The organism is Dyadobacter flavalbus, assembly GCF_006149045.1.
Lineage (GTDB): Bacteria > Bacteroidota > Bacteroidia > Cytophagales > Spirosomataceae > Dyadobacter > Dyadobacter flavalbus.
The window spans coordinates 57672-115342 of the sequence record NZ_VBSN01000073.1; the positions used below are offsets into that span (position 1 = coordinate 57672).

The following is a 57671-nucleotide window of genomic DNA, read 5'->3' on the forward strand; positions in this document are numbered from 1 at the left end:
ATCCGACCGTGGATGAAATTGTGGAAATTACGGAACTGACGACAAAAGCCGTAGAAAGATTCAATATTCAGCCGCGCGTTGCGCTGGTTACTTATGCCAATTACGGAAGTGCCGGCGGTGAGGATGCAGAAAAAATGAGAGACGCGGCCGCGATCCTTAAAAAGAGAAATCCGTCCATGATTGTAGACGGTGAAATGCAGGCGCATCTTGCTTTCAATACGGAGCTCCTGAAACAGAACTATCCTTTCAGCGATCTGGTGGATGGCGGTGCGAACACCCTTATTTTCCCGAATCTTTCTGCCAGCAACATTGCCTATAACTTGCTGAAAGAAGCTGCGGAACTGGAAACCATCGGGCCCATTCTCTTAGGAATGAAAAAACCCGTTCACGTTCTTCAGATCGGCAGCTCGGTAAGGGAAATTGTCAATATGGTTGCCATTGCCGTTGTGGAGGCGCAGATGAAGCAATAGCATTTTAAGAGAATAAATCAAAAAAACAGCCGGACTTCAAGAATCCGGCTGTTTTTTACAAATCAGGGTTTCAGTTTAACAAAAGACGGATCGTACAGTTTTGTATGGATCTGTTTGAGTTTGGCCTCTGGAAACTTGATAACCTTTCTGTCATACGTCATCAGGCCGTTTATTTCCACTTCCACATCCGTAGTCTGCGTGTAAACGGCGGCGGACAACCCTTTCCGGATCAATGGCTCAAAGCGGCCGATGAATGATTCGTATTTATTGTATAGCTCTTCCGGGTTTTTAAAGCTCTGATAGCCCCAGTTATCTTTCTGCTGCCACGTATGCTGATCTACAGGCAAGCCCAGACCGCCGAATTCACCCAGCACAATAACCTGTTTTGCACCGAAAAGATCAGGTTTTGGCATAGCCGGCGCCGGATAATTATGAAGGTCAATAATGTGTCCTACGGGAAAGAAATTGCCGCCGCTCGCACTGTTCACCAGTCTGCTCGGATCGTATTGCATCGTCCAGTCCGTAATTTCTTCAGTTTTGAACTGGCCCCAGGCTTCATTGAACGGAACCCATACCACGATGGAAGGAAAATGATAATTGGCGTCCATGATCGCTTTCCATTCCGTTCTATAAATCTGCTCTGATTCAGGCGTACGCTGCTGTTCCGTTTCATTTCCGGTTATTCCGGGATGCGGTTCCCAGTTGTTGCCAAGGTCGCCGCTGGGCATATCCTGCCACACCAGCATGCCGAGTTCGTCGCAGTAACGGTACCATCTTGCCGGCTCCACTTTCACGTGCTTGCGGATCATGTTGAAGCCCATTTCCTTGGTTTTGATAATATCAAATTTCAGAGCTTCATCCGTCGGGGCAGTATAGAGTCCGTCCGGCCACCAGCCCTGATCCAGCGGGCCGTACTGAAACAGGAATTTATTGTTCAGCATCATACGCTGCACGCCTTCTGCATCCGGCTGCATGGAAATTTTGCGCATGGCAAAATAACTTTTTACTTCATCAATTACCTTTCCGTTTCTGGTAACGCTTATCGTGAGATCGTACAAGAACGGGCTTTCCGGCGACCACAACTTCGGATTTGCAATATTCAGAACGGCATTGGAGCCGGTTTCAAATTCCTGTTCGGCAACGGTTGCCGAACCATCCGATGCAAGTATTTTGATCTTATCACCGGACGCGGCATTGGCAATGTCTGTTTTAACTGTCAGCGTCTGCTTGTCAATGTCGGGCGTTGGCTTGATGCCTGCAATGTAACTCGCCGGAACTGTTTCCAGCCATACTGTCTGCCAGATTCCCGTTACAGGCGTATACCAGATTCCATGCGGATTCTTGATCTGCTTGCCGCGCGGCTGCGGGCCGTCGCTGCTCGGGTCCCACACACGCACACTGATTTCCTGCTGTTTTTTCTTTGTCAGCAAGGCGGTAATATCAATCGAAAACGGATCGTAGCCACCCTGATGAGAACCTGCCGGCCTGCCGTTTACAAACACATCACATTTCCAGTCCACGGCCCCGAAGTGAAGCAATACGCGCTCATTTTTCAGTTTCGGATTAAAATCAACTGTACGCTGATACCATAAAATACTGTCTTTACCGACTGTTTTTCCAACACCGGACAAAGCAGACTCAACGGCGAACGGCACCAGAATTTTACCGTCAAAAGTTGCGGGCTTTGCATCCGCTTCACTTTTCGGCAAAATGGAGTAATTCCACAAGCCATTGATATTCATCCAGTTTTTGCGGACCATTTGCGGTCTGGGATATTCGGGGTGCGGATTTTGCGGAGAGACTTTTTCAGCCCATGGTGTTGTGATCTTGCCTTCAACGTATTTCCATTCAGCAGGCTTTTGCGCAAGTGTGCCTTCATTGAAAAACAGGAACACAGCACCAATTAATAGCAGTATTTTTTTCATTAAAAATTCAGGTTATTGAAAAATAGAACTTGATATTATTCATAAAAGGTCAGTTTCAAATGGCTCTACTGTCATTTCGGTCAATCGGGAATGCATATATATGCCTGATTCAATCCACAGGCAAGGATAAAGGAATTTCAAAGTTTCCTTGCTAGATTTGGTTATCACTCCATTTAATCCTTGATTTATGAAAACGCTCTACTCTATTTTTCTCGCCGTTTTAATTTATATGCCGGTTTCAGCACAAGACTATTCAGATAAAATCACACTGGTCATTCATGGCGGCGCCGGAACCATTACACGTGCCAATATGACGCCGGAAAAGGAAAAAGCATACAAGGAAGTGCTGAATACGGCATTGCAGACCGGCTATCAAGTGCTGAAAAAAGGCGGAACAAGCGTTCAGGCCGTGGAAGCGACAATAAAAGTGATGGAAGATTCGCCGCTTTTCAATGCAGGAAAAGGTGCCGTTTTTACCAATGAAGGAAAAAATGAGCTGGATGCGTCCATTATGGAAGGCAAAACGCTGAAAGCCGGTGCCATTGCCGGAGTAACAACCATCAAGAACCCGATCAGTACGGCCATAGCGGTCATGGAAAAGTCACCGCATGTGATGATGGCCGGCAAAGGAGCCGAAACATTCGCCAAAGAACAGGGTCTTGAAATTGTGGACCCGTCGTATTTCTATACCGAATCCCGCTTCAAGGCATTGCAGCGCGCTAAAGAAGAGGAAAAAACGGAACTCGACCATAATGCAAAGGAAGAAAAAGAAGTAAAAAAAGGCCCTAAAACAGGCGCATTGGAGGAAAATGAATTAATCTTTACGGAAGGAAAAAAATTCGGTACGGTCGGCTGCGTCGCACTGGACAAATTTGGAAACCTTGCGGCAGGAACTTCCACCGGCGGCATGACCAATAAAAGGTACGGACGCATCGGCGATGCGCCGATTATCGGTGCCGGAACGTATGCCAACAATGCAACATGCGCCGTTTCCGCGACCGGCCACGGCGAGTTTTTTATCCGTTCCGTTGTGGCTTACGATATTTCTGCCCTGATGGAATACAAAGGAATGTCGCTGAAAGATGCAGCCAACGAAGTGGTGATGAAAAAGCTTGTGGAACGCGGCGGTGAAGGCGGTATTATTGCTTTGGACCGGAACGGAAATGTTGCCATGCCGTTCAACAGCGAAGGCATGTACCGCGGTTTTATCAAGAATGACGGTAAAAGCGAAATACTGATTTACAAGGATTGATTTGGTACAGGATTTGTACATTTGTTTATGGCCCTGCGAATACAAAATGATGTTACTCCGACGTTCTGATCTTAGCAATGTCACTTACCGATTCCTTTTTAACCATATGAAATCAGTTTACAAAATATTCATATTTCTGCTGCTGCTCGGCCCTGCCGCCTATGCAACGCATTTACAGGGAGGCGAAATCATGGCTTCGCAAGTAAGCGGCCAGACTTACAACATCAAGGTTCGTCTTTATCTCAATATCAAAAACGGAGAACAAGCCTCAGAAGCGCAAAATGCAGTAACTGTTTGTTTTGGCGATGGCAATACCAAAGATTTTTCACGAACTTCCATTACGCTGATTCCCGGGAACAACAAAGTAGTGGTGGCTGAATACGACGGCCAGTATACTTACCGGGCTGCCGGCATGTTCCAGATTTCCGCTTCTGTGGATAACAGAACGGGAAATCTGCTCAATTTATACAATGCACAAAACACCTCCATGTTTCTATGGACCGTGATCGATACGCAGGTTGGCAATTCCACGCCTGTGTTTCCTTATCTGGTATTTGAAGCCGGTGTACGGCAAGTATTTTCCCTTGACCTGAAACCTTCGGTAAAAGATGCGGACAGCGTAACGATCCGTCTTCCGAAACTCAGCAAAGCATCGCCGGGAACCTGCGGCGTGCGGATGGAAGACAAAACGTACATGTACCCGAATGAAGTCAGTGCAAGCGGTGCTTTCAAGGTAATTCCTGCTGAGAACAAACTGGTGTGGCATGCGCCGGAAAATGTCGGAACCTATATTTTCGCCGTAATTGCGGACGAATGGCGAAATGGCGTTATTATCTCACAATCCTATCGGGAAGGAATTATTGAAGTTTCGGACAAGCCCGGCCCTGTTGTAGACATTCCGCCTTACGAAGCAGCCGGTACAAACGGCGGCCCGATTACATCCGTTCCAAATCCGGATACTCAGGAAATATCCATGGCCATTGAAGCTTATCCGATTCCTGCCGACAAGTTCATTACTGCCAGAGTTTACAACAAAACGCGTTTTGTCGTCAAATTGCAGCTTGTGGACCTGAACGGCCGTACACTTCGTCAGATTGATTCCAAAGTTCCTGTTGTTCAATTTGAAGGAGAATTTGACCTTAGCAATCTGGCAAGAGGACTTTATTTAATCCGTGCCGATAACAATACGGAATCAGTGACCAAGAAAATTGTTCATTAATCCGAATTATTTCGGACTGATTCATGGTAACTACATCAAAATAACGTCTTTGGTATAAAGACTGCTCGGATACATTCTGAGACAGCTTTTATCATAGGTTAATTATAATGAAGAAAAACGGCTGATCCTGAGATTGGCCGTTTTCTTGTTTTCAGAGGCTGTTGTTTTTAGCTGTTAGCTTTTAGCTGATGGCTATGTGTGCTGATTTTTTAATTTTAGCCAGAAATACTCCATTTAATTTCCGAGTTCGCCTGCTCCGCTGGCCATATCGATGGATGTAACCTTGTCCTGAAACATCAGGCTTTTGAGAAGCATTTCCTTGATCATCGATAAGTGCGTGTAAGTGATCATATGGCCGGCGTTGTAGAGGAAAATGTATTGTGCACGTTTGCTTTGAATGTGCTTTTTGGCAAAGTCAATATTCGTCGGATCGGCAATCCAGTCATTTCCGCCCTGAATTACCGTTGTGGGGACGTGAAGGCTCTGCCAGATGGGAATGAGTTTTTTCAGTTCGTCGGAATGGCTGTATTTTTCCGCAGTAGCCGTATTGAATTCTCCGGGCAGAAAAAGCTGGATAAATGCATTTTTGCCCCATTTTGAAAACCAGTAAAAACGTTCCTTTTCCGGGTCAATGACGGGAGAAACCATAATGAGCTCTTTCACTTTGTCCTGTACCATGGACACCAGCTTGGCGGCAATCGGAGCTCCGTATGACCTGCCGAGCACCGTTACCTTTTCCTTGCTTTTATTAAGGTCAAATACGGGCAGCAGGGCATTTGCCTGTGTAGCAATGGAAGTTACGTGACGGCGTTTTTTCAATCTGGATTTTCCATATCCTACTCTGTCGACGGAAACGATGTGAAAATGTTTCTGAAGATCTTCGTCGTCCATCAGATTCATATAACCCCATAAGGAACCCGGTGCGCCGTGAATGAGCAGCAGCATAGGCAGCGTATCGGCGCCTACACTGGCAATGCAAAGTGAAAGCGTATCATTCTGAATCAGTTGTTCCTTTGGCTTTACTTTTTTCAATGCATAATGTTTTCTCACTTGTTTGGCCGTAATCGTATATCTTGAAAAACAGGACGTAAGTGACGCTGATAAGAGCAAGATGACCAGGACAGACCGAAATGATTTAAAACTTAGCATATAACTTACAAAATGTTACTGTATTTTATAACTTCACAGGATATTTGAATATACGGTTTTATCCTGTAAAAAGTAAACGCTGGCTGTCCTTTTTCCAAAGAAGCAGCAATTTTTAAATTTTTCCGGCTAATTATTTGTTTAGTATAAAAAATCAGTGCCAGATAGCATTGCGACTGCGTAGGTCTAACTTTTATTGTTAATGACAGCCAACCACCAAGAATTTCTTCAGCGCCTGAGCAGGCAGAATGAAACTTACATTTACAAATTACCTTCCCGGCAAGATGCAGGAAAATTCATTCAGGATCTGATCAACTTTTTATTTCCGATCAGTCAGGATTGCCCGAGCTGCCCGAACAAGGATCTGGCTATGAAATATGCAGACTTACGCAATAGTCTGGCCTGTATGCTGCAGCCTCTGCAGCCTCAGCTGGAACAAAGCAGTGAAGAAATTCTGGATGCCATTTTTTCGCAGATTCCGGATATTTATGAATTGCTTTTGCTGGATGCGCGTTCCATTACGGACAACGATCCGGCGTCTGTAAGCATTGAAGAAGTGATTTCGGTTTATCCGGGTTTCATGGCGATTGCCACCTACCGTTTTGCACATTTGTTTGCCGTTTGTGGTATCCCGCTGCTGCCCAGAATGCTGACAGAATTCGCACATAGCCAGACAGGTATTGACATTCACCCGAATGCAACGATCGGACATTCCTTTTTCATCGATCACGGAACCGGCGTTGTAATCGGAGAGACAACGCATATCGGCAATAATGTAAAATTATATCAGGGCGTAACGCTCGGTGCCACACACGTATCCAAATCGCTCGCTTCCAGCAAACGCCATCCGACTATTGAAGATAATGTGGTGGTTTATGCCAATGCGACCATTCTGGGCGGCGATACGGTTATTGGTCACGATTCGGTGATTGGCGGCAATGCCTGGCTTGTAAGAAGCGTACCTCCACATTCCCAGGTTTATCACCAGAGTAAAATAGAGATACGCCAGCAACCGGTTCCGGCCGCTACATAATGCTTCGGATAAACCTGCGGATGCCTTCCATGTAAACCGGCTCGGCTTGTGGAAATGCGTACCTCGGCTGGGTTGTCATGGTAATACTGATAAAACCATAGGTGAGGCACCACCATTCATAATAGGTTTTGGTAACGTGCTCACCCGATTTTGGCCGCAGGCTGGCGATCATTTCCCAGACCGGATTTCCTTTGATGCTCATGGCTTCGGAATATACATTTTTGGAATCGCAGTAAGCACCTTCCAGATTGAACATCACCTGAAAAACTTCAGGGTTTTCAACTGCAAAATTCCATATGCGCTGCGCTACTTCAACGAGCTGCTTCTGCGGATTGCTGAAATGGGTTTTTATTTTTACAAACTCGGATTGAAGAAAATTAAACCCCTCCATTCGTATTTCTTCCAGAAGCTTGTCTTTACTGTCAAAGTATTCATACAAAATTGGCGGGCTGTATTCTATCACTTCGGCTATTTTCCGGATTGAAACCGCAGTCCATCCATCTTCACGGGCGATCACCTTGGCTGTCTTAACGATGTCAGAGCGTACCTGAATTTTAACCCGCTCTCTTCGTTCCACTATTCCCATGCTATAACGTTTCTTTATGATTGAGTAAGAATGAAATGCATTCAAATATAAACATATACTCCTTATTGCTCAAGGACATTTTCAGTAACCGACGTCAAAGCATTATTTTCATAACGCCGCCTGCCAATAAGACGCACGTAATAAATCTAACAGTAAAAAATTTAATTTCACTGAAAATGTACGATGAAAAATGGAACAATTATTCTGTTTTTTTTACCGGGCCGCTTTTTTCCAGCTTTTCTACAAGGCGGTAATTTGCATCCTGGGCACGCACTTTCACACGTGCATCATCGGGCAATTTGAGGTTGTTCTGATAAAGGTCAAGCCGTACGGACTTCTGATTGTCGTTGACGTAGTTCCTCAAAACAGTGCGCATCTGGCTTTTCAGGCTTTCATCCAGAACGGGAAAACAGATGTCGATGCGGCGGTGCAGGTTGCGGTGGGTCCAGTCGCAGGAAGAAAGGTATATTTCATCGTTGCCGCGATTGGCAAAATGAAAAATCCTTGTATTCTCGATATAACGGTCCACATGCCGGCTTACGATGATATTATCGCTGATGGAAGGAAGTCCGGAAATCAGGCTGCAGCTTTCGCTTACAATGATCTGAACGGGAACACCCGCCTTTCCGGCCTGATATAATTTATCAATCAGCGTATGATCCTGAAGCTGATTGATTTTAATGGTTATAAAGGATTTAAGCCCGGCATTGCAGCTTGCAATTTCACGATCAATGAGGTTAATGATTCTTTGCTGTAATGTAAACTGGGTTACAAATAAATAATTGAAGGGCAAATATTTGTACTTTTTAGGCTCGTCCTGCGTGGACAGATATCCGAAAAGCAGTTCCAGTTCATTGGTCAGTTCACGGTTGCTTGTCAGCAGCGTATGATCCACAATTTCGCGGCTTGTCATTCTGTAAAAGCCGCCGGTTCCAAGCAATGCATAACGCTCCCAGCCTTTCTGTACTTTCCTTTTGACCAGCGCCATTTTCGCATGGACTTTCAATCCCGGAATGCTGATAATGATCTTGATACCGGCATCACGCATCTTTTTTGACCAGTGCATGTTTTCCTGAATATCCAGTTTGCTGTTGAGCTCAATGTAAGTGGTGACGCGCTTGCCGTTTCTGGATGCGCTGATCAGTGAGTTCAGGATAAAGGAATTGGAGCTGATTTTGTATAGCGAAACATGAATTTCCTTAACATGAGGATCAATGGCTGCCTCATTAAAAAACCGGATAACCGGCTCATAGGAATGATACGGCAAATGCAGCAGATGATCCGATTTCTGGAGCGATTCAAAAACAGATCCCGTTTCGTCCAGTTCAGGATTACGGATCGGTTTTTGATAAGGATAATCAAGGCGCTTCGAAATTGCAGGAAAAGAAACAAGTTCCTGCATGTAAATATAATGTCCGCGCTCATGAAACTCGTTCATCGGAACGGCAGCCTTCCGCATCAGATATTCACGCATGTAAAGCGGCATGCCCGATTCGTAATAATAATGGGAAGGCAGTACAAAGTTGCGTTTTTCAAGCTGTTTCAGAATGCGCTGCGCAATCGGTGCCGGATATTCATCTTCAATCGTCAGTTCGGTATCTCTTTCCACACGCAAAGCATAACTTTCCAGAATCTCGTATCCCGGAAACAGCAACGGCAGATTTTCCCGGATAATATCTTCCAGAAAAGCAATATGCCGTTTTCCGTCCAGCTCGGGCAGTTCAATAAAGCGTCCGAACGGTTCAGAAGGCACGTTCACTGCTGCATACCAGTCTTCCTCCGAATCACCGCCGGGCTGCATTCTGACAATCAGGTACAATTGCCGGGAATCAAACAACTGCAACTTCGAATTTCGCCTCCCGTCCAGAAAAACGGGCTGAAGATACCTGAACAGTTTATTTACAAAAAACCTGCGGAGAAAAGGCCGGTGTTCATCTGCAAATGCCTCGCGGTAATACCAGTGGATTCCCTGTTCCTGCAATGCAGGCAGTATTCTGTTTACCAGAATAAGGTTGAATTCACGAAGCTGGTTTTCAACGGTCTCGTATACATGTTCCAGCAGCGAATCCGGAAAGATATTGAGCTTGGAACGGATATCATTGCTTACTTCGCCCATGGCGAGCAAACCCGGAATGCGTGCACGGAAAAACTCTTTGGTTTCATATGCATACAATCCAAGAAAGCGCAGGCGTTCCCTAACCGGTACGGTATCATCATCGGCTTCCAGCAATAATCTGTAATTATTCGAAAGCCAGCTCAGATTTGTATCGAAGTAAGGATAAGCAACATCTATCATTGAGTAAGGTGAAAAGATTCCAATTGTGCTACAATATAAATACATTTGGCGGGTAAGGATATAACTTTGCGTGACAAAAATTAACAATGCACAGTCCCGAGCAGACGTTGTATCCTATTTTAAAAACATAATTTTATTACTATGCGCTATCAATTATTGGGCAGATCCGGATTGCGTGTTTCAGAAGTTTGCCTCGGAACAATGACTTTTGGAACCGAGTGGGGATGGGGAGCAGACAAACATGAAAGTTTTAAAATATTCGAAACCTTTGCGAGTGCAGGCGGGAATTTTATTGACACTGCAAACCGGTATACAGAAGGTTCATCTGAAAAATACGTTGGTGAATTTATTGAAAGTGACCGTGATCACTGGGTGCTTGCGACAAAGTTTACGCTGAAAGACCGGAACAATGACCTGAACTTTGCCGGCAATCACCGCAAGAACCTGATGCGTTCCGTTTTGTCCAGCCTTAAAAGACTTAATACAGAATACATTGATCTGCTTTGGGTTCACTTGTGGGATAATACAACGCCCGTTGAAGAAGTAATGAGAGGACTTGACGATCTCGTTTCACGCGGACTTGTTCATTATGTAGGAATTTCCGATACGCCCGCATGGATCGTTTCACAAGCCAATACGATTGCCGATTTTCGGGGCTGGAATGCTTTTGCCGCAATCCAGTTTGAATATTCACTTCTGCAGAGAACGCCCGAAAGGGACCTTATCCCGATGGCCAAAGCGCTTGACCTTGCCGTAACGCCTTGGGGAACAATCGGCGGCGGCGCTTTGACCGGAAAATATTTGCGGGGCGAAGCCGGGCGCGTTCCGGACGACAGCACAAGGCGTAACGAGCACAGCAGCATGATTGCAAAGGCCGTTGTGGAAGTCGCAAATGAACTGGGTGTCACGCCTGCGCAGGTTGCCATCAACTGGACGCGTCACCGCAATCAGGTGATGATCCCGATTATAGGCGCTTCCAGGGAAAAACAACTGCTGGATTCATTGGGCTGTCTGAATTTCACCATTCCCGATACTATGATTCAGCGGTTAAATGAAGTCAGTAAAATAGAACTCGGGTTTCCGCACGAATTCCTCAAATCGGACGGGGTTAAGGAAGAAGCTTTTGGCGGATTGTTTGAAAAACTGGATAACCATCGCGGTTAAAATTCTTCCGGCCTTCAAACCGAAACGGACAGCTATGGATTTGAAGGCCGGAAGGTTACTTTGCTTATTTGCCCCATTTCTCGGGCGCCAGCCGCCATGCACTCAGGCTTTCCAGCTGGGTACTGTCGATATAATTGTGTTCAAGAGCCGTTTCAATCAAGGCATTGTAATTGCTGATGGCATCCAGACGAACATTTTTTCCCTTGAAATTATTTTCCGCTACTTCAAAACCGTAAGTAAAAATAGCAACCATTCCGGCGACTTCTATGCCGGCTTCCCGCAAAACATCCACGACTTTCAGCGAGCTGCCGCCTGTTGAAATCAGGTCTTCAACGATGATAACCGATTGTCCTTTTTCCAGCCTTCCCTCGATCTGATTGCCCATACCGTGTTTTTTCGGCTCCGGACGCACGTAAGCAAACGGAAGTTCCAGTAATTCTGCCACAAGCGCGCCCTGCGCAATGCCGCCGGTTGCCACTCCTACCACGGCCTGAACGCCCGGATAATTTTCCCTGATTACTTTTGCCAGCACTTTTTTGATGAAAGTTCTAGTATCCGGAAAGGACAATGCAACTCTGTTGTCGCAATAAATGGGTGAAAGCCATCCCGAACTCCACTGAAACGGGTTTTCAGGTCTTAATTTAATGGCTTGCGCTTCAAGCAGCAATTCTGCAATTCTTTTACTGGTATCCTGGTTTTCTGGCATTTTAGTCTTCGGATTCTTCTTGAATATTGTGGTTAATCAGTAATAACTTGTCAATACGGCTTCTGTCCATATCCAGGACTTCAAATTCAAAATACTTCCATTTGAATTTTTCGCCGGTCTTCGGGATATTTTCCAGTATATGCAGTACAAAGCCGCCCAGCGTGTTGAAACCTACAAGTTCGCGTCTTTCCGTATCCGTCATATTGATACTGAAGTACTGAAGGAAATTATCAAACGGAAGCTGGGCATCAATCAGGTAACTTCCGTCTTCCCGCTTGATGATTTCTGTGGCCTCTTCCATATCTTCGGAAATATCGCCGACGAGCGCATCCATGATATCGTGCATGGTTAGAACGCCGAGCAGTCCGCCGTACTCATCCACAATGATGCCGAAATATACGCGCTGTTCCTTAAACTTTTCAAGCGCCTGATATGCCCGGTTGCTTTCCGGCAAATAGACGGGATCTTTGACAATCGCGTTCAGATTAGCCATTTGTGCTTCCATATCCGTCGCAATCAGGTCTTTCACATACACAAGCCCGACAACATTGTCAACAGTGTCCCGGCAGACCGGATAAATGGAATGCCGCGATTCAAATATCTTGGCCTTGTTTTCCTCCACCGAATCTTCCAGGTCAAGCCACACAATTTCCTGCCGGTTCGTCATCAGCGAAGTAACTTTTCTGTCGCCGAGCTGAAAAACATTGTGTACGATTTCCTGTTCGATTTCTTCAAAAACGCCGCCGGAAGTTCCTTCCTGAATAAGGCTTTTGATTTCCTCTTCAGTTACCGAATTCTCGCTGGGCTTGATGTTCAGGATTTTAATGATCAAGTCACTTGAAAAACTCAGCAAAGCAATAAACGGAGCCGTAATTTTTGAAAGCAGGTTCATAGGCCGCGCCATAAACCTGGAAATCGCTTCCGGATTTGCCATTCCGATTCTTTTCGGCACGAGTTCGCCCAGCACGAGTGAAAGGTAAGTAATGATGACCAGCACGGTACCGACCGCCAGCGAGTGGCTGTACGGGTTCAGAAAAGGGATACCTGCTATAAACTTTTCAAGATTGGAAGTAATATTGTCGCCGCTGTACATACCCGTCAGCAGTCCGATCAGCGTAATTCCGATCTGAACGGTTGACAAGAAGCGGTTCGGAGAACTGGCGAGGTTCAATGCGGCCTTTGCACTGGCATCGCCATTTTTCGCAGCAGATTCAAGACGGGATTTTCGGGATGAAACAAGTGCAATCTCGGACATGGAAAAAACACCATTGAGAAGCACTAAAAGCAGAATGATCAGGAGTTCCAAGAACTGTATATTTGTTACCAGTACAAATTTATCAATAATAATCACTGTCTAAACTAAACTCTTTACTTAATTTTGGCATCCTATCACGTACCATTTGAAAAATGATCATTTTTTTTGACGACCGTCCATTCAGAATTGTACGGACCAATCAGCTTTCTGCCTCGGAAACTTCGGGCTTTGACCATGTCATTGACCTGAGGCTTGAGAAACTTAAAAAGACGATGTTGACCGGCCATATCCTGTTTCTGAATTCCACTGCAACAACGGCCGTGCAGGTTATACAGCTTCTGGAAAAGGAATTGCCGAAGCAGATGCTTTCCATTACGATGGCCACGCGGGAAAAATCGGAAGTGGAAGAAAAAATAAAAGGATTGTATAAAGTAATCAAGGCTTCCGGCGGCGTAGTTGTAAAAGACGGCAAATGGCTTTTTATGTTCCGCAGGAAAAAATGGGACCTTCCCAAAGGAAAACTGGATAAAGGAGAAAATTCAAAAACGGCTGCAATCAGGGAAATCAAGGAAGAAACCGGTGTAGATGCAGCCATCCGGGACAAGATCTGCACAACATGGCATACGTACAGCCTGAACAATAACCGAATCCTGAAACGTACAAAATGGTACCTTTTCGACTGCATTGATGATTCGGAAATGCAGCCGCAGGCCGAAGAGCAGATTGAAAAACTGGACTGGTACGCACCGGCAGAAGCCAAATCAATCCTGATCAATTCTTACAGTTCGATACGCTATGTCATTGACAGTCTGAACAAAATTCACAAAATCAACGAATAAGCAGCATATTTTGGTAAAACTATCCTTCCTGACTCAGTTTATTTAACTCCGAAAGCGAATAAGGCAGGAAATTGTCCACGCCTTGCCCGTAACGATGCAGATCGCGGATAATGCTGGAACTGATCGGCGCAAGATTTGGCGAAGTAATCAGAAATACGGTTTCTATTTCCTCGTACAAATACCGGTTGACTTGCGAAATACCGTTTTCATACTCGAAATCGGTCGTATTACGCAGACCTCTCAGCAAAAATGTGGCGCCGAGTTCGCGGGCTGTATGCGCGGTAAGGTCTTCGTAAGTGATAACCTTCACATTTTCCTGATGATCAAACGTCCTTTCGATCATTTCTTTCATGACGTCCAGCGGGAAATAGCGCTTTTTGGTAGCGTTGTTTCCTATCCCGATTACTACTTCGTCAAAAAGCCGCAGTCCGCGTATGACAATATCTTCATGCCCTTTGGTAAAAGGATCAAAAGAGCCGGGAAACAATGCAATGCGCTTCATAGTAGCTTGATTTACAGATCAGGATGAAACAAGGTAAGTATTGAAAAGACCGAAATATCTGTGCCCGGGCACATGTGCGCACTGGGTGCTGTAACGCAGCGTTGTAGGCCCGTTTCCGATGTGCAGATTGGGGAAAAACTGTGAAAGTTCTGTGTATGTGTCCGAAGAAGCTGTTATTTCACCGTAGCAGATCACTTTCATTTCCTCCGGAAGAAAATTCAGCTGGCTTAAAGTAAACAGAATAATGTAGGCAAGTTCCTGGAATTGTGAAAACCGGAACCGGTTGCAAAGTATAAGCTGCTGACTTTCTGTTATGATCAGCGTAAAATAATCTTTTTCAAAATAAACAGAAACAATCCGGAATTCTTCATGTTCCGCATGGCTCACCAACGCGCCGATGATCAGCGGGCTTGTCAGATGATAAAAAGTAATGCTGGACGAGCCGAAATGATTGATCATCCAGTCGTACCAGATTTGCGGAATGCTGAAAACATTGTAGGCATGAACAAGCGGCAGCTCATGATATAAAACTTTTTCATCCTCCGGAACCGGATTTCCCAGCGCAAACTCAAGATAATCCCGAATGGCATTTTTATCAAAAATGATACTTGGAATCAGGCTGAAAGCATGCGAATTGATCGCGATCCTTACATTTTTCCAGTTATGCGAAGACCATAACAAATGGCCGGTAAAAATCTTTTTCAGCTTTTCGAAGATCTCATTCGGGTTCAGAACCGTCTCAAAACCGTAATCTTCCAGCCAGATGCATTCCATATTTTCATCACGGACAATGCAGAAACGGATACGCCTTTCATCCACTTCGATACACAATGTACAGAACGGAATGCTGGCCTCGTCAAACGAATTATCGCCTACGAGCAAGGTAGGAATAACTTCAATGACTTGGTTTTCAGAATGTGCCACAATAAAACGGGTAATTATTAATTAATATTCAATTCAGTCGGCCGCTCCGAAAATGTACTTTTCAAGCTGTAAAATTTCTTCAAGCGCATGCACATGCGAAAATAAGCCATGCAATTGATAATCCTCAAATTGGCTGAGTTCTTCCCAGCTCATAAAACGGACATCGGCGATAATCTGGTTTTCAGCCGGCAGTTCGGGATCAGTGCCTTTTTCGGGCATGCCTGCAAATGATTCTATTTCAAAGAATAATTCAATGGCATGCAGCGGGGCCTGAATGTGTTCGTTGACAAAAAGCAGCTTTCCTACTTTCACATCCAGACCGGTTTCCTCTCTGAATTCCCTTTTCAACGCCATTTCGGCTGTTTCTCCAAAAACAATACCGCCGCCGGGCGGGCTCCAGAAAAACCCGTCTTTGCCATAAAGCGAATGGTTGATCAGCAGTATTTTATCATTGACCATGCAGATTCCGCAAACGCGGACACGTACAATGCCGCCGTACAAAATTTCTATCTGATCATTCAGTTTTGACAAAGCCTGATTTTTTGGAGCGGTAAATATAAACATCCTGACAGAATTGACAAGACATAATTCTGTCAGGAAAGGCGTTTCTGCCTGAATAAAGCAGAATTTGTCTTTCTGAAAAGATGCAGTAAAAAAATAAACGGGTTTGTAATCAGTAATAAGGACTTCCTGAAATGTAGCTTTCCAGCGTGTTGATATGTTCCTTTTGTTCGTACATAATGGCCGATACAATATCATTGATGGAAATAATGCCGACCAGCCTTCCATGCTCATTTACAGGCAAATGGCGAATGTGTTTATCAGACATGATCTGCATGCATTCCTCAATTTTCTGATCCGTTTCCACGGTAATTACCTTGCTGGTCATCACTTCCCGGATCAGCGTGTCGCGTGATGCCCTTCCCTGAAGAATAACTTTTCTTGCATAATCCCTTTCCGAAAATATTCCGATCAGTTCGTTGTTTTCCAGTACCAAAACCGCTCCGATATTTTTGGCAGCCATCAGCTCAAGAGCCTCGAATACAGTATTATCCTGCGTAACTGACCAGATTGCATTAAAAGGCTTGTTGCCCATTACATGATGTACCAGCATAGACGATAAGGTTATGGATTTGAGATAAAAGGAAACCTAATATAGAAATTTGATCCATTAAAATCCAACTATTTCTTAGTATATTTTTGTAACTGGAATGCCACTTTGATATTTCCGTTCCTTCCATTAGCTTCGTTATTATGGAAACAGACAAAATTTTACCTTCCCAGCTGCTGCGCAAACGTTTTCCTTTCAAACCTACTGAAGGTCAGCTCCGTTTTTTCGCCAAGATGGATGATTTTCTGATCGAGGAATCGGGGCTTGAACGTTACCGCGACTGCTTTTTACTGAAAGGATATGCCGGAACGGGTAAAACCACGATTATAAGCACCTTGATAAAAGTTCTAAAAAACTTCGGGTACAAATCCGTGCTGCTTGCTCCTACCGGCAGGGCTGCCAAAGTAATGTCCGGTTATTCCGAAAAAATTGCACTGACGATTCATAAAAAAATATACAAGCAAACGGCGGATTCCTTTTCAGGCACACTGACATTTCAGCGCCAGAAAAATTACCATGACAATACTTTATTTATTGTGGATGAAGCGTCCATGATAACAGATGAAGCTGATTTTGGCAACCGCAGCCTTTTGGCCGATCTTATTGAATTTGTATTTGAAAATCCTGGAAACAAGCTGATGCTCGTCGGCGACGTGGCCCAGCTTCCGCCGGTCGGTCGCGAACTGAGCCCGGCACTGGACGGCGAATACCTGGAAAGGACTTTTTATATGTCCGTGTTTCAGGAAGAACTCAGGGAAGTCATGCGGCAGGATGAAGAATCGGGCATCCTTTACAATGCAACGCTGCTCCGGAATGAACTCAGTGCAGAAAAACCCAACATTCACATCACAACAAGATCTTACCGTGATGTTTTCAAGATGACCGGCGAAAAGCTGGAAGAAGGGCTTCGCTATGCTTATGACAAGTTCGGGCAGGAAAATTCAATCATTCTGACACGCTCCAACAAGTCTGCTGTTCAGTACAACGAATTCATCCGGCGGGCCATTAACTTTTCGGAAGAAGAAATTGACGCCGGCGACCGGCTGATGGTTGTGCGTAACAACTATAATGTACTCGATGAAGATTCACCTGCGGGTTTCATTGCCAACGGTGATTTTGTAGAATTACTGAAAATCCGGAAAACGGAGGAAATCCACGGATTCCGGTTTGCAGATGTGGTTCTCCGCCTGACGGATTACGAAAAACAGCCGGAGTTTAACGCCAAGATTTTTCTGGATACGCTGCATTCCGCCGCTCCTTCCCTTTCGTCGGATGACAATAAGAAGTTATACGAAAGTATCCTTGAAGATTATTTTCACATCAAATCAAAGAAAGAACGCGCGGAAGCATTGCGGAAAGATCCGTATCTGAATGCTCTTCAGGTGAAATTCGCCTACGCGCTTACGTGTCACAAAGCGCAGGGCGGACAATGGAGCAGCGTATTTATTGACCAGGGATATTTACCAGAAGAACAGATCAATGCGGAATTCATACGCTGGCTTTATACGGCGATTACGCGCGCTACGGACGAAGTTTTCCTGATGAATTTTCATCCTTATTTTTTCAAATAGCTTAATGCGCTGCCGCTCGCTGCAGCCGGTCGTTAATGGCAAGTCCGAGGCCACGCGCAGGAACGCGTTCAGCAATGATCTGTTCAACAGGCAGTGCGTCCAGTTCCCGCAAGTAAGCGAAAAGATTATGCGCAGCTTCCTGCATATCTGAATTAAAGCTTAAAACGCGTTGATTGGCATGGCTTACGCCTTCGAGATATTTGTCAAACAGAAGATAGCCGGTTTGTTCGTTACCGCTTTTTGAAATTACTTCATTCTGCAGAAAAAACGGCTTTCTCGGCGCATAATGGCTTTTCAGCATGCCAGGCGCTTTGGGGTCAGAAGAGGAATTCGGCATCAGCGTTACTTTCCCGATCACTTGCTCAATGTCGTCCACCGCCAGACCGCCGAGCCGATAAATGATCGTTTCATTATTTTCAAAGCCTACAATCGTCGATTCGATGCCTACACGGCTTTCGCCACCGTCCAGAATATAAGGGATTTTTTCTCCAAGTTGCGCATTTACATGTGCTGCATTCGTTGGACTGATGTAACCAAAAGGATTGGCACTTGGAGCGGCCAGCGGGAAATCCAGCCTTTTCAACAGTTCAAGCAACAATGGATGATTCGGAATCCTCACCGCCACGCTATCCAGTCCGGATGTGACCAGATCGGGTATGACCGTTTTTTTAGGCAAAAGCAAAGTAAGCGGTCCGGGCCAGAATTTTTCTGCAAGCCTGCGGGCTTTCTCAGGGAAATCCGAGACATAGTGCATTACTTTTTCAACAGAATCGGTATGAATAATGAGCGGATCAAACGCCGGACGGTTTTTCACCTCAAAAATGGACAAAACGGCCTTTTCATCCAGCGCATTGCCTGCTAGTCCGTAAACCGTTTCAGTAGGAATGGCCACAAGTCCTCCTTTTACAAGAGTCTCTTTTGCCAGGTTTATATCGTTTCCCGTAACTGCCAAAATCATTCAATTGGATTAAAAGATCAAAATTAACGAGATGTATCACAAGCGCAGCTATTTTTTAGCGTTAGTTAAAGAATATTCAGGCAACGAAGTTTAAAAGAAGCCGTTTTTGGTCACTTCAAAGTATTTATTGCAAGATTTTAATTGAAATTCCACATTCCATTTAGATTTGTTTTAAATAAACTTTAAAATGTATACGAACGGCTACTGTTATATAATCCGTGTTTATATTTAATGATTAAATAGTATTTTTATAAACTACCCTTTTAACTATGTTTCAAATCAAAGAACAGCCTGTCGTTTTTGACGTCTGCATTATTGGCTCGGGAGCAGGAGGCGGAATGGCGGCATACCAGCTTGCAAAAGCAGGTGCCAAAGTGGCTCTTTTAGAGGCAGGCGGATATTTTGACCCTGCTGATCCTAAATATATTACGCAGCTTAAATGGCCCTGGGAATCACCGCGCAGAGGCGCTTCCAATCATCGTCCGTTCGGTGACTTTGATGCCGCATGGGGCGGCTGGGACATTGAAGGCGAGCCTTACACGCATAAAAACGGCACAGAATTCGACTGGTTCCGTTCAAGGATGCTGGGCGGCCGTACCAATCACTGGGGCCGGATTTCGCTCCGTTTCGGACCAAAGGATTTCAAGAGAAAAAGCATAGACGGCCTGGGCGACGACTGGCCGATCAGTTATGACGATGTAAAACCATACTACGATCAGGTCGATAAACTGATCGGGGTTTTCGGAACGGTTGAAAACATGGACAACGAGCCGGACGGAATTTTTCTGCCTCCGCCGAAACCGCGTCTGCATGAACTTATGCTTAAACAGGCCGGAAAAAAGGCTAATGTGCCTGTCATTCCTTCCCGTCTTTCCATTCTTACAAAGCCGATTAACGATCAGCGCGGGGTTTGTTTTTATTGCAGCCAATGTTCGCGCAGCTGTCAGGCTTATGCGGATTTCTCGTCCTCTTCAGTGCTTTGTATCCCGGCTGTAAAAACCGGAAATGTAACACTGATCAACAATGCCATGGCACGCGAAGTGCTTACCGATCCGGTTTCCGGACTGGCAACGGGCGTTTCTTATGTGAACCGTGAAAAACTGACAGAACACACCATCAAAGCGAAAGTAGTTGTACTGGCAGCCAGCGCAGGAGAATCCGCAAGACTTTTGCTGAACTCCAAATCAGAAAGACATCCGGGCGGGCTTGCCAATTCAAGCGGCGTGGTTGGAAAATACCTGCACGATTCTACCGGTGCGTCGCGCGGTGCATTTCTTCCGCATCTGATGGACAGAAAAAGATACAATGAAGACGGCGTAGGCGGTATGCACGTGTACACTCCTTGGTGGCTGGACAACAAAAAACTGGATTTCCCGAGAGGTTACCACATCGAATACGGCGGCGGAATGGGTATGCCAAGTTACGGTTTTGGCTCAGGCATCGAAAATATGAACGGAAAATACCCGACAGCGTCAGGCCTGATGAAACCTGCGGGCGGATACGGCGCCTCGCTGAAAGAAGATTACCGTCGTTTTTACGGTGCTTACGTTGGAATGGCCGGTCGTGGTGAAGCTGTCCCCGATATCAATAACTATTGCGAAATTGACCCGAACGTTGTGGACAAGTACGGTATTCCCGTTTTGCGTTTCCATTATAAATGGTCGGATTACGAGATCAAGCAGGCCAAACACATGCATGATACTTTTGAAGAGATCATCCATGCACTGGGCGGCGTGGCAAGCGGCACAAAACCCGGCGCTGATACCAACTATGGAATTGCAGCACCCGGCCGTATTATCCATGAAGTGGGAACCGTCAGAATGGGCGATGACCCGAAAACTTCCGCATTGAACAAATATTCACAGGCTCACGACGCGAAAAACGTGTTTGTTGTAGACGGCGGATCGTTTGTTTCGCAAGCAGATAAAAACCCGACCTGGACCATCCTTGCACTTTCCATGCGCGCATCGGAATACATTGTCAATCAGGTTAAGCAAAAGAATATTTAACCATTTGAACTTAGTTTCAAATCTTATTAAAATATGAAACGCAGAGATTCATTAAAAGCCCTGACACTTAGTTCGCTTGGCATTACCGCGCTCAACCCGCAGGTGGCGCTTGCCGAACAAAGAGAACTGGATACACAGATGCCGCCTGAAACGCCGCTCAAAATACCGAACGGACGCACCAAAGACGAGGCAATCCGGGATGCGAAGCTTTTGAAAGAAAAGTTTTTAACTCCTTCGGAAATGGCAACGATCAAAGTTCTTGTTGATATTATCATTCCGGCCGATGACAAATCGGGCAGCGCCACACAGGCCGGAGTTCCTGATTTTATCGAGTTCATTGTAAAGGATATGCCGCAATATCAGACACCGTTACGCGGCGGTTTGAAATGGCTTGACCTTGAATCCAACAAAAGGTTCAAGAAAATATTCACCCTTTGTACAAAGGCGCAGCAAATCCAGATCGTTGACGATATTGCCTATCCGGAAAAAGCCAAACCCATGCACAGCCAGGGCGTCGCTTTTTTCAATATGATGCGAAATCTGACCGCTTCCGGATTTTATACTACCAGAATCGGGATTGACGATCTTGGCTATGTAGGAAACACGCCTAACGTTTGGGAAGGTGTTCCGGCAGACGTGCTGAAACAATACGGACTGAGCTACGACTCATAACTTACTTTTTAAGCTAAAAAGGCCTTTGATAAACTTGCTGAAAGTTTTATCAAAGGCCTTTTCTTTTATCTATTATAATCAATACAGCTTCTGGCGCTGCTGTTTTACGGTTTCATCTTTCAGGAATTCGTCATAAGTCATCAATTTATCCAGAATTCCTTTCGGGCCGATTTCGATAATGCGGTTGGCAATCGTATGCACAAACTGGTGATCGTGCGAATAGAACAACAGACAGCCAGAAAAGTCAATCAATCCGTTGTTCAGCGCCGTAATGGATTCCAGATCAAGGTGGTTTGTCGGATCGTCGAGTACCAGAGCATTCGCACCGGAAAGCATTGTTCTGGAAAGCATGCAGCGTACTTTTTCACCTCCTGAAAGCACTTTGGCTTTTTTCAGCGACTCTTCGCCGGAGAAAAGCATTCTTCCCAGAAACCCCCGGATAAAACTTTCGTCCTTTTCTTCCGAATACTGACGAAGCCAGTCCACAAGATTCAGGTCCACATCAAAAAACTGCGTCGGATCTTTCGGAAAATACGATTTGGTGATGGTTACACCCCAGGTATAAGTTCCTTTATCTGCTTTCTGAACTTCATTTATGATATCGAAAAAAGAACTGATCGCAAGAACATTACGGCTCACAAATGCGATTTTATCTCCTTTGTTAACTGTAAAGCTGAGATTATCAAAAAGTTTGGTTCCGTCTTCGGCTGTTTTGGACAATCCTTCAATTCGCAGCAGCTGATCGCCAACTTCTCTTTCCGACTTGAATGCGATATACGGATATTTACGCGAAGAAGGCTTTATATCGTCAATCGTCAGTTTTTCAAGCAGTTTGGCGCGCGAAGTGGCCTGCTTGGACTTGGAAGCATTCGCACTGAACCTTCTGATAAAGTCTTCCAGTTCCTTACGCTTGTCTTCAGACTTCCTGTTTGCATCCTGACGCTGCTTCAACGCAAGCTGACTGGACTCATACCAGAAAGAATAATTTCCTGTAAACATCTGAACCTTGCTGAAATCAATATCGACAACATGCGTACAAACCTCATCCAGAAAGTGCCTGTCGTGGGAAACAACGATTACGGTATTTTTAAAGTCAGCTAAAAAGTTTTCGAGCCAGAGTACCGTTTCAACGTCCAGGTTGTTTGTAGGCTCATCAAGCAGCAGCACATCCGGATTTCCGAACAACGCCTGCGCAAGCAGAACCCTAACTTTGTCATTGGCGTTGAGATCGCCCATAATGGCGGAATGCAGTTCTTCGCCAAGTCCCAGTCCGCTCAGCAGCTGCGCTGCTTCCGTTTCCGCTTCCCAGCCGTTCAGGTCGGCAAATTCCGCTTCCAGTTCCGCCGCTTTTTCACCGTCGGCATCGGTAAAATCTTCTTTTTCGTAAATGGCTTCACGCTCTTTCATGATCTTGTAAAGACGTTCATGTCCCAAAATCACCGTGTCCATTACGGGATATGCATCAAATTCAAACTGGTCCTGTTTCAGAAAAGTCATCCTTTCGCCGGGATTCATTTGAACTGTACCGGTCTGCGGCTCAATTTCACCGGAAAGAATTTTCAAAAAGGTCGATTTTCCTGCCCCGTTCGCTCCAATCACTCCATAACAGTTTCCGGGGACAAATTTTATATTTACTTCGTCAAATAATATCCTTTTGCCGTATCTTAAGGATACGTTCTGAACCGTAATCATTGTAAATCAATTTTTATGAATGAAACCGCAAAATTAAGAAATTCATGCCGATTTCATATGTTTGATAGTATTAAAAGCAAAGAAAGCGGGCTGATAATCACCAGTCCGCTTTCTTTATGCATCTGTGGCACGTCAGGGAATAACCCTTAATGTATGGGCTCCTTTTCCTACACTTATTTTGGCATCCTGCTTTTTCAGAGAAGGTGTTTCACCTTTGGTAACACTCCAGAATTCAACACCGCCGTTTCCCATTCCGTATTCAAGGTATTCAAAAACGGAAACGGCAAGATGGGAACCGTCTTTATCAAAGGCGATGCTCTGCGGATAAATCCCGTCAAAAGGATAATCTGCCACTTTGGTCAGTGCACCGTCTGCTTTTCCGACTTTGAACAAAGTAATGGAAGCTCCTGCTCCGGTTCCGGCTTCTGTCCATGGCGCATCGCTTTTTCCCGCATTCACGGCGACCAGCTGCGAACCATCCGGACTGATTGTAAAAGAACCTGTATTGATGCCGGCCGGAACCTGGCTTGCGACTTTATGCTCAACGGTGCCGTCCATGGAAAAATCCACGACCAGAATTTCACCTTCGCCCGTTGATTTTCCCGGAGCACCTTTGGTGTCCAGCACAAAGTAATGCTTCCCGTCCGAAGAGAATTTCCCGAAAGACGGCTGTGTTCCGACTTTAACAGGCTTGCCGACAATTTCCACATTTTTGAGCTTGCCGCCTTCCCGGATGACTTTATACAATCCTACTTCCTTGGAATTGCTCAGCGTAAAGGCAATGTAATCACCGGAAGGATGCCAGGAAAGGTCGGCAATTTTATTGGACGAGTCGATTGCTGCGGGCAGATTCAGGAACCTTGCAGGCTTGCCGTCTGGTCCTGCTTCGATAAACACCAGCTCTTTTCCGGCTTCGCCCGTTGAAATAATCAGTTCGTTTTTATTCACATCAATGGCCATCGGTTTTTTCCCGACCGGAAAACCGAATTTTGCCTTTGGTGAAGCAAGGTTTGTAATATCGACTACAAATAATTTTTCTCCTGCCGGAAATTCTGAAATCACATCTTTATATTCCGTAACGCCGTCTTCCGGCTTCACACGGCTTTCCAGCACATAAGCAAGTCCGCCGGCCGGAGGTACCGCCAGCGTTTTGGAATATCCGAGTGCCGAATTTGAAACCATTGCACTTCCGATTCCTTTACTGCCTCTTTCAACAGGAAATTTGATTGTACTTAACTGATCCTTTGCTGTAATGTCTCTTAATAGCTTTCCATCAACAAGTGCAGATGCCGACAAATCCGCATCCGAAACTACAACCAGTCCGCGTGCATTGAAGTTAATCGTCGATTGGGCAACGGCCGGGATTGCTCCCAATGCTGCCAAACCAGCAAATAAAACGACTTTTTTCATAAAAAGAATTTAGGTTACAGTGATTGAAAGTAAATAGAACGATCAGATCGAACTAAACCTTGTAAAGAACCAATGCTTTATAAGGACTTTAAAAATGGCAATATAACAAAAAAGAAAACCCCGGTAAATCGTTACCGGGGTTTAAATCTCAGGAAGAAAAGGGACTAAGCTGCTGCAGTAAGTGCATTCACAACTTTTGCCAGTTTTGATTTCTGGTTAGAAGCCTTTTTCTTGTGGATAATATTTTTCTTTGCCAAACGATCCAACATTGAAGAAACAGTTTTGTAAACTTCAACAGCTACTGCCTTATCAGTCGTTTCACGCAATTTCTTGATGTATGAACGTGTAGTTTTATGCTGGTAACGATTACGCAAACGTTTTGTTTCGTTAGCGCGGATTCTCTTTAATGCTGATTTATGATTTGCCATCTTATTGAACTGATATTTTCCTATTTTTCATTTCGATTTGCAAAAGTAGAAATTACCGGCTGAAAAGCCAAGCTTAGCCTGAAATATATTTGATCAATCCCGGCTCAACTTACTGCGGCATACGTTGCACGTCGGAATTCAGGTATTCTTCAATGCGGTTTTCCAGCTCCGTATACGGAATATTGCTGTGCAGCTGCCCTTCCACGGCAAGCGAGATTTTGCCGGTCTGCTCGGAAATGACAATTACAATAGCATCTGTGGCTTCACTCATGCCCATGGCTGCTCTGTGCCGGAACCCGAGTGAAGACGGAACATCCACGCCGTCCGCGACCGGCAGCACGCATCTTGCCGCTTTCAGTACGCCGTCCACAATGATTACGGCACCGTCATGCAACTCACTATACTGATTAAAAAGGGAAACAAGCAACGGTTTGGAAACGCGTGAATCCAGCAATTCGCCGGTTTCAACGTATTTGCTTAAATCGTCTCTTTTATTGACGACAATCAATGCGCCTGTAAAGTTTGCGGCAATGGTTTTGCTGGCGTCCACGATTTCCTTCAGGTTTTTCACTTTCAGGTCCAGCACCGAATTGCCCATTACTTTTTTCAGCAGCCCGTTGTTGGTATAAATGGTGGATTTACCGATTATGAGCAAAAAACGCCGGATTTCCTGCTGAAAAATAACAATCAGCGCAACGGCTCCAACGCCCATAAAATATTGTAAAATAGCTGTGAGTAGTCCCAGTCCAAGTCCTTTTACAACCAGATAAAACACGTAAACAAACAGATACCCGAGGAAAACCCTGCTGGCAATACTTCCCCGAACCAGCGTATATACCTGATAAAGAAGAACTGAAACTAAAAAAACATCCAGGACGTCAGCCCAATTGATGTTCAAAAAACCCACACGCATAAGAAAATCAATATTATTCCGGGACTAAATTACTATTTAATTCATACTGTTACCAGCGGCAATCCATAGTTTTACAACTTCTGCCGCCGGTTTTACGTCATGCACGCGAATAATTGACGCGCCCTGCTGCAATGCCAGTGTGTTGAGTACGGTTGTTCCATTTAACGCTTCTTCGGCTGTAATATTTAAAGTTTTGTAAATGGTGGTTTTTCTCGAAATCCCGACAAGCAGCGGATAATCCAGCAAATGAAAGGCATGAAGGTTTTTCATCAGTTCAAAATTCTGGGCAATGGTTTTGGCAAACCCGAAACCCGGATCAACAATGATATCTGCAACGCCTTTCTGCCTGAGCACATCCACTTTTTCCTTCAGATCTTTCAGAATGTCCGGAATCAGCTGATTGTAATTTGTTAATTGGTTCATCGTCTGCGGCGTACCGCGCATATGCATCAGAATATAAGGAACTTTCAGCGCAGCGGCCACATCAAACATGCTGTCGTCCAGTATTCCGCCTGAAACGTCATTGATCATATGCGCGCCCTTATATACGGCCCGGCTGGCTACTGAAGATCGAAAGGTATCTACGGAAAGAATCAGATCAGGAAAATATTTATTTAACGGCTCAATCGCGGATTCCACGCGGTCCGCTTCTTCCTCCGGATCAATTTCCTTTGCCCCCGGCCGTGTGGAATACCCGCCGACATCAATAATGCCTGCACCCTCTTTCTGCATTTGCCCGGCCTTGTCCACAAGCTCGTCAACGGAGCTGATGCGGCTTCCGGCGTAAAAAGAATCCGGCGTTATATTGAGTATGCCCATTACAACCGGAGTTGACAGTTCCATCAGTCTGCCCCGGATGTTGAGCGTTTTTTTGCTAACTTGCATCATCATTTTTTAACTGAAACCGGCAAGGGAATGATTGTGAACTCATTCTGAATTCCCCGCCGTAAAGCCATTAACTAATCCAAAGCAGTGAAATCCACAGAATCGGAATATCAGGAAATCATTCAGTATTGCCAAGCGCTTTTTACAAAAAAGAACAGAGATTACGGAACATCATGGCGTATCCTGCGGATTCCGTCGCTTACAGACCAGATTTTCATCAAGGCGCAGAGAATCCGGACCATTCAGGAAAAAGGCGTACAAAAGGTGAATGAAGACGTTTCTTCCGAGTTCGTCGGCATCATCAATTACTGCGTTATGGCGCTTATTCAGATTGCCTCGGCAGAAACCGGACAGGATATTCAGGACTCGGATCTGGCAAATCTGTACAATATGCAGGTCAATGAAGTCAAGGAACTGCTTTTCAACAAAAATCACGATTACGGCGAGGCGTGGCGCGATATGCGCGTCAGTTCCATGACGGATATTATTCTGATGAAATTGCTGAGGATTAAACAAATCGAGGATAATCAGGGATTGACGCTGGTTTCTGAAGGTGTCAAGGCGGGTTATCAGGATATTATCAATTATTCTGTTTTCTGCCTGATCAAATCCAATGCATTGCAAACAAACTGACCAGCGTTTTGTGTTAAAGCATTTTTAATAGCATTATAAAAATGAAAATCCTTGCCCAGATTTCCCGTATCGTTGTCGGCCTGCTGTTTATTTTTTCAGGATTGATAAAACTGAACGATCCGATCGGAACCCAGTACAAGCTTGAAGAATACTTTGAAGTTTTTGCCGTGGATATGCCTTTTCTGCACGATTTCTTCATGGCGCTGGTTCCGCTTGCCCTTTATTTGTCTGTATTTTTATGCACGGCAGAAGTGGTGCTCGGCATTGCATTGCTGGTTCGTTACAAACCGCGAACCATCTCATGGCTGCTGCTGACAATCATTGTCTTTTTTACCTTCCTGACATTCTATTCGGCTTATTTCAACAAAGTTACAGACTGCGGATGCTTTGGTGCCGCGATCAAGCTGACGCCATGGACGTCTTTCGGAAAAGATTTGTTTTTACTTGCCCTCATCCTTGTTATCGTTTATTATCGGAAAAAGTTCAAGCCGTTGCCGACAGGGATTATTATTGTAATTTCAACCATTGCTTCGCTCGGGCTGGCCGTGTATGTGCTGCGCCATTTGCCTGTACTGGACCTTTTGCCGTATCGCGTGGGCGCAAACATTCCGGCCCAGATGAAACCTTCAGAGCCGCTGCGTTACCTTTATATATTTGATAAAGGAGGAAAAAAATATGAATTTGAAAAATATCCGAGCGACACAACAATGGTTTTCAAGGAAATGGTTGTGCTGAACGAAGATGCAAAGCCGAAAATTACAGACTACAAAGTCTGGAACGACGCGGGAGATTTTACAGAAGAGACTTTCAAGGGAAAAAAACTTTTTCTGATCATCAAAAGCCTGAACGATATCAATACGGCTGCTTTGCCTGAAATCAACAAGCTTATCAATCAGGTTAAAACGCAGGGCGTGGAACCGATTATCCTGACTTCGGGAAACAGTGAAGAAATTGTGCGGTTTCTTTCCGGGCACCAGCTTAACGTGCCTTATTATTATGTGGATGCCACGGTTTTAAAAACGATTTCAAGATCCAATCCCGGCTTATGGCTGCTGGACAACGGCACCGTAAAAGGCAAATGGCATTACAATGACACGCCGGCTGCGGAGGAAGTGATCGAACTGGTTAAATAAACGGAAAGGCTGCTTGCTGAAAAGGCGCACCATTTTATGAAAAATATAGTACTCGTCGGAATGATGTCTTCCGGCAAATCAACTCTGGGAAAAAAACTGGCACGTGCGCTGAATTACAAGTTTGTGGATCTTGACAAACTGATTGAAAAAGATCAGCAAACCGATATTCCATCCCTATTCAGGCAAAAAGGCGAAACTTATTTCCGGGAAACGGAATCCAGGATTTTAAAGGAAATCATGCCTGAAAGCAAAATTGTTCTGGCTTCCGGCGGCGGAACGCCTTGCTTTTACGATAACATGGATTACATCCGTTCGCTTGGAATCAGTATTTTCCTGGACGTTCCGGCTGCGGATCTTGTAAAAAGAATTGAAAACCACGGCAAAGATGACCGCCCGGTTCTGTCGGGAGCGGCTTCGCTGGAAGATGCTTTAACGAGTAAACTACAGGAACGGCTTCCCTATTATTCGCAGGCTGACCTTACGTTAAAAGGTGAAATTGACGTCAGCTATTTGCTGGAAGTTTTGAAGCCTTTGCTGTAAATAATTTGCAAACAGATCATTTATCAGCTTAGTGTCAACAATATATTTTCATAACGGACTTTGCAATGGACATTCTAAAACAAATGCCTCAGCTGGAAACAGCCGAGGCATTTGTTTTGTATTTATAAACAGGAAATGCGTTCTAGAATGTCGTTCCGATTGTCAGCATTACATTGACCGGCTTGTTCGTGATTTCCACAGAAGAATAGTCCTGCGCATTAGCAAGCGCATAAGGCGTAAATGCTGTTTTGTAAGTTAAAAGCGTCCCGGTAAGATCTGCAAAAAACCGGCTTCCCCTTACGCCTACTCCGGCTGAGAACAACAGTTTTTGTCTGTTCAAACCGTCTGTTCTTGAATAAGGGTCACCTAGGTAAGCAGCTCCTGCCCTTGCCCGGAACATATTCATGCGATATTCACCGCCAATCCGGAAATTTGCCGTGTTCCTGTATGTATCTTTAATTTCAGCTTTTGTCTCATTTTTAAATGCCTCATTGCTTGTGCTGCTGAGGTAATTGGTGTTGGCACCCATTCCGGCATAACCGACATACTCCACAGAACCGGTAATAAAGCCTTTGTCCTGAAAAAAGAAAGTTGCTCCGAAGTTTCCTCTGAATGGACTTGTCAGTGAATAAACAAAGTCATTCGGCGCAATCGGCAGGCTCGTATAAGGCGGCGTGATCAAGTCTCCGTCCGGCCCTGTTACCTTATTATCAACAAACTGCGCACTGACATTCTGATTGAAAGTTTCCTTGATCGACGTAAATGTCGGGCTTGTCAGCACACCGCCGATCTGAACAAACGGATTAATTTTGTAAATAACCCCAAGCGCTACATTGATACCATTTCCCGTAACCGTAAGACTTTCATCCTGCTGCGTGGAAACAAGTTCCGGACTGTCTGCATAACTATCCTGAAAAGTCCGCGTGTACTTGTATCGCAAGCGGCTGAATCCGAGCGTAGCACCAATGTAAAATTTGTCATTGTAATTCCCTGCGTAGGCGATGTTCCATTGTGTATTCGCACCCGTCGCACTGTACGTTCCGAACTGATCCACAACACTGTTTTTATCCAGCGGGGCATAAGGCGGTCCTGTTGAACTTGTAGGGTTAATCAGATACATTTGATAATAAGCCGAAGGCAAGGAATAGGCAACCGGGCCGCCTTTGGCCGGATCGCTTTCAAAATCGGTTTCAAGCTGCGAAACCGTTGTGCCGTCCGCATTTACATTCTCAATGACCTGATCAAGGTATGCGCTGCGGTTATTCAATCCCGAAAAATTGTATTTATCTTGAAAAGTCTGCTGACGTGAAAATGAAATCCCCAAAGACGACCCTTTCCATTTTCTCTGAAAACCGGGCTGGCTGGCAATGACAAGCGAAGCCTGCGCAATGTTGAAATTGCTTTTACCGGATGACTGGGTATCATCAATGTAACGGGTTTTATTATTAATGCTTGTAACTGCCGGACTGACAGTCAACTCGGATCTGTTATAAAATCCCAGACCTGCCGGATTGCCGTGGATAACGCTGGGGTCCCCACCCAAAGCGGCATGATTTCCGCCCAGTGCCTGAAACCGGGCCGATCCTGTCAGATTGCTTTCAGAATATCTCAAAGCATCCGATGCATATTGTCCGAAAACGGATGAAGAAGCACACAGGGCACAAACTACCGCCCACATAGATTGTTTTGTCATGGATATATAATGTTCGCTAACCTTTGAATTCAACATTTAATAAACGAAAAACCCTGCAAGACTTTGCAGGGTTTTTATATTAATTCTGTGCCTGATCAATCAATCCGGATGATTATCTCGGACCTCTTGAAGAAGAACGGGTTGCTCCGCCGCCACCGCCACCGCCAGACGGTGCACTGTAGCTTCTGGATGGAGCACTGTAACTTGGTGCACTGTATGAACGGCTTGGTGCGCTGTACGATTCTGAGCCTCTGCTGCTAGGAGTTGAATAACTACGTGCAGGTGCTGAATAATCAGACTGACTTCTTGACGGTGAATTGTAAGATGGCGAACTGTATGAGTTTGCTCCTCTTGACGAACGCGGGCTTGCATAGCTGCCGGAAGTTACACCATCCGAAGAATAGCTGCTTGCGTTGGCCGAACGCGGACGTGAATAGTAAACATTGTTGCCCTGGTTTTCACCTCTTGAACTGTAAGAAGACGTTCCGCTTGTTCTTCCGTTTGCATCAGATAAACTGCTTCTTCCGTAAGATCTCGAAGACCTTGGTGAAGAATACGTATCGTTTGCAGAAATTGCATTTGCTGCTCTGCGACCGGTACGGCCTTCCGTTACAGGAGTAGAATTTGATTTTGATCTGGACGAGTTTACAAAATTCGAATTGTAGCTGTCACGGTTTCTTGAGCTGTTACCGGAAGCAATTCTTGGTCCGGAAGTTCTTGCAAGTCCTTGTCTTTCGTAATTGTTATTTACAACTACAACCGGACGGCTGTAAGCCCATGGATTGTATCCGTAACCGCCATAATAGCTGTCATACATTCCGTAACCGTACAAGCTGTTGTAACCCCAGGGGCTATAACCAAATGAATTATATCCGAAGGGATCATAACCGTATCCCAGCATACTTCCGTAGCCCAGCATTCCGCCGTACCCCATTCCCATCATGCTGCCGTAGCCCCATGGCGAATAGCCGAGCATCATCGGGTTCATGCCGAATCCCATATAAGGACGCATTCTGAACATGCTTCCAAGACCGAACTGAAGTCCGAAATTCATTCCGCTGCCGGGCCAGTAAGAACCCAAGCCGCCGTAGCCATAAGGATTTGCAAATGAATTGGCCTGGTTATAACCGTCTACAAAACCGGCATTGTAACCGACATCATTGGAAACGTTGCGTTTTACAGAGCGGGAAGAAAGGTAAGAATCATCATAATAATCGCTGGTTCCTGTAGCTTCCTCATCTCCGGTATAAGTATAATCCGGATTGTCACTGCGGGATATTTCTTGATCTGCACTGCGGTCTCTTGACACTAATCCGGTACCGGCATTTCCACCATAAAGTGGATCATATCCGCCTGAACGTGACATATTTTGAGTCGATGTACATCCCCAAGCTCCCACCAACACCAGCAAAGAAAAATATTTTGCTTTATTGAACATCGTCATGGCTTTAAAGGATTAAAAAGTTTGATGCTAATATATATAAAATTTTTATTCCAAGTACTAAGTAAACATGCACTATAATACATTAATTCCAATTCTGACATAAAAAACTATCTTTGCTACTTCAAGAATATGAGGTTCTGTTTAACGATATACTCCTTTTCATTTATAAAATAATCCTACGAATGAGTAAAGCCTTACCAACCCGAAGTGAAAATTACTCCGAATGGTACAATGAATTAGTAAAAAGAGCCGATCTGGCCGAGAACTCCCCTGTAAGAGGCTGCATGGTGATCAAACCGTACGGCTATTCGATCTGGGAAAAAATGCAGCGCGCACTGGATGACATGTTCAAGGAAACCGGGCACACCAATGCCTATTTTCCTTTGTTCATACCCAAGTCATACCTGAGTAAAGAAGCCTCACATGTGGAAGGATTCGCCAAGGAATGTGCTGTCGTTACCCATTACAGGTTAAAAAATGATCCCGACGGAAAAGGCGTCATTGTAGACCCGGAGGCCAAGCTCGAAGAAGAACTGATCGTCAGGCCGACTTCTGAAACGGTGATATGGAGTACGTACAAGAACTGGATCCAGTCGTATCGGGATCTGCCGCTGCTGATCAACCAGTGGGCAAATGTGGTTCGCTGGGAAATGCGGACGCGTCTGTTTCTGCGTACTGCCGAATTTCTGTGGCAGGAAGGCCATACAGCGCACGCTACTTCGGCCGAGGCCATTGCCGAGACCAGACAAATGCTGGATATATACGCACAGTTTGCAGAAGAATGGATGGCCGTGCCGGTTATTAAAGGTGTGAAATCACCAAACGAACGGTTTGCCGGCGCTGTGGATACTTACTGTATTGAAGCTTTGATGCAGGACGGCAAAGCGTTGCAGGCGGGAACTTCGCATTTTCTCGGACAGAATTTTGCCAATGCATTCGATGTAAAATTTCAGGACAAAGACGGCAAACTGGAATACGTCTGGGGAACTTCATGGGGCGTGAGTACCCGGCTAATGGGTGCCCTGATTATGGCGCATTCGGATGACAGCGGTCTTGTGTTGCCGCCAAAGCTCGCACCGATCCAGGTTGTGATTGTACCGATTTACAGGAATGACGAACAGCTGGAACTCATTTCAGGAAAAGTAAGTGAAATCGTAAAAGAACTGAAAAAAATGGGCATCAGCGTGAAATACGATAACAGCGATGCTTACAAGCCCGGTTATAAATTTGCTGAATACGAATTGAAAGGAGTTCCGGTACGTCTTGCAATGGGCGCTCGCGATCTGGAAAACGGCACCATTGAAGTAGCGAGAAGAGATACTAAAACGAAAGAAACCGTACAGCTGGAAGGAATTGCAGGATACATTAGTTTGCTTCTGGACAATATTCAGGAAGCCATTTACAATAAAGCCCTGGCTTTCAGAAAGGAAAATACGACACGTGTCGACACGTTTGAAGAATTCAACCAGCTGCTGGATACCAAAGGCGGCTTTATCCTGGCGCACTGGGACGGCACTTCCGAAACCGAGGAAAAAATCAAGGAAGAAACCAAAGCAACGATCCGCTGCATTCCGCTGGATCAGGAAAAGGAAGAAGGCACATGCATTTATTCCGGAAAACCTTCGTCCGGCCGAGTGGTTTTTGCTCGGGCATATTAATTTTAAATAACCGGTACAAGGTCCTGCAAAATTCCGGAGCAGGACCATTTTTCTAACCATTAAGTTTTAATACAATGAAGCAGGCGAAATCAGGCGATAATGTGCAGGTCCATTATAAAGGGACTTTGCCGGACGGACAACTTTTTGATTCATCTGAAGGACGCGACCCTCTGGATTTTCAGCTTGGAAGCGGTCAGGTGATCAAAGGATTTGATGACGGAGTTACCGGTATGGAGATCGGCGACAAGAAAACCATTCATATACCGAATGCCGAAGCATACGGCCCGGTAAATGAAGATATGATTATTCATTTCGACAGGAAACAGATTCCTGCTGAAATTCCTCTGGAAATTGGCAGTACGTTAAACATGCACCAGGAAGGGAACGGCCAGGTTATTCCGGTGATTATCCGCGAAGTAACAGAAGATACAGTCGTGCTGGATGCAAACCATCCGCTTGCAGGACAGGATCTTATCTTTGAACTGGAACTTGTAGGAATCAGATAAACTTCGGATTACATGCAATGAAAAGGCGTTTGACATTACTGTCAAACGCCTTTTTTATTCTGCCCATTTCAGACTGAACGTCTCGGGCTTCTTCGGGGAAATTTTCAGTAAAATCTGTCTGGCAGCAAGATCATGAAGCATTTTCTCCGCTCTTTTTTCTGAAATATTAATGATCCTGGAAAAGACCTTGGCCGTAATCGAATCCGTTTCTTTCAGATAAGTCACCAGCGTTTTTACATGCCGCGAGGCGAGCAATTTTGTCGTATCTTCGTCACTTTCTCCGTACAGCAGCAATCGCGGAATGGGCATGCTTTTGTCTTTAACCCGGATGTAAATAATCCTTTCCCGCTTTTCATTCCTGGCATAATGCGGCTTGTCGTAACTTTCATTTACATCAATAACCAGAATTTTTCTGCCGTCCAGCATAACAGATTCTATACTGATCATAATGGCCGGCTCGATCAGTTCTGCAGTTGCCTTTTCCAGCTTCTGCAGCTCTTTCAGTTCTGACGTCACACCTGAAATGGTGCCGTTGTCTGATACGCCTACGATTAAAGTACCTCCTGATGTATTGGCAAAAGATACAATCGTCTTGGCTATTTTAAACGGGCTGTCAATGGTTTTTTTAAACTCGGTTGTAAGCCCTTCTCCCTGTTTTATTGTTTGAACGATGTCTTTAATCATGCATTTATATCAACCCGTATTTTTTGCCCGGCATGGACCGGACCATTCCCTGAAATTCCAGATTCAGCAGCAGCGTGGCCAGTTTGTTAAGATGCATTCCCGACTGCCACGACAGCTCATCGATCTGTATGGTTCCATTTTGTTTTAAAAGTGCAAGTATTTGCCCTTCATCCTGCGTGAATCCGTCGAAACTGACTTGCATCTGAGCCCTTTCACTGGTATTATTAATTGTTTCCATTTCATTCCAGCCCATTGCATGAGCCATGTCTGCAACAGAAGTAAAAATGGAAGCTTTGTGATCGCGGATCAGGGCATTGCAGCCTTCGGACTGTGCACTGCCGATCATTCCCGGAACTGCGAAAACATCTCTGTGATAATTCTGCGCAAATTCCACTGTAATCAGGCTTCCGCCTTTCTTTGCAGATTCAATTACAATAATAACATCACTTAGCCCCGCAATAATTCGGTTGCGCGCAGGAAATCTCATAAAATCAGGTTTGGTGTCCAGCGCATTCTCGGTAACAAGTCCGCCGTTTTCCATCATCTCTGCCGCCGTACGCCGGTGCGAAGATGGATAAACCACATCGAGTCCGCTTGCCATGACGCCTATTGTCGGAATATGATGCAGCAGACAAGCCCGGTGCGCAGTAATGTCCACGCCGTAGGCCAGGCCGCTCACGACAAGCGGAAAATAAGGTTGAAGTTCTTTGATAATGGCTTCCGCAGTTGCTTTTCCGTATTCGCTGATTTGCCTTGTCCCTACAATCCCGACAGTTCTGGCTGCATTGAAATCAAAGGTCCCGCGGGAATACAAAACAACCGGCGCATCGTATAAAGGTTTCAGTCTGGATGGAAACGATGGGTCTGTAAAAAAGTGAAGAGCGGTACCGGAATCGATGCATTTGCGGTATTCTTCTTCCGCCATGTTCAGGCTGTCTCTGGCCAGGATTGCCCTTGCTACTTTTTCACCGACACCGGGAATTTTAATCAGCTTCCTGTATGCCGACCTGAAAACTTCCGAAGCGCCACCGCAATAGCCGATAAGCTGCCGGATGGTTACAGAACCGATCCCCGGCGTGTGGATCAGCGCAAGCGTACATACCTTTTCGTTCTCCATTAATTCAGACATGTTATAGTGTGTTGTATTTATCAAAGTTTCAATTCAAACGTATAGCTATACGAACTGGCATGTATTTTGTCACTATACGTAATAGTTTAACCTCAAAAATAACAATTATCCGCAAGGGAAATGGAAAATTTACAGACTGAAGAAACGGAAACCATTCAGCAATTTGGCGGAATGGGAGCAACGTGCTATGCCGAAGGAGTTTATTACAGAGTGTGGGCGCCACATGCAGAAAGTGTTTCAGTAGTCGGTGATTTTAACGATTGGGACAAAGAAAAAAACCCGCTTAATCAGGAAGAAAACGGCATGTGGGGTGTTTTGGTGGAAAATTCAAAAGAAGGTGACGAGTACAAGTTTTTTTTGGAGACGCCATACGGTGAATTCATGAGAAACGATCCTTATGCATTGAAAATGACCAATTCATCAGGCAACTGCATCGTGTACAACCATGCTTCGTTCAACTGGAAAGAAGACGGTTTTCAGATGCCGGGCTGGCATGAACTTGTCATTTATGAACTGCATGTAGGTACCTTTAACGTGAAAGAAAAAGATCAGGTCGGAACGTTTTATACGGCAATCGAAAGGATTCCCTATCTGAAAGACATGGGTTTCAATGCTGTTGAATTAATGCCCTGTTCTGAGTTTCCGGGATCGCGTTCATGGGGATATAACCCCGCAAACCCGTTTGCCATAGAATCCGATTACGGCGGTCCCGACGGACTGAAAGCTTTTGTACAGGCGGCGCATGAAGCCGGACTTTCTGTTATTCTGGATGTTGTTTATAACCATTTCGGGCCGTCGGATCTGGATCTCTGGCAATTTGACGGATGGCAGGAAAATGACGGCGGCGGCATTTACTTTTACAACGACTGGCGTTCGGAAACACCGTGGGGAAATACACGCCCCGATTACGGCCGCGGCGAAGTAAGGCAGTACATTCATGACAATGCCATGATGTGGCTGAGAGAGTACCGTGTAAACGGGCTGCGCATGGATATGGTGCCTTATATCCGGAATGTAAAAGCAGACGGCAATCCCGGCAATGATATTCAGGAAGGGATTTCACTGATACAATGGATCAATAAAGACATCCGGGAAAATTATCCGAACTGCATCACCATTGCTGAAGACATGCATTCGCTGGATTTCATTACCAATTCTCCTGAAAACGGCGGAATGGGTTATGGCTCGCAATGGGATGCGGAATTTGTACATACGGTCAGAGATGCCATCATTACGGCAAACGATCAGGACAGAAACATGTTCAGCGTAGCGGAAATCATCGCCGAACGCTTTAATACAGATTCATTTCAGCGTATCATCTATACCGAATCGCACGACGAGGTTGCGAACGGCCAAGCCCGCGTTGCGGAAGAAATCGCAGACGGGGATGTAAATAACTGGTATTCCAAAAAAAGAGCTGCGCTTGGTGTGGCGCTGGTTATGACTTCGCCCGGAATTCCCATGATTTTCCAGGGACAGCCGTTGCTGGAAGACAAATGGTTTTCAGACAGCGACCCGATTGACTGGTCAAGACTGGAAAAGTTCAGCGGATTTGCGGCATTGCACCGCGATATGATCCATCTGAGAAGAAACTGGTTTGGCGTAACAAAAGGTCTTCAGGGCCAGAACGTGCAGTTGATCCGGGTAGATAACGACAAAAAAGTAATTGTGATGCACCGCTGGGATCAGGGCGGACCCAAAGACAGCGTGGTTGTCGTCCTGAATTTCTCCATAGAAACCTTTTCGGATTATAAAGTCGGTTTCCCGAGATCCGGAAAATGGCATTTGCGCTTAAACAGCGACAATGCCCAGTATGATCCTGAATTCTCCAACATCGGTGTATTTGACATTGAAACCATGGACGGATCGTACGACGAACTGCCGCATTATGCCTCGCTGCACATTCCGCCCTACACTGCGCTTATTTTTTCCCAGGAAGAATAAGCAAAGCAGCTACCGAATGATCCGGAATAACCTTTCCCAACGAATTTTGTTTAAAAAGTTCGTTGGGTCAGGATCAATCGACATCCATACAAATACTGCTTTTCCTACAATATGATCTTTGGGCACAAATCCCCAATAGCGCGAGTCTGCTGAATTGTGCCTGTTATCGCCCATCATAAAATAATAATCTTGCTTGAAAGTATATTGATCAACATGTTTTCCGTTCAGAACAAGTTTGCCGTTTTGCAATGTGACATGCTCATTCCCTTCATAATACCGGATAAAATCCGCATAGATGGCCGTGTTCCGATCATTGAGCATAATGGTACCATTCTTTGCCGGAACGACAATCGGGCCGTAGTTATCCTTATTCCAGTCGGTCAGATCCGTTGCCGGAAAAAGGGATGGTTCTTTTAAACCTTTGCGTAAATACAAAGGCTCCATTCTTTTTACAAAATCGTACGTTTTCAGCTTTTGTGCAAGTGCAGGCGTCGTTTTCACGATATAACCGGACTCGTCATTTGAAATAATGGTGTCATTGAACGTTTCCGTAAACGGTGTGAAATCGGTAATGCCGTTTTTACGAAAAACATTTTCTTCATGAACAGCAGTTGTCGTTGACATGAAATATTCATTCTGCATACGAAATGGTATCGGCTGTGCAGAACCGTTAATATAAACCTGTCCGTTCCGGATTTCCAGCGTATCGCCGGCCTGTGCAACGCATCTTTTTATATAATTGGAACGGAGATCCAGCGGATGCGGATGAAGGTCGGGAAGCACGTTGCTGTATTTCCTGTAAGTTTCCGGATGCTCAACAGGCAGATTAAACACAACTACATCGCCGCGTTTTACATCCGTAAATCCGGGCAGACGAAATTGCGGCAATTTTATCCATTCCAGATACGAAGGAATTGTAGTTCCCCAGATGTACTGATGCGTCAAAGGCATCTGCAGAGGCGTTACCGGCGTGGTTGTGCCGTAATGCAGCTTACTCACAAACAAATAATCTCCGACCAGCAGCGTATTTTCCATGGAAGGCGTTGGAATTACAAACGCGCTGAAAAACAGCCAACGGATGATGGTTGCGGCTATGACAGCGAACAGGACGGAATCAAACCATTCGCGGAAGGCCGATTTCTCTTTTTTTTGTCTTTCCTGTTTTGGGGCTAATTCTGTAATGGCCATCGCAAGTGCTTTTTTCGTACACTTGCAATATTACATCAATATTTATAAATAGTAAATTTTTATATATTATTTATTTATATATCATGGTTAATAAAAAAAGGGAATGTATTGCTGCATTCCCTTTTAGGATGATCTCAGAAAGATCAGTTAATGATTCTAAAAATACGGTTCCATCTGATTTTATTGAAAAATCCGGTCGGGCTCGGATCAATGGACATCCAGACAAATACGGCTTTTCCGACAATATGATCCATTGGTACAAAACCCCAGTAACGTGAATCCGCAGAATTATGCCGGTTATCGCCCATCATAAAATAATAATCCTGCTTGAAAGTATAGCTGCTGATGGCTTTGCCGTCCACTTTTACCGATTTTTCTTCCAGAACGACATTCTCGTTTCCTTCGTAATTTTTGATAACAGGGCCGTATAAAGCCAGATTTTCAGGAGTCATCTGAACAGTCATACCTTTTTTGGGAACGGTTACCGGACCGTAATTATCGCGGTTCCACTTGAACAGGGAAGAATTCGGATAGAGCATCGGCTCGCTGATTTCCTTCGGGGATTTTACCAACGTGATTCCCTTTACAAAGTCATAGCTTTTCAGCTTTGCAGCAATTTCAACCGTTGTAAAAACCAGATAGCCCATTTGGTCATTGGATGCGATTGTATCATTAAAGCTCTCAGTGTAAGGGCTGTATTCGGAAATTCCGTTTTCCTTGAATACTTTGACCTCATTTACTGCTGTTGAAGTAGCAACAAAATACTCGTTTTCCATTCTGACCGGATTTTCAACCGCGGTTCCGTTGGCATATACCTGCAGGTCCCTTACTTCCACCTTGTCTCCGGGAAGTCCCATGCAGCGTTTGATGTAGTTGGTTTTCAGGTCAACGGGATGCTGGAGTTCGGGCGGATAATTAAACACAACCACGTCACCGCGCTTCACTTCACTGAATCCCGGCAAACGGTACTGCGGCAACTGAATGGCATCGGTATAAGATGGAATGTTGGTTCCCCAGATTGTCTGATGCGTAAGCGGAACCTGGAGCGGCGTTTTCGGCGTGCGTGTTCCGTAGTGCAATTTGCTTACAAACAAAAAATCGCCGACGAGCAAACTGTTCTCCATGGAAGGAGTAGGAATGGTAAATGCTTCAAAAAACAGCCAGCGGATAAGGGTTGCCGCCACAACGGCAAATAGTACGGAATCAAACCATTCACGAATGGGCGACTTTTTCTTATGCGTATGCACCGTACTGGAGGTAATTTCTTTATGAATAGCCATGCTATAAGTTTATTGATAGTTTATGATTTTCAATCCAGACTTTTCAGAAGGTCGTCCATTCCGAAAACCCCTTCCCTGCCCGGCAGCCATTCCGCTGACACAACGGCGCCGAGTGCAAATCCGGCCCGGCTGTGTGCCGTATGCGTTATCTCAATGGTATCCACTTCGGATTCGTAACGGACAATGTGCGTTCCCGGAACTTCTCCTTCCCGCAATGAAGTAATCTGCAGATATCCTTCTTCTTCGTCCGGAGCAAGTTTCCAGCCATCCAGTGATTCCGTTTCAGCAATAATGCCCTCGGCCAGTGTGATCGCCGTTCCGCTTGGCGCATCCAGCTTGTGAATATGATGAATTTCAGTCATGGAAGACTGGTATGCATGTCCGTTCATCAAGCGCGCTAGCTGGCGGTTCAGACGGAAAAACAGATTGACGCCGATGCTGTAGTTAGAGGCATAAAAGAATGCGCCGTTCTGTTCTTTGCACAATCTTTCAATCTCTGCACGGTGTTCAAGCCAGCCGGTCGTTCCGCTTACAACCGGCCAGCCTTTTTTAAGACAATAGGTTATATTTTCAAACGCGGCCTCAGGCGAACTGAACTCAATGGCCGCATCTACGTCAGCAGTTTTGAGCACGTCCATTTCCCCGCGGTTGCCGAGGTCTATTCTGCCAACGATCGTATGCCCTCTTTCAAGCGCAATTTTCTCGATCGTTTTGCCCATTTTGCCGTATCCAAGTAATAGTATTCTCATCAATCAAAAATTTGTTCGGTACCGGTAATAGTTACTTTATATCAAAAACAAGGCGCAGGCCCGGTGTCGGCGTACGCATGGCGGGCTGATTCAGTTTGGGTTCGATCCGCAGGGACAAATCATCCGACAGATCAAACGTCTTCAAATGCGCTGCCACATTGGCTTCAATAATGGAAAGTGTATAAATGAACCCGGAGACAATCAGCGCAAATCCTCTGTTGCGACGCCAGTAATTCTTGCCTCTGGCCGCCTGGTCCCTTGTTGCAGGCAAATATTCGCTTTCGGTATTCAGCAGGTTTCTTACACGCACAATTTTTGTAGAATCCGGCGTAAGGCCGATTTTTACATTTCCGTAATTCTTGCTGTTCTTATCCAGGTCGTAAAAGGATTTATACGTATCGAGATAATCCTTGTACTTTATGGAATTAAGATAATAGGCATAAAGTCCGCCGCCAAATGCAATGTATACAATGGGAAGTTTCCAGTAATCACGGTTGTAAATCTGTCCTCCGCCTGGAATGAATGCAAGCCTTGTGGCCGTTTTGGGAACGGGCATAAACTTCTTCTTTCTGGGAGCCATGGAGTCCTGCTGCGCAACTTTGACGGTATCGCCTGCTGGCCGGACGGTATCCTTGCCGGAACGTGCCGCCCGGACGGTGTCCGCACCGCCAGCAACCGGCGTGGTTTGCGCGAAAATAGCTCTGGAAAAAAACATTAACATTCCAAGCAAAAACCAGTTTTTCAAGTCTTATTTAAATTTCAGTGTTTCAAGTATCTTTTTCAGCTCGTCCTGTGATGTAAAGGGAATCTTGATTTCCCCTTTATGATCATTATTGCTTTTCACGGAGACTTTAGCCCCGAAAAAAGAAGACAATTGAAACTGTAACGACTTTATTTCCTGATTAATTGTAGCCTGTTTTTTGGCAGCAAACGATATGCTGCTCATCATGCCCAGTTTACGGACTTCATCCTCCACTTTCCGCACGGACCAGCCTTCTTCAATAATTTTATTAAATATTTTTAACTGACTCTGATCGCTGTTTATGGTAATAATCGCACGCGCATGTCCCATACTGATCTTGTTGTCGCGCAGTGCAGCCTGAATAACGGGCGGAAGTTTCAGCAATCGGATGTAATTATTGACCGTTGTACGGTTTTTGCCGACGCGCACGCCAAGCTCTTCCTGCTTCAGATTACATTCAAGGATCAGGCGCTGGTAACTGAGTGCAATTTCTATCGAGTTCAGATTCTCACGCTGAATGTTCTCGATAAGCGCCATTTCCAGCATCTGCTGGTCGTTTGCAGTTCTGATATAAGCAGGAATAGAAGTCATTCCCACCAGTCTCGAAGCCTGCAGACGTCTTTCTCCCGAAATCAGCTGATAACTGTCATCCGTCAGCTGCCTTACCGTAATCGGCTGAATGATGCCCTGTACGCGGATTGAATCTGCAAGTTCCTGCAGTGATTCCTGATCAAATTTTGTCCTGGGCTGATACGGATTTGCTTCAATCTGGCTGACGTCGATCTCGTTCATCGAGCCGATAACGTCCGTTGGCGAAAGCCGTGCGTTGGTTCTCGGCGCACTTATTTTTTCCGAATCCTGAAGTAAAGCCCCGAGGCCCCTTCCCAGTCCGGTCATTTTTTTGGTCTTGCTGCTGTTCTCCATCTTCTTTCTCGCTGTTCAAATCATTTATCAGTTTACCCCAATCTGTTTGTCAGAAGACAGCAAACCATTTTTACTGAGAATTTCCCGGGCAAGATTCAAATAGCTTACCGCACCTTTGCTGTCAGCATCCTGCGCCATAACAGGAATACCATAGCTCGGCGCTTCGCTGATCCTTACGTTACGCGGTATGATGGTGTTAAAAACAAGCGATTCAAAATGACTCGTAACTTCGTTTACAACCTGATTGGACAAGCGCAGCCGAAGGTCATACATCGTGAGCAGAATCCCTTCTATAATAAGGCTTGTATTCAGGCGTGACTGGATGATGGTAATGGTATTCAGCAGTTTGCCCAAACCTTCCAGTGCAAAGTATTCGCATTGTACGGGTATGATAACGGAATCAGCGGCGGTAAGGCTGTTGATCGTGATCAAACCCAGCGACGGCGAGCAGTCTATAATGATAAAATCGTATTCGTCCCGTACCTCCGCAATCGCATCTTTCATGCGCTGCTCACGGTTTTTCAGATTGATCATTTCAATTTCCGCTCCGACCAGATCAATATGCGACGGCAGCAGATTCAGATATGGAAAATCGGTTTCCAGAATAATATCCGCCGTCCTCGCCTGCTCCACCATGCATTCGTAAATGCTGTTTTCCATTTCCTGCGGATTGAATCCCAGCCCGGAAGTTGAATTGGCCTGCGGGTCAGCATCAATAATCAATGTCCGGAATTCAAGTGCGGCCAGACTTGCCGCCAGATTAATAGCAGTGGTTGTTTTTCCTACTCCTCCCTTTTGGTTTGCAATTGCAATTACTTTGCCCATGTATTAATTTGAGTTACCAAGGTCAAATTTCTATTATTCGGGGCAATTCACCAAAAAATGTTCCACGGAGTTTTTAATTATCCCTACACTTATTTGATTAAGAGCAACTTAAACTATATTATTTATTAATTAAAAATAAATCTGCTACAAAATGGCGAAATGTTTCACGCCCATACCTGAGTTCCTTCGGTACAATTTTTACACATTTCAATTTCCGAACGGGAACGGATCAGCGAAGCTCTGAAATCATCGTATTTTTTTCCTTTCCATAATTGCCGGAAAGTCTGCCTTTTCATATCGCCAAGCTGGTATTCCGCATCTTTATCAAAACAGCACGGAACCACCGCACCGTCCCATGTGATGACACAAGAATGCCACATTTTCCAGCAATGGTCCACAAATTTGTTTTTAATCGAGTACCGGCCCGATTCCTGCTTTTGGTAACGCGAGTATTTTTCAATCGTCGGGATCAGTTCCGAGCCTTCTTCGTAGTCGTAAATCTGTGCCGTTTTCAGCCCGACTTCATCCACGCCCAGTTCTTCTGCCAGTTTTTTCACATCCTCGATCTGATGCTCATTCGGCTTCACAACCAGAAACTGGAATATGACATGCGGCGTGCTCGAACGCAGTTCCTTTTTCCATTTGATGATATTTCTGGTTCCTTCCAGTACCTTTTCCAGGTTTCCCCCGATCCGGTATTGCTGATATACATCCTGCGTGGTGCCGTCAATGGAAATAATCAGCCGGTCCAGCCCGGACTCTACCGTTTTTCTCGCTTTTTCGTCCGTCAGATAATGCGCATTCGTGGATGTGGCCGTATACAGGCCCTTTTCATGCGCATATTGTACAAGTTCAAAAAATTTCGGGTGCAAGTAAGGCTCTCCCTGAAAATAAAAAATCAGATAAAGCAGGGTTTCGGCCAGTTCGTCTATCGTTTTTTTGTAAAGCTTTTCTTCCATCATGCCGGTTGGCCTTGTAAACGAACGCAAGCCGCTCGGACATTCGGGACAGCGAAGGTTGCATGAAGTGGTCGGTTCGAAGGAAATGGCAATCGGCATGCCCCAGTGAACCGGGTTTCCGGTAGCTTTTGAATAGAAATAACTGCTTAAAATCTGGATTGCATTCCATGCCCGCTTCGGCGTAACTTTGGACATTAGGTTGAGGCCGTCCTTGAAATTCTTATTCATTTAAATGGCTTTTGGCAAATGGCTTGATTCTATTTGCCTGTTTATCAATGTAAATTCAAAAATAAAGCTGTATTCGCTTATACAACGGAAATAGCCGTCGTGTACTTGATCTCGGAAATTACGAAATAACTGCTGATGTGTAACACACTTTTTAGCGCAGAAAGTTTGTGCTGATAAAACTGATTGTATGCTTCGGCATCTTCCACGACTATTTTCAGCATGTAATCAAAGTTCCCCGATACGATCGAACATTCCAGCACTTCGTTCATCTTGACAATGGCTTCATTGAAGTCCTCAAAACTTTCTTTACGCTGTTTGTCGAGCGTTACATTACAATAAACGATCAGTGCTTTTCCAAGTTTGCGCCGGTTGAGCAGGCCCACGTATTTATCGATAATTCCTTCTTTTTCAAGCTTCCGGATCCTTTCATGAACAGGCGTGACCGAGAGATTGATGTGTGCCGCAATTTCCTTGATGGTCATTTGTGCATTTTGCTGAAGCAGTTCCAGTATTTTTCTGTCCGTAAGGTCAGGCTGCATATAGTATTTTTTATCGGCTGAATAGGGATTAATTACTTGATGAAAGAAATAATTATGCCTTACAAGGATGAAAATAGTTTTCTTTTCTGTCCTTTTCCTATTCCATAGTATCTTTTTCTTAATAAAAGTAATTTTGCAAGTCTCCCGAAAGTCTTTCCAATCCAATAAAATACTGTTTCCAATGATCATTGGCGTACCCAAAGAAATTAAAAATAATGAAAACCGCGTGGCAGTAACGCCAGCCGGAGTTACCGAATTTCTGAAAAACCGGCATACGGTTTATGTTCAGACGGAAGCCGGAAAAGGAAGCGGTTTTTCAGATGAAGAATACATTGCAGCCGGGGCCGTAATCTTGCCTTCCATTGAGCAGGTTTATGCCATTGCAGAAATGATTGTCAAGGTAAAAGAGCCGATTGAAAGTGAATACGCTCTGATTAAAGAAGGCCAGCTGCTGTTTACTTACTTCCACTTTGCCTCATCCGAACCGCTGACACACGCCATGATTGAGCGCAAGGCGGTTTGCCTTGCCTACGAAACCGTTGAAAAAACCGACAGAAGCCTTCCATTGCTCGTTCCGATGAGTGAAGTGGCAGGAAGAATGGCGATTCAGGAAGGTGCCAAATATCTTGAAAAACCGATGGGCGGATTCGGTATTCTGCTGGGCGGCGTGGCAGGCGTAAAACCGGCGAACGTTCTTGTGCTCGGCGGAGGTATCGTGGGTACGCAGGCGGCAAAGATGGCGGCCGGACTTGGAGCGAATGTAACTATTGTAGACATCAGCCTTGCGCGATTGCGTTATCTGGAAGATATCATGCCGGCGAATGTAGATACCGTCATGTCCAATGAGTACAATATCCGTGATTTGATAAAAAGTGCAAACCTGATTATCGGCGGTGTACTGATTCCCGGTGCCAAAGCGCCTTCGCTGATTACGCGCGATATGCTGAAACTGATGAAGCCCGGAACCGTTATGGTCGATGTGGCCATTGATCAGGGCGGCTGCTTTGAAACGTCCAGAGCAACAACGCATGAAGATCCGATTTATGAAGTGGACGGTGTTGTGCATTACTGCGTTGCCAATATGCCGGGCGCTGTTCCTTATACTTCTACGCTTGCACTGACGAACGCCACACTTCCTTATGCATTGCAATTGGCGAATCTGGGCTGGAAAGCGGCCTGCGCCAAAAGTGAGGAACTTCGCAAAGGGCTGAATGTCGTAAACGGCAAAGTTGTTTTCAAAGGCGTTTCGGAAGCCTGGAACCTGCCTTATACCGAAGTTGAAAAGCTTTTTTAATAAACAAACCTGACTGATAAAAACCCTGCGGATGCAAATATCCGCAGGGTTTGCTGTTTCTAAAAATATTACAATTAATTACGCTCAAATGTTGTAATTTCAGATTTTATTCTTAATTTTGCATAAAATTTGAACGAACATCCGTTCGCTTCTCTGCTTCTTACACGGTTTAGCACTTAACAACTCGCTCCGACCTTAAAATTTATCTGGTTGGCATCACCGTTCTCATGCAGGACCCCACGGATGGTTTGTGGTGGGCTTTGCGCAATCCCCTTTTGAATTAGTTGATTTTTTGCTGAATGATTTTCGCTATGGAACAATTTATCCGTTCCGTAACATGCCATTCACAAATTTGATTAAGATTTTTGACAGCTGTTCCGGACGTCTGTATCCGAAACCGGTATGGAGCTGAACCTTCATGATCATTTTTTACACCCGAATTTTAATAAAATACATATAATGACAACTGAAAATTTTGAAACTTTCTCAGAGCTTGGTCTCTCGGAAAACATCCTGAAAGCCTTAAATGAAATGGGTTTTGAAAAACCCTCTCCGATTCAGGCACAGGGAATCCCCGCAGTATTACAAGGTTCCGACGTAATTGGACAAGCCCAGACGGGAACCGGAAAAACTGCAGCATTCGGAATTCCTGTACTGGAAAGAATTGATATAACCAGCAATGCAGTACAAGCACTTATCCTCTGCCCTACCCGCGAACTTGCCGTTCAGGTTTCGGAAGAAATAGGAAGACTTGCCAAATACCAGAGAGGACTTAAAATTGAAGCGATTTACGGCGGTGACTCTATTGACCGTCAAATACGCTCACTGAAAAAAGGCGTACATATCGTGGTCGGAACTCCTGGCCGTGTGATGGACCATATGGAACGTAAAACGTTGAAATTCGACGAAGTACGCATGATGGTTCTGGATGAAGCGGATGAAATGCTTGATATGGGCTTCCGGGAAGATATTGAAAGTATTTTGGCCGATATGCCCGAAGATCGTCAGACAATCCTGTTTTCTGCAACGATGTCCAAGCCGATCATGTCTATCACAAAGCGCTTCCTTAATGATCCGATCCTGATCAAGGTTGTACGTAACGAGCTGACAAACCAGAATATTGAACAGGTTTATTTTGAAGTAAAACCGCAGGCCAAAGTTGAAGTAATGACCCGGCTGATCGATATGCATCATCTTAAATCACTGCTTGTTTTTTGCAATACCAAACGCAAAGTGGACGAAATTGTTGAAGATCTTCAATTGAGAGGCTATGCTTCCGAAGGTATTCACGGCGATTTGCGCCAGCAGCAACGCAGCAATGTAATGAGCAAATTCAAAGCTGGTGTAACAACGATTCTTGTTGCTACCGACGTTGCAGCCCGCGGTATTGACGTAAGCGGTCTGGATGGCGTGATCAATTATGACATTCCGCTGGATGAAGAATATTATGTTCACCGTATCGGCCGTACAGGCCGTGCCGGAATGTCCGGAAAAGCATTTTCTCTTGTTGCAAGAGATGAGAAATACCGTCTTAAATCGATTGAAGGCTATACCAAAGTCAAAATTGAAAAAGGCGTCATTCCTTCTTACGAAGATATTGTAGGTGTCCGTAAAGCACGCTTTGTAGAATCAATTTCCAATTCTATTAAAGAAGGCGATGATCTTAACCTTTATAATGATGTGCTGGAAATGCTTCATCACAGCGGTTTTACAACCGAACAGGTGGTAGCCGCACTTGCCAAGCAGATTATGGGTGTTCAGAAAAACGAATATACCGACAGCAACCTGGCATGGGAAGAAAGACGCAGTGACAGAGACGGCCGTCGCGAAGGCAGCGGCGACAGGTTTGAACGCCGTTCATCAGGAAGCCGTTTTGAAAGAGGCGGTGACCGTCGGGAAAATGACCGTTATGCACCATCAGCACGCAGATCTGAAGGCGGACGTGACGGAGATTCAAGACGCAGCGGTACACCTGAAGCCGGCATGACCCGCTTGTTCCTGAGCCTTGGACGTAAGGATCATATCCTGCCGAAAGATATTGTCGGAGCCATTGCAGGCGAAGCCAATATTCCCGGAAAAACCATCGGCGCCATCGACATTTACGATAAATTCACATTTGTTGACGTTCCGGAACGCGATGCGCGTGCAGTTCTGAGAGCAATGGATGGAAATACAATCAAAGGGAAACCGGTTCAGATTGATATTGCCAAACAATAATCAATATAATTATTAACAAAAAAAGGGACTTGTAAAAAAGTCCCTTTTTTTGTTACTTTTCTTCATGAAAAATAATGAAAAACCGGAAGTATGGCTTCGCGGGCCACTTGCGGAAATCCCTGATTTGTTACAGCCGGTTGCACATGCCCTTCTTCAGGCACAGGAAGAAATTACAGTTTTGGTTCAGGATTTTCCGGACGAACTGCTCTGGGAAAAACCGGCGGGCGTAGCTTCTGCCGGATTTCATCTTCAGCACATGGCCGGTGTTCTGGACAGGCTTTTTACTTATGCGAGAGGAGAATCGCTGCTGGAAAACCAGCTTGCCTATTTGAAAGCAGAAGGAAACCCGCCTTTTCCGGGCTGTACCGCTGCGGATCTTCTGAAAGTTCTGGATGACCGCCTTTTATCCGTTATGCAGCAATTGAAGCAAACCGACGAAAGTACTTTGAAAGAAGTACGTTACGTTGGACGCGCAGGAATCCCTTCTACGCATTTGGGCCTTCTGTTCCATGCTGCCGAGCATACGCAGCGGCATCTGGGCCAGCTTCTGGTAACTGCACGCATATTAACATCTGCTTAACATCTGCAAAGGAGTAGAACAAAACAGCTGTTTATCTTTTTTGACAAATTTTCTTAATTGTTAAAACGCGTTTTATGCAAAATTTCAAAAAAGGCTGCTTGCTCTGCCTGCTTGCACTTTGCAGCCTGACCGTACAGGCACAGAAAAATCCTGAAGACAAGGCCGGCTGGAAACTGGGTGCCCAATCGTATACTTTCCGGTTGTTTACTTTTGATGAGGCCCTGAAAAAAATCGACAGCTGCGGCCTGAAATACGTGGAAGCTTTTCCGGGACAGAAACTGGGCGGCAATTTGGAAGGAACCATGGACTTCAAAATGAGTGCGCAAAAACGACAGGAAGTTAAAAATCTGCTGAAAAAGCATGGCATTACGATTACTGCATTCGGCGTGGTCAATGGAAAGGATAAAGCGGAATGGGAACAGCTTTTTGAGTTTGCAAAGGATATGGGAATACTGAACATAGACACCGAGCCGAACCCGGATCAGTTTGCCTACATCATTCCGATGGCTGAAAAATACAAGATCAATGTTGCATTGCACAATCACCCGAAACCTTCCCGTTTCTGGCATCCCGATACGGTTCTTAAATATGCAGGAAACAGCAAGTTCATTGGTTCGTGTTCGGATATCGGCCATTGGGTAAGATCCGGCCTTGATCCGGTAGAATGCCTCAAACAACTGAACGGACATGTCATGGGCATGCATTTCAAGGACGTTGTAAAAGATTCTCCGGACGGCCAGTATCATGATGTGATCTGGGGAAAAGGCGACAGTAAAGTGGATGCAGTCATTGCAGAAATGAAGCGCCAGAAATTCAAAGGCCCGATTTCGGTTGAATACGAATATCACTGGGAAAATAACGGTCCGGAAGTAGCGGAAAGTGTAAAATATTTCCGTCAGGCTTACGAAAAGACCAAGTAGCAACAGTAAACATTTGTTACTCGTCTCCTTCCGGCCTTACCCGAAGAAGCCGCTGAAACCAGCTTTGCTGTTCAGCGGCTTCTTCATTCTTCACTTTTTCGTCCGGAACAAATCCTGCAATTGTCTTCAAGTCGGGCTGGCCGGCATTGATCCAGCAACTAAACCAGATGTCTCCTACCATTTTTACAGATGCCTTCATGCGCCTTTCTACTTGTCCGCCAAGCATCTGATGATATTTTTCTGAAAATTCCCTTGAATAGGATCTCGTCAGTACATTGTTCCTGAGTTCGTAACTGTATTTCTTATAAGGATCGAAACTGGCGGTCAGCTGTTTTTCAAACTCAAAAACGGAATCGCTGGCCATATTGGAGGCCATTACGGTTTTCCAGACTTGCTCCGCAATATCCGTTTGATAAACCGGTTCACCGATCCACATTTCATAATCCTCTGCAAACAGTTCCGGCAGTCGCGATTCCCAGAATGCGTGGATTCCTTCCTGATTGCTGAGCTGTCCGTTGTAATTTCTGGTTGTGTGCAAAGGGACATGCGCGTCGGCAATGTAATGGCCGAGATCCGCAGATATCCTTAGAATTCTTGCCGGGTCGCGTGCTTTAAATGCTTCTGTCAGCTGAAAAACAGCGGTTTGAATATACCACGGCACGATTCCGTGTTTTCGCAGGCTGTCTTCACCGATTTTCTGTACGGCATCTTTCCAGTATTTTGGCAGAGTGATCCTGGCGCTGTCCCCATATACATCCAGATCCACGTAATGCCTTTCTGCTTCGCCGACAACAGAATATCTTCTTCTGTCCGGGTTTGTTGCATTTTCGGTGAGGTAATCAATGTTCTTTTTATAGAAATACTGCATTTCAGCCGGAAGCCGGAATACAGCCATGCGGTTAATCCGCTTATGCGCCCAGAACCCCCATTTTACATCAGCGGCCTGAACAATGCTGGTCACCAGCATAAAAAGATGCAGACAAGCAATGAATCTCAGAAAAAACCGGTAGCCGGCAGATTTTTTTTTGCGAAAGACACCAAGTTGTGCCATATAAAATTTTGATGCTGTCCAAAAAATGATTTTTGCCTGTTTAGACGCTTGCAGCAGAAAAAGTAACAGGCAGCATAACTTTTGATACTGAAATTTCTCTATTACTGCACTTCTAACCAGTAAAATTCCATTTTCAGAAACCTGGTTTTCTCCCGATTGCAATTTTTAACAAAAAAGAACCCCGAATATTATTCTATCATTTGCAGAACGAGATAGATATTATTTTTTATTTTCAATTTAAATCAGAATATATTATATAATATATACAAATAATGCAATTTACGAATATCTGATTATCTTTGTAACCTAAATGAGCCGATTTGATATAATTGATTGAAATCATAATGAAACCAAGAAATAAAACGATAGGATACTTGATACCGGTTTTCGCTTTGTGCGTGTTCATGCTCGTTATTTACGGAGCTTACGTTCCGCATAAACCTGCCGAAATACAGCGCGTAGTGTGCATCAAGTTCAAGCCGGGCACGACGCCGGAAGACATTGACAAGCATATGCGTGATTTTGCATCTATGAAAAACACGGTGAAGGACGTGGTTGCCTATTCCGCAGGCCATGTTCAGAAATCGGGCACAAACGAAAACCAGTTTGACGTGATTCATTATCTCACATTCCGCACCAAAGAAGGCGCGCTGCAATATGCTTCCAATGCTGATCACAAGGCTTTTGTTAAAGCAAATGAAGGCAAATGGGAAAATGTGCTGGAAATGAATTCGAATATTGAAAAATAATCAAAGAAAGTAATAGGAGTGAAATTCTTAAAAAGAGCCGGGCTTCCCGACTCTTTTTTTATTTGCCGCCTTACCAGTTTATCGGTTCCAGGCCTTTGCTTTCCAGATAGGCATTTGCCTTGCTGAAATGCTGGTTCCCAAACCAGCCGCCGCCGTTGGCCGACATGGGCGAAGGATGTTTTGATTTCAGTACATAATGTTTCGAAGCGTCTATCACACTGCCTTTATCCTGTGCGTAACGTCCCCACAGCATGAATACCAGATTGTTCTTTTCATCTGACAAACACTTGATAACCGCGTCTGTAAACTTTTCCCAGCCTTTGTTTTGATGCGAACCGGCAAGCCCGCTTTGAACCGTCAGCGTGGCATTCAGCAGCAGGACGCCCTGCTTTGCCCATCTTTCCAGATTTCCTGATTTCGGAACCGGCTTGCCAAGGTCATCATGAATTTCTTTGAAAATATTGACGAGTGATGGCGGCGTTCTGACTCCTTCATTCACCGAAAAACATAGTCCATGCGCCTGCCCGGCTCCGTGATACGGGTCCTGGCCAAGAATCACAACCTTGCACGCGTCAAAACTGCAGTAATTGAATGCATTGAAAATTTGTTTGGCAGGAGGAAATATTTGTTTGGTTGAATATTCGTTCTTAACAAATTCAACAAGGTTTGTAAAGTAAGGTTTCTCAAACTCCGGTTCGAGTCTTTCTTTCCAGGATTGCTCTATTTTTACGTCCATAAAGTGGTTTTTAATTTGATATCCAAATTATATGATTTTGTTTTGGTTTTATCAGCATTTGATTACTATTTTCGTTTGAGTGGAAGAACTGAAATTTGACTATTCAACACTTCCTTACTTTTGCAACATTCATAAACACCTTCATTCCATATGGTTTCCAAAGTGACAGATGGTGTAAAAGTCACCGTTTTAACAGAATATCAGCCGGACTATTCCAATCCGGGGCAAGATCATTACGTCTTTACATATAAAATACTGATAGAAAATCATAGTGAGTACACGGTCAAGCTTTTAAGGCGGCACTGGCTCATTTATGACGCAAACGGAACCGTCCGCGAAGTGGAAGGAGCCGGCATTGTGGGACTGCAGCCGATCCTGGAACCGGGCGATGTCCATGATTATGTATCCGGCTGCAACCTGCGTACCGACATGGGCAAAATGGCCGGGACTTATCTCATGGAACGCGTTCTCGACGGACGCCAGTTTCGTGTGATCATTCCTGCTTTTTCGCTGGTGGCTCCTTACAGAATGAACTAGCATTACCCGTTTTTTTCGCATGCAGGGATACTTCCCTGCTTTTTTTAAACGCTTCACCATTGATTGCTGCTTATTTCAGGTACCTGTTCCATTCAGGAAACGAACATTCCATTCATTCACCTTTTGTTTTTGATCTTTACACACAGGTTATTAAAGCAAAAAAAGACCGTAATCCGGATTACAGAAGCTTAAAGTCGCTTCGTAAAGAACTCCTGAAATCCGATCAGCAGATAGAAATTCTTGATCTGGGTGCCGGTTCGCGCATCAACAAGTCAAATCTTCGTAAAGTAAAAACCATTGCAAAAAATGCAGAAAAGCCGGAAAAGTTCGGAAAACTTTTCAACCGGCTTATCCGAAGATTTCAGCCGGCAACTATGCTGGAACTCGGAACTTCGTTAGGGCTTACAACTTTGTATATGTCGAAAGCTGCGCCGGAATCGCGCATGTTTACATTTGAAGGCTGCCCGGAAACGGCAAAACTGGCAAGTCAGCATTTTAGTAGAATGAATGCGGACAACATTGAAATTATTACCGGAAACATTGATTCCACGCTACCCGGGTTTCTTGCCAGAACCAATACAAAGCTGGATTTCGCTTATTTCGATGCCAACCACCGGTTTGAACCCACGGTCCGCTATTTCGAAACATGCCTTCCGTACATACAAAATGAGTCGGTTTTTATTTTTGACGATATTTACTGGTCGCCGGAAATGACGCGTGCTTGGGAGTATATCAAGGCACATCCGCAGGTTACCATAACGATTGATCTATTCTGGATCGGACTGGTATTTTTCAGAAAAGAACAGGTCAAGGAAAATTTCATACTCCGGTTCTGATGGTTTCAAACTTATCAAACGGCTTGTAGGAGGTTCGACACGTAAGCTGGACAGCAAACGCTTAAGTTACTATTTTTACTTTCTGCGTCTAAAAGCTGGTATGAACACACAATCAATACTCCGGGAGCTGGTCAGTAAAGAAATTATCTCTGAAAGGCAGGCTTCCATGATTTCGGAATACGAAACTGCAAAGCCGCTTTCCGTGCATTGGGAATTACGGTTTATGCTGTACGTCGGCATCCTGCTTTTCAATTCCGGGCTCGGGATTATTATTTATGACAATATCGATTCCATCGGACATCAGGCGATTATTGCCGGAATTGCCTTGCTCACAGCCGCCTGTTTTTATTATGCGTATCGCAAAAGTCATCCGTACAGTCCTGATGAAGTACTGAACTCCAGTAAATTGCAGGAATATGTATTGTTGCTTGGCTGTGTCAGTTTTCTCGCGCTGGAAGGCTATCTGCAGTTTCAGTACAAGCTGTTTGGTTCCCGCTATGGCCTTGCCGTCCTTATCCCGACGGTTTTGTTCTTTGCATGTGCGTACCGGTTTGATCACCGCGGCGTACTTTCCATGGCCGTTACCGGACTTGCTTCATGGCTCGGACTGACCATTGCGCCGCTTTCCGTTGTGTCCGGAAATAATCTAACCGATCTGAAAATTCTGAATTCAGCCATTGTACTGGGCACTTTGCTGTCGGTTACTGGCTGGTTATCAGAAAAGTTGCGTATTAAAAAACACTTTTCGTATACCTACATTTTCCTTGGCGGAAATCTGGCTGCGCTGGCTGCACTTTCCGGTCTGATCAATCAGCCGTATAAAGTCGTTTACGCCATTTTAAGTTTTGCCTTTTGCCTGTTTTTTGTTCTTAATGCTCGTCGGATGCAATCACATCTTTTTCTGCTGCTTGGTGTCATATATGCCTATATTACGGTCACTTACCTGATATTTTTCAGAATAAGCGAAGATGTATACTTTTCATTAATGACCGTTTATCTTACCGTTTCCAGCATCGGGGTCATTTATTTTCTGCTGAACTTCAAGAAAATCCTCGGGACAGCAAGATGAAAAAACCATATAATCTGAACTGGATCAGAAATATTGAAATCCAACGCCGGGCGACCGACTGGGCATCTAAAAAATTGCTTGAAGAACCTCAACTGAAAACGATCAAAGCTGAATTTCAGGCGCATTTTTACAGGCCTAACTTCTTTGTCAAGATCGGCCTTTTTCTGTTTGCACTGATTGGCTCGGCTTTTTTTATGGGATTTGTTTTCCTTTTTCTGACCGACAGCAATATAACCGACCGGGGTTTTGCAATGATCAGCCTGCTTTTTGCCGGATTCTTTATCTTTTTTCTGGAACGTCAGATTAAACTATCCAAACTCTTTCATTCCGGCGTTGACAATGCGTTGTTGTATGTAAGCATAACTTTGATTTTCGTGCCTGTCTTTTTGCTTTTTAACAACCTGAAAATCTGGCAATATGCACTTTTCCTTTTCATTCCGCTGTCCATTGCGACTATACGCTATGCGGATATTTTAACAGCTGCGAGTTCCTTTTTGGCGTTGTTTGTCACGCTGGGAAATTTCCTGATGAACTTTTCAGGCGGTACTCTTATTTTGCCGTTTGCTGTTATGCTGATGGCTGCATGCATTTATTTTGCAGTCAGAAACAACACCAGCATTTATTATGCAAATTGTCGTAAAATCATTGAAATACTGTCACTGGCCGTTTTTTATCTCGGCGGAAATTACCTTATCGTTCGTGAAGGAAATGCATTGTTAACTCATCAGGCTTCATCCGTTTCCCGGCAAATTCCATTTGCACCCGTTTTTTACCTGTTTACAATCGTGATTCCATTTTCCTACATATTAATGGGCGTGCGTAAAAAAGACCGGATTCTGCTGAACACCGGCTTGCTGGCAACGGCTTTTTCCGTTGTTACTTTCGGGCATTATTTCAGTCCGTTTACGGCAGCACAAAATATCTTTATAAGCGGACTGGCTCTTATTCTGTTTTCGGCTGCACTGATACGATATCTGCATAAGCCAAAGCACGGCATCAGTGACGAGCCGGAAAAGCGGAATGTACCCGATGAACTGAAATCAATTTTAATTGCACAAACCCTGGGGCAAGATCCTGAAACAAAAGGCATTAATTTCGGGGGCGGAAACTTTGGCGGCGGAGGCGCCGGTGAAGTATACTGATTTCTGACAAAAATTGAGATATTTACATGTTACAATTTCTTTTCCGAAAATCAACTGATGAAAAAACACTTCCTTATTCTTCTCCTTTGTATCTCAGGAATCCATTCATTCGCACAATCCACCAGTAAAACGGCCGGCAATCCGGTGGCTGGCAACCCAGTGTTTCCCGGCTGGTATGCTGATCCCGAAGGCATTATTTTCAACAAGACTTTCTGGATTTATCCGACTTATTCCGCACCCTATGAAAAGCAGGTGTTTTTTGACGCTTTTTCTTCCAAAGACCTTGTTACGTGGAAAAAACATGAGGCTATACTGGATACAAGTTCCATAAAATGGGCTAAAAAAGCCATGTGGGCTCCTTCCATCATTGAAAAAGAAGGGAAATACTATCTGTTTTTTGGCGCTAACGACATTCAGAGCGATAATGAAACAGGCGGAATCGGCGTCGCTGTGGCCGACAAACCTGAAGGTCCGTTCAAAGACCTGCTGGGAAAACCGTTGATCGACAAGTTCCATAACAAGGCACAGCCTATTGATCAGTTCGCTTTCAAGGACAAGGACGGTCAGTACTATCTTTTTTATGGCGGTTGGAAACACTGCAATGTCGCCAAACTTAACAATGATTTTACCGGTTTTATCCCTTTTGAAGACGGTACCGTGTTCCGGGAAATAACACCGGAAAGTTATGTTGAAGGTCCGTTCATGTTCATCAGAAACGGAAAATATTACTTTATGTGGTCAGAAGGCGGCTGGACAGGCCCGAATTATTCCGTAGC

The 57671-nt window shown here is 44.9% G+C and carries 55 protein-coding genes (2 of these 55 cut by a window edge); 25 read left to right on the plus strand and 30 right to left on the minus strand.

Annotation, left to right across the window (positions count from 1 at the left end; translation table 11 throughout):
• Positions 1 to 470: the 3' portion of an NADP-dependent malic enzyme gene (locus FEM33_RS24435; protein WP_139014597.1), read on the plus strand. 1801 nt of this gene lie to the left of the window's left edge; only the last 470 of its 2271 coding nucleotides appear in the window; its start codon lies off the left edge, out of view; it ends in the stop codon at positions 468 to 470.
• A 62-nt stretch (positions 471 to 532) separates the two neighbouring features.
• Here the strand turns inward: FEM33_RS24435 and FEM33_RS24440 are convergent, their stop codons facing one another.
• Positions 533 to 2395, minus strand: a complete 1863-nt coding sequence (locus FEM33_RS24440) for a glycoside hydrolase family 2 protein (protein ID WP_139014598.1) — start codon at positions 2393 to 2395, stop codon at positions 533 to 535.
• A 187-nt stretch (positions 2396 to 2582) separates the two neighbouring features.
• Here FEM33_RS24440 and FEM33_RS24445 point away from each other — a divergent pair, with 187 nt between their 5' ends.
• Positions 2583 to 3647, plus strand: coding sequence for an isoaspartyl peptidase/L-asparaginase family protein (locus FEM33_RS24445; protein ID WP_139014599.1), 1065 nt, complete (start codon positions 2583 to 2585; stop codon positions 3645 to 3647).
• Between the two features lie 106 nt (positions 3648 to 3753).
• Positions 3754 to 4866 (plus strand): T9SS type A sorting domain-containing protein, encoded by a 1113-nt coding sequence (locus FEM33_RS24450; RefSeq protein WP_139014600.1) that lies wholly within the window; start codon positions 3754 to 3756, stop codon positions 4864 to 4866.
• A gap of 234 nt (positions 4867 to 5100) precedes the next feature.
• Here the strand turns inward: FEM33_RS24450 and FEM33_RS24455 are convergent, their stop codons facing one another.
• The gene (locus FEM33_RS24455; RefSeq protein ID WP_229214392.1) at positions 5101 to 5916 is read right to left on the minus strand and encodes an alpha/beta fold hydrolase; all 816 of its coding nucleotides are present in this window, start codon (positions 5914 to 5916) and stop codon (positions 5101 to 5103) included.
• Between the two features lie 298 nt (positions 5917 to 6214).
• Here FEM33_RS24455 and epsC point away from each other — a divergent pair, with 298 nt between their 5' ends.
• On the plus strand, positions 6215 to 7045 hold the full coding sequence (epsC, locus tag FEM33_RS24460; RefSeq protein WP_139014602.1) for a serine O-acetyltransferase EpsC: 831 nt from the start codon (positions 6215 to 6217) through the stop codon (positions 7043 to 7045).
• Here the strand turns inward: epsC and FEM33_RS24465 are convergent.
• Both FEM33_RS24465 and ppk1 read right to left on the minus strand, forming a co-directional pair.
• Positions 7038 to 7631 (minus strand): TetR/AcrR family transcriptional regulator, encoded by a 594-nt coding sequence (locus tag FEM33_RS24465; protein WP_139014603.1) that lies wholly within the window; start codon positions 7629 to 7631, stop codon positions 7038 to 7040. The genes epsC and FEM33_RS24465 overlap by 8 nt on opposite strands.
• Positions 7632 to 7830: 199 nt before the next feature.
• Positions 7831 to 9927: a polyphosphate kinase 1 gene (ppk1, locus tag FEM33_RS24470; protein ID WP_139014604.1), complete on the minus strand. Its 2097-nt coding sequence runs from the start codon at positions 9925 to 9927 to the stop codon at positions 7831 to 7833.
• Positions 9928 to 10068: 141 nt separating this feature from the next.
• Between ppk1 and FEM33_RS24475 the strand changes: the two genes are divergently transcribed.
• Positions 10069 to 11091 (plus strand): aldo/keto reductase, encoded by a 1023-nt coding sequence (locus FEM33_RS24475; protein ID WP_139014605.1) that lies wholly within the window; start codon positions 10069 to 10071, stop codon positions 11089 to 11091.
• Positions 11092 to 11155: 64 nt separating this feature from the next.
• Here the strand turns inward: FEM33_RS24475 and pyrE are convergent, their stop codons facing one another.
• Both pyrE and FEM33_RS24485 read right to left on the minus strand, forming a co-directional pair.
• Complete coding sequence (gene pyrE / locus FEM33_RS24480) at positions 11156 to 11797, minus strand: orotate phosphoribosyltransferase (RefSeq protein WP_139014606.1); 642 nt, start codon at positions 11795 to 11797, stop codon at positions 11156 to 11158.
• Position 11798: 1 nt separating this feature from the next.
• Complete coding sequence (locus tag FEM33_RS24485; protein WP_139014607.1) at positions 11799 to 13103, minus strand: hemolysin family protein; 1305 nt, start codon at positions 13101 to 13103, stop codon at positions 11799 to 11801.
• Between the two features lie 101 nt (positions 13104 to 13204).
• On the opposite strand from FEM33_RS24485, the gene FEM33_RS24490 reads away from it, so the two are divergent.
• Positions 13205 to 13891, plus strand: a complete 687-nt coding sequence (locus FEM33_RS24490; protein WP_139014608.1) for an NUDIX hydrolase — start codon at positions 13205 to 13207, stop codon at positions 13889 to 13891.
• Positions 13892 to 13910: 19 nt separating this feature from the next.
• Here the strand turns inward: FEM33_RS24490 and coaD are convergent, their stop codons facing one another.
• From coaD to FEM33_RS24510, 4 genes are all read right to left on the minus strand, one after another.
• The gene (gene coaD / locus FEM33_RS24495) at positions 13911 to 14393 is read right to left on the minus strand and encodes a pantetheine-phosphate adenylyltransferase (protein ID WP_139014609.1); all 483 of its coding nucleotides are present in this window, start codon (positions 14391 to 14393) and stop codon (positions 13911 to 13913) included.
• Between the two features lie 18 nt (positions 14394 to 14411).
• A complete protein-coding gene (locus FEM33_RS24500) occupies positions 14412 to 15317 on the minus strand; it encodes a DUF3822 family protein (RefSeq protein WP_139014610.1) in 906 nt (301 codons plus the stop codon).
• Between the two features lie 33 nt (positions 15318 to 15350).
• Positions 15351 to 15848 carry an NUDIX domain-containing protein gene (locus tag FEM33_RS24505; protein ID WP_229214393.1) on the minus strand — a complete coding sequence of 166 codons (498 nt, stop codon included), beginning with the start codon at positions 15846 to 15848 and terminating at the stop codon, positions 15351 to 15353.
• A gap of 142 nt (positions 15849 to 15990) precedes the next feature.
• Positions 15991 to 16431 (minus strand): CBS domain-containing protein, encoded by a 441-nt coding sequence (locus FEM33_RS24510; protein ID WP_229214394.1) that lies wholly within the window; start codon positions 16429 to 16431, stop codon positions 15991 to 15993.
• A 140-nt stretch (positions 16432 to 16571) separates the two neighbouring features.
• Here FEM33_RS24510 and FEM33_RS24515 point away from each other — a divergent pair, with 140 nt between their 5' ends.
• Positions 16572 to 17999, plus strand: coding sequence for an ATP-dependent DNA helicase (locus FEM33_RS24515; protein WP_139014612.1), 1428 nt, complete (start codon positions 16572 to 16574; stop codon positions 17997 to 17999).
• Between the two features lies 1 nt (position 18000).
• Here the strand turns inward: FEM33_RS24515 and FEM33_RS24520 are convergent, their stop codons facing one another.
• On the minus strand, positions 18001 to 18951 hold the full coding sequence (locus FEM33_RS24520) for an L-threonylcarbamoyladenylate synthase (RefSeq protein WP_374756449.1): 951 nt from the start codon (positions 18949 to 18951) through the stop codon (positions 18001 to 18003).
• A 275-nt stretch (positions 18952 to 19226) separates the two neighbouring features.
• On the opposite strand from FEM33_RS24520, the gene FEM33_RS24525 reads away from it, so the two are divergent.
• The gene (locus FEM33_RS24525; RefSeq protein WP_139014614.1) at positions 19227 to 20966 is read left to right on the plus strand and encodes a GMC family oxidoreductase; all 1740 of its coding nucleotides are present in this window, start codon (positions 19227 to 19229) and stop codon (positions 20964 to 20966) included.
• A 33-nt stretch (positions 20967 to 20999) separates the two neighbouring features.
• Positions 21000 to 21638: a gluconate 2-dehydrogenase subunit 3 family protein gene (locus FEM33_RS24530; protein ID WP_139014615.1), complete on the plus strand. Its 639-nt coding sequence runs from the start codon at positions 21000 to 21002 to the stop codon at positions 21636 to 21638.
• Between the two features lie 78 nt (positions 21639 to 21716).
• On the opposite strand, the gene FEM33_RS24535 is transcribed toward FEM33_RS24530, so the two are convergent.
• The 5 genes from FEM33_RS24535 to folP form a co-directional block, all read right to left on the minus strand.
• The gene (locus FEM33_RS24535) at positions 21717 to 23330 is read right to left on the minus strand and encodes an ABC-F family ATP-binding cassette domain-containing protein (RefSeq protein ID WP_139014616.1); all 1614 of its coding nucleotides are present in this window, start codon (positions 23328 to 23330) and stop codon (positions 21717 to 21719) included.
• Between the two features lie 132 nt (positions 23331 to 23462).
• Entirely contained in the window at positions 23463 to 24740 is a 1278-nt protein-coding gene (locus tag FEM33_RS24540) for a beta-propeller fold lactonase family protein (protein ID WP_139014617.1), read from the minus strand.
• A gap of 164 nt (positions 24741 to 24904) precedes the next feature.
• Positions 24905 to 25168, minus strand: coding sequence for a 30S ribosomal protein S20 (rpsT, locus tag FEM33_RS24545; protein ID WP_139014618.1), 264 nt, complete (start codon positions 25166 to 25168; stop codon positions 24905 to 24907).
• Positions 25169 to 25277: 109 nt separating this feature from the next.
• On the minus strand, positions 25278 to 26081 hold the full coding sequence (cdaA, locus tag FEM33_RS24550; protein WP_139014619.1) for a diadenylate cyclase CdaA: 804 nt from the start codon (positions 26079 to 26081) through the stop codon (positions 25278 to 25280).
• A gap of 36 nt (positions 26082 to 26117) precedes the next feature.
• Positions 26118 to 26969, minus strand: coding sequence for a dihydropteroate synthase (gene folP, locus FEM33_RS24555; protein WP_139014745.1), 852 nt, complete (start codon positions 26967 to 26969; stop codon positions 26118 to 26120).
• Between the two features lie 84 nt (positions 26970 to 27053).
• On the opposite strand from folP, the gene FEM33_RS24560 reads away from it, so the two are divergent.
• From FEM33_RS24560 to FEM33_RS24570, 3 genes are read left to right on the plus strand one after another with little or no spacing between them, the layout of a single operon-like run.
• Positions 27054 to 27599 (plus strand): DUF1599 domain-containing protein, encoded by a 546-nt coding sequence (locus tag FEM33_RS24560; protein WP_139014620.1) that lies wholly within the window; start codon positions 27054 to 27056, stop codon positions 27597 to 27599.
• Between the two features lie 41 nt (positions 27600 to 27640).
• Positions 27641 to 28732 carry a BT_3928 family protein gene (locus FEM33_RS24565; protein WP_139014621.1) on the plus strand — a complete coding sequence of 364 codons (1092 nt, stop codon included), beginning with the start codon at positions 27641 to 27643 and terminating at the stop codon, positions 28730 to 28732.
• Between the two features lie 36 nt (positions 28733 to 28768).
• Complete coding sequence (locus tag FEM33_RS24570; protein WP_139014622.1) at positions 28769 to 29272, plus strand: shikimate kinase; 504 nt, start codon at positions 28769 to 28771, stop codon at positions 29270 to 29272.
• Positions 29273 to 29414: 142 nt separating this feature from the next.
• On the opposite strand, the gene FEM33_RS24575 is transcribed toward FEM33_RS24570, so the two are convergent.
• Together FEM33_RS24575 and FEM33_RS24580 are read right to left on the minus strand one after the other, a co-directional pair.
• On the minus strand, positions 29415 to 30965 hold the full coding sequence (locus FEM33_RS24575; RefSeq protein ID WP_139014623.1) for a hypothetical protein: 1551 nt from the start codon (positions 30963 to 30965) through the stop codon (positions 29415 to 29417).
• Positions 30966 to 31077: 112 nt separating this feature from the next.
• A complete protein-coding gene (locus FEM33_RS24580; protein ID WP_229214395.1) occupies positions 31078 to 32331 on the minus strand; it encodes a hypothetical protein in 1254 nt (417 codons plus the stop codon).
• Between the two features lie 260 nt (positions 32332 to 32591).
• Here FEM33_RS24580 and proS point away from each other — a divergent pair, with 260 nt between their 5' ends.
• Positions 32592 to 34067: a proline--tRNA ligase gene (proS, locus tag FEM33_RS24585; protein ID WP_139014625.1), complete on the plus strand. Its 1476-nt coding sequence runs from the start codon at positions 32592 to 32594 to the stop codon at positions 34065 to 34067.
• Positions 34068 to 34141: 74 nt separating this feature from the next.
• Positions 34142 to 34573, plus strand: a complete 432-nt coding sequence (locus tag FEM33_RS24590) for an FKBP-type peptidyl-prolyl cis-trans isomerase (protein ID WP_139014626.1) — start codon at positions 34142 to 34144, stop codon at positions 34571 to 34573.
• 54 nt (positions 34574 to 34627) lie between these two features.
• Here FEM33_RS24590 and FEM33_RS24595 read toward each other — a convergent pair whose 3' ends face one another.
• Both FEM33_RS24595 and dprA read right to left on the minus strand, forming a co-directional pair.
• Positions 34628 to 35257 (minus strand): AlbA family DNA-binding domain-containing protein, encoded by a 630-nt coding sequence (locus tag FEM33_RS24595; protein WP_139014627.1) that lies wholly within the window; start codon positions 35255 to 35257, stop codon positions 34628 to 34630.
• A gap of 4 nt (positions 35258 to 35261) precedes the next feature.
• Positions 35262 to 36386, minus strand: a complete 1125-nt coding sequence (dprA, locus tag FEM33_RS24600) for a DNA-processing protein DprA (RefSeq protein WP_229214396.1) — start codon at positions 36384 to 36386, stop codon at positions 35262 to 35264.
• A 120-nt stretch (positions 36387 to 36506) separates the two neighbouring features.
• Between dprA and FEM33_RS24605 the strand changes: the two genes are divergently transcribed.
• Positions 36507 to 38330: an alpha-amylase family glycosyl hydrolase gene (locus FEM33_RS24605; protein ID WP_139014628.1), complete on the plus strand. Its 1824-nt coding sequence runs from the start codon at positions 36507 to 36509 to the stop codon at positions 38328 to 38330.
• A 9-nt stretch (positions 38331 to 38339) separates the two neighbouring features.
• Here the strand turns inward: FEM33_RS24605 and lepB (FEM33_RS24610) are convergent, their stop codons facing one another.
• The 8 genes from lepB (FEM33_RS24610) to FEM33_RS24645 form a co-directional block, all read right to left on the minus strand.
• A complete protein-coding gene (gene lepB / locus FEM33_RS24610) occupies positions 38340 to 39518 on the minus strand; it encodes a signal peptidase I (RefSeq protein WP_139014629.1) in 1179 nt (392 codons plus the stop codon).
• Between the two features lie 143 nt (positions 39519 to 39661).
• Positions 39662 to 40798, minus strand: a complete 1137-nt coding sequence (lepB, locus tag FEM33_RS24615) for a signal peptidase I (RefSeq protein ID WP_139014630.1) — start codon at positions 40796 to 40798, stop codon at positions 39662 to 39664.
• 29 nt (positions 40799 to 40827) lie between these two features.
• Positions 40828 to 41547: a 4-hydroxy-tetrahydrodipicolinate reductase gene (gene dapB / locus FEM33_RS24620; protein ID WP_139014631.1), complete on the minus strand. Its 720-nt coding sequence runs from the start codon at positions 41545 to 41547 to the stop codon at positions 40828 to 40830.
• A 31-nt stretch (positions 41548 to 41578) separates the two neighbouring features.
• The gene (locus FEM33_RS24625; RefSeq protein ID WP_229214397.1) at positions 41579 to 42268 is read right to left on the minus strand and encodes a DUF5683 domain-containing protein; all 690 of its coding nucleotides are present in this window, start codon (positions 42266 to 42268) and stop codon (positions 41579 to 41581) included.
• Positions 42269 to 42295: 27 nt separating this feature from the next.
• Positions 42296 to 43213, minus strand: coding sequence for a ParB/RepB/Spo0J family partition protein (locus FEM33_RS24630; protein WP_138281546.1), 918 nt, complete (start codon positions 43211 to 43213; stop codon positions 42296 to 42298).
• Positions 43214 to 43240: 27 nt separating this feature from the next.
• Positions 43241 to 44038 (minus strand): ParA family protein, encoded by a 798-nt coding sequence (locus FEM33_RS24635; protein WP_138281545.1) that lies wholly within the window; start codon positions 44036 to 44038, stop codon positions 43241 to 43243.
• A 164-nt stretch (positions 44039 to 44202) separates the two neighbouring features.
• Positions 44203 to 45225, minus strand: a complete 1023-nt coding sequence (locus FEM33_RS24640) for an SPASM domain-containing protein (RefSeq protein ID WP_139014633.1) — start codon at positions 45223 to 45225, stop codon at positions 44203 to 44205.
• Positions 45226 to 45302: 77 nt separating this feature from the next.
• Positions 45303 to 45764: an Lrp/AsnC family transcriptional regulator gene (locus FEM33_RS24645; protein ID WP_139014634.1), complete on the minus strand. Its 462-nt coding sequence runs from the start codon at positions 45762 to 45764 to the stop codon at positions 45303 to 45305.
• 181 nt (positions 45765 to 45945) lie between these two features.
• On the opposite strand from FEM33_RS24645, the gene ald reads away from it, so the two are divergent.
• The 4 genes from ald to FEM33_RS24665 all read left to right on the plus strand — a co-directional run bounded on the left by ald (position 45946) and on the right by FEM33_RS24665 (position 50775).
• On the plus strand, positions 45946 to 47058 hold the full coding sequence (ald, locus tag FEM33_RS24650; RefSeq protein WP_139014635.1) for an alanine dehydrogenase: 1113 nt from the start codon (positions 45946 to 45948) through the stop codon (positions 47056 to 47058).
• 459 nt (positions 47059 to 47517) lie between these two features.
• Positions 47518 to 49275, plus strand: coding sequence for a DEAD/DEAH box helicase (locus tag FEM33_RS24655; protein WP_139014636.1), 1758 nt, complete (start codon positions 47518 to 47520; stop codon positions 49273 to 49275).
• Positions 49276 to 49339: 64 nt separating this feature from the next.
• The gene (locus FEM33_RS24660) at positions 49340 to 49855 is read left to right on the plus strand and encodes a DinB family protein (RefSeq protein WP_139014637.1); all 516 of its coding nucleotides are present in this window, start codon (positions 49340 to 49342) and stop codon (positions 49853 to 49855) included.
• A 74-nt stretch (positions 49856 to 49929) separates the two neighbouring features.
• Positions 49930 to 50775 (plus strand): sugar phosphate isomerase/epimerase family protein, encoded by an 846-nt coding sequence (locus FEM33_RS24665; protein WP_139014638.1) that lies wholly within the window; start codon positions 49930 to 49932, stop codon positions 50773 to 50775.
• 16 nt (positions 50776 to 50791) lie between these two features.
• On the opposite strand, the gene FEM33_RS24670 is transcribed toward FEM33_RS24665, so the two are convergent.
• Complete coding sequence (locus FEM33_RS24670; RefSeq protein ID WP_139014639.1) at positions 50792 to 51826, minus strand: zinc dependent phospholipase C family protein; 1035 nt, start codon at positions 51824 to 51826, stop codon at positions 50792 to 50794.
• A gap of 344 nt (positions 51827 to 52170) precedes the next feature.
• On the opposite strand from FEM33_RS24670, the gene FEM33_RS24675 reads away from it, so the two are divergent.
• Positions 52171 to 52575, plus strand: a complete 405-nt coding sequence (locus tag FEM33_RS24675) for a Dabb family protein (protein WP_229214398.1) — start codon at positions 52171 to 52173, stop codon at positions 52573 to 52575.
• 70 nt (positions 52576 to 52645) lie between these two features.
• Here FEM33_RS24675 and ung read toward each other — a convergent pair whose 3' ends face one another.
• The gene (gene ung / locus FEM33_RS24680; protein WP_139014640.1) at positions 52646 to 53311 is read right to left on the minus strand and encodes a uracil-DNA glycosylase; all 666 of its coding nucleotides are present in this window, start codon (positions 53309 to 53311) and stop codon (positions 52646 to 52648) included.
• Between the two features lie 150 nt (positions 53312 to 53461).
• Here ung and apaG point away from each other — a divergent pair, with 150 nt between their 5' ends.
• The 5 genes from apaG to FEM33_RS24705 form a co-directional block, all read left to right on the plus strand.
• The gene (apaG, locus tag FEM33_RS24685) at positions 53462 to 53848 is read left to right on the plus strand and encodes a Co2+/Mg2+ efflux facilitator ApaG/CorD (RefSeq protein ID WP_138281536.1); all 387 of its coding nucleotides are present in this window, start codon (positions 53462 to 53464) and stop codon (positions 53846 to 53848) included.
• A gap of 59 nt (positions 53849 to 53907) precedes the next feature.
• Positions 53908 to 54684 carry an O-methyltransferase gene (locus FEM33_RS24690; RefSeq protein WP_139014641.1) on the plus strand — a complete coding sequence of 259 codons (777 nt, stop codon included), beginning with the start codon at positions 53908 to 53910 and terminating at the stop codon, positions 54682 to 54684.
• Positions 54685 to 54784: 100 nt separating this feature from the next.
• Positions 54785 to 55753, plus strand: coding sequence for a DUF2157 domain-containing protein (locus FEM33_RS24695; RefSeq protein ID WP_139014642.1), 969 nt, complete (start codon positions 54785 to 54787; stop codon positions 55751 to 55753).
• Positions 55750 to 56895, plus strand: a complete 1146-nt coding sequence (locus FEM33_RS24700; RefSeq protein ID WP_139014643.1) for a hypothetical protein — start codon at positions 55750 to 55752, stop codon at positions 56893 to 56895. The genes FEM33_RS24695 and FEM33_RS24700 overlap by 4 nt, the downstream gene beginning before the upstream one ends.
• Before the next feature lie 57 nt (positions 56896 to 56952).
• Positions 56953 to 57671: the 5' portion of a glycoside hydrolase family 43 protein gene (locus FEM33_RS24705; RefSeq protein WP_139014644.1), read on the plus strand. 274 nt of this gene lie beyond the right edge of the window; the window shows 719 of its 993 coding nt (coding positions 1-719); it begins with the start codon at positions 56953 to 56955; its stop codon lies off the right edge, out of view.

Bases quoted from the DNA above. Each gene is read 5' to 3' on its own strand.
- FEM33_RS24665 (WP_139014638.1), top strand. From the start codon at position 49,930: ATGCAAAATTTCAAAAAAGGCTGCTTGCTCTGCCTGCTTGCACTTTGC.
- FEM33_RS24535 (WP_139014616.1), bottom strand. From the start codon at position 23,330: ATGATTACGGTTCAGAACGTATCCTTAAGATACGGCAAAAGGATATTA.
- FEM33_RS24590 (WP_139014626.1), top strand. From the start codon at position 34,142: ATGAAGCAGGCGAAATCAGGCGATAATGTGCAGGTCCATTATAAAGGG.
- FEM33_RS24475 (WP_139014605.1), top strand. From the start codon at position 10,069: ATGCGCTATCAATTATTGGGCAGATCCGGATTGCGTGTTTCAGAAGTT.
- proS (WP_139014625.1), top strand. From the start codon at position 32,592: ATGAGTAAAGCCTTACCAACCCGAAGTGAAAATTACTCCGAATGGTAC.
- epsC (WP_139014602.1), top strand. From the start codon at position 6,215: ATGACAGCCAACCACCAAGAATTTCTTCAGCGCCTGAGCAGGCAGAAT.
- FEM33_RS24515 (WP_139014612.1), top strand. From the start codon at position 16,572: ATGGAAACAGACAAAATTTTACCTTCCCAGCTGCTGCGCAAACGTTTT.
- FEM33_RS24525 (WP_139014614.1), top strand. From the start codon at position 19,227: ATGTTTCAAATCAAAGAACAGCCTGTCGTTTTTGACGTCTGCATTATT.
- FEM33_RS24510 (WP_229214394.1), bottom strand. From the start codon at position 16,431: ATGCTGGTACATCATGTAATGGGCAACAAGCCTTTTAATGCAATCTGG.
- FEM33_RS24660 (WP_139014637.1), top strand. From the start codon at position 49,340: ATGAAAAATAATGAAAAACCGGAAGTATGGCTTCGCGGGCCACTTGCG.
- lepB (WP_139014630.1), bottom strand. From the start codon at position 40,798: ATGGCTATTCATAAAGAAATTACCTCCAGTACGGTGCATACGCATAAG.
- FEM33_RS24445 (WP_139014599.1), top strand. From the start codon at position 2,583: ATGAAAACGCTCTACTCTATTTTTCTCGCCGTTTTAATTTATATGCCG.
- FEM33_RS24465 (WP_139014603.1), bottom strand. From the start codon at position 7,631: ATGGGAATAGTGGAACGAAGAGAGCGGGTTAAAATTCAGGTACGCTCT.
- pyrE (WP_139014606.1), bottom strand. From the start codon at position 11,797: ATGCCAGAAAACCAGGATACCAGTAAAAGAATTGCAGAATTGCTGCTT.
- folP (WP_139014745.1), bottom strand. From the start codon at position 26,969: ATGATGCAAGTTAGCAAAAAAACGCTCAACATCCGGGGCAGACTGATG.
- FEM33_RS24490 (WP_139014608.1), top strand. From the start codon at position 13,205: ATGATCATTTTTTTTGACGACCGTCCATTCAGAATTGTACGGACCAAT.
- FEM33_RS24540 (WP_139014617.1), bottom strand. From the start codon at position 24,740: ATGAAAAAAGTCGTTTTATTTGCTGGTTTGGCAGCATTGGGAGCAATC.
- FEM33_RS24675 (WP_229214398.1), top strand. From the start codon at position 52,171: ATGAAACCAAGAAATAAAACGATAGGATACTTGATACCGGTTTTCGCT.
- rpsT (WP_139014618.1), bottom strand. From the start codon at position 25,168: ATGGCAAATCATAAATCAGCATTAAAGAGAATCCGCGCTAACGAAACA.
- FEM33_RS24565 (WP_139014621.1), top strand. From the start codon at position 27,641: ATGAAAATCCTTGCCCAGATTTCCCGTATCGTTGTCGGCCTGCTGTTT.
- ung (WP_139014640.1), bottom strand. From the start codon at position 53,311: ATGGACGTAAAAATAGAGCAATCCTGGAAAGAAAGACTCGAACCGGAG.
- FEM33_RS24605 (WP_139014628.1), top strand. From the start codon at position 36,507: ATGGAAAATTTACAGACTGAAGAAACGGAAACCATTCAGCAATTTGGC.
- FEM33_RS24595 (WP_139014627.1), bottom strand. From the start codon at position 35,257: ATGATTAAAGACATCGTTCAAACAATAAAACAGGGAGAAGGGCTTACA.
- coaD (WP_139014609.1), bottom strand. From the start codon at position 14,393: ATGAAGCGCATTGCATTGTTTCCCGGCTCTTTTGATCCTTTTACCAAA.
- ald (WP_139014635.1), top strand. From the start codon at position 45,946: ATGATCATTGGCGTACCCAAAGAAATTAAAAATAATGAAAACCGCGTG.
- FEM33_RS24580 (WP_229214395.1), bottom strand. From the start codon at position 32,331: ATGTCACGTTCAGGCGGATATGATCCACTTTATGGTGGAAATGCCGGT.
- lepB (WP_139014629.1), bottom strand. From the start codon at position 39,518: ATGGCCATTACAGAATTAGCCCCAAAACAGGAAAGACAAAAAAAAGAG.
- dapB (WP_139014631.1), bottom strand. From the start codon at position 41,547: ATGAGAATACTATTACTTGGATACGGCAAAATGGGCAAAACGATCGAG.
- FEM33_RS24450 (WP_139014600.1), top strand. From the start codon at position 3,754: ATGAAATCAGTTTACAAAATATTCATATTTCTGCTGCTGCTCGGCCCT.
- FEM33_RS24645 (WP_139014634.1), bottom strand. From the start codon at position 45,764: ATGCAGCCTGACCTTACGGACAGAAAAATACTGGAACTGCTTCAGCAA.
- FEM33_RS24640 (WP_139014633.1), bottom strand. From the start codon at position 45,225: ATGAATAAGAATTTCAAGGACGGCCTCAACCTAATGTCCAAAGTTACG.
- FEM33_RS24575 (WP_139014623.1), bottom strand. From the start codon at position 30,965: ATGACAAAACAATCTATGTGGGCGGTAGTTTGTGCCCTGTGTGCTTCT.
- FEM33_RS24700 (WP_139014643.1), top strand. From the start codon at position 55,750: ATGAAAAAACCATATAATCTGAACTGGATCAGAAATATTGAAATCCAA.
- FEM33_RS24695 (WP_139014642.1), top strand. From the start codon at position 54,785: ATGAACACACAATCAATACTCCGGGAGCTGGTCAGTAAAGAAATTATC.
- FEM33_RS24625 (WP_229214397.1), bottom strand. From the start codon at position 42,268: ATGTTAATGTTTTTTTCCAGAGCTATTTTCGCGCAAACCACGCCGGTT.
- dprA (WP_229214396.1), bottom strand. From the start codon at position 36,386: ATGTCTGAATTAATGGAGAACGAAAAGGTATGTACGCTTGCGCTGATC.
- apaG (WP_138281536.1), top strand. From the start codon at position 53,462: ATGGTTTCCAAAGTGACAGATGGTGTAAAAGTCACCGTTTTAACAGAA.
- cdaA (WP_139014619.1), bottom strand. From the start codon at position 26,081: ATGCGTGTGGGTTTTTTGAACATCAATTGGGCTGACGTCCTGGATGTT.
- FEM33_RS24630 (WP_138281546.1), bottom strand. From the start codon at position 43,213: ATGGAGAACAGCAGCAAGACCAAAAAAATGACCGGACTGGGAAGGGGC.
- FEM33_RS24440 (WP_139014598.1), bottom strand. From the start codon at position 2,395: ATGAAAAAAATACTGCTATTAATTGGTGCTGTGTTCCTGTTTTTCAAT.
- FEM33_RS24570 (WP_139014622.1), top strand. From the start codon at position 28,769: ATGAAAAATATAGTACTCGTCGGAATGATGTCTTCCGGCAAATCAACT.
- FEM33_RS24670 (WP_139014639.1), bottom strand. From the start codon at position 51,826: ATGGCACAACTTGGTGTCTTTCGCAAAAAAAAATCTGCCGGCTACCGG.
- FEM33_RS24530 (WP_139014615.1), top strand. From the start codon at position 21,000: ATGAAACGCAGAGATTCATTAAAAGCCCTGACACTTAGTTCGCTTGGC.
- ppk1 (WP_139014604.1), bottom strand. From the start codon at position 9,927: ATGATAGATGTTGCTTATCCTTACTTCGATACAAATCTGAGCTGGCTT.
- FEM33_RS24635 (WP_138281545.1), bottom strand. From the start codon at position 44,038: ATGGGCAAAGTAATTGCAATTGCAAACCAAAAGGGAGGAGTAGGAAAA.
- FEM33_RS24655 (WP_139014636.1), top strand. From the start codon at position 47,518: ATGACAACTGAAAATTTTGAAACTTTCTCAGAGCTTGGTCTCTCGGAA.